Annotated in this window: 46 protein-coding genes and 2 tRNA genes (1 of these 48 running past the window's edge); 23 read left to right on the forward strand and 25 right to left on the reverse strand. The window is 34.2% G+C overall.

Annotated features, from left to right (window positions below; translation table 11 throughout):
* The 3 genes from DMB68_RS19940 to DMB68_RS19950 all read left to right on the forward strand — a co-directional run.
* Nucleotides 1-1743, forward strand: a 1743-nt coding sequence (locus DMB68_RS19940) for a T9SS type B sorting domain-containing protein (protein WP_133249535.1), incomplete at its 5' end; no start/stop codon positions are given.
* A gap of 55 nt (nt 1744-1798) precedes the next feature.
* The gene (locus DMB68_RS19945; protein ID WP_110348406.1) at nt 1799-2710 is read left to right on the forward strand and encodes a PorP/SprF family type IX secretion system membrane protein; all 912 of its coding nucleotides are present in this window, start codon (nt 1799-1801) and stop codon (nt 2708-2710) included.
* 12 nt (nt 2711-2722) lie between these two features.
* On the forward strand, nt 2723-4726 hold the full coding sequence (locus DMB68_RS19950; protein WP_110348407.1) for an OmpA family protein: 2004 nt from the start codon (nt 2723-2725) through the stop codon (nt 4724-4726).
* A 249-nt stretch (nt 4727-4975) separates the two neighbouring features.
* On the opposite strand, the gene DMB68_RS19955 is transcribed toward DMB68_RS19950, so the two are convergent.
* Nucleotides 4976-5060: transfer RNA gene (locus DMB68_RS19955), tRNA-Ser, on the reverse strand.
* Nucleotides 5061-5353: 293 nt separating this feature from the next.
* Here DMB68_RS19955 and DMB68_RS19960 point away from each other — a divergent pair.
* The 4 genes from DMB68_RS19960 to DMB68_RS19970 all read left to right on the forward strand — a co-directional run bounded on the left by DMB68_RS19960 (nt 5354) and on the right by DMB68_RS19970 (nt 8473).
* Nucleotides 5354-6043 carry a HEPN domain-containing protein gene (locus DMB68_RS19960; RefSeq protein WP_110348408.1) on the forward strand — a complete coding sequence of 230 codons (690 nt, stop codon included), beginning with the start codon at nt 5354-5356 and terminating at the stop codon, nt 6041-6043.
* Nucleotides 6044-6229: 186 nt separating this feature from the next.
* Nucleotides 6230-6913, forward strand: a complete 684-nt coding sequence (locus DMB68_RS19965; protein WP_110348409.1) for a hypothetical protein — start codon at nt 6230-6232, stop codon at nt 6911-6913.
* Nucleotides 6914-7049: 136 nt separating this feature from the next.
* Nucleotides 7050-7211, forward strand: coding sequence for a hypothetical protein (locus DMB68_RS23425; protein WP_165830176.1), 162 nt, complete (start codon nt 7050-7052; stop codon nt 7209-7211).
* Nucleotides 7212-7393: 182 nt separating this feature from the next.
* Entirely contained in the window at nt 7394-8473 is a 1080-nt protein-coding gene (locus DMB68_RS19970) for a Fic family protein (RefSeq protein ID WP_110348410.1), read from the forward strand.
* A gap of 1133 nt (nt 8474-9606) precedes the next feature.
* On the opposite strand, the gene DMB68_RS19985 is transcribed toward DMB68_RS19970, so the two are convergent.
* From DMB68_RS19985 to DMB68_RS20070, 18 genes are all read right to left on the reverse strand, one after another.
* The gene (locus tag DMB68_RS19985) at nt 9607-10830 is read right to left on the reverse strand and encodes a site-specific integrase (protein ID WP_110348411.1); all 1224 of its coding nucleotides are present in this window, start codon (nt 10828-10830) and stop codon (nt 9607-9609) included.
* A 261-nt stretch (nt 10831-11091) separates the two neighbouring features.
* Nucleotides 11092-11179, reverse strand: a tRNA-Ser gene (locus DMB68_RS19990).
* Nucleotides 11180-11317: 138 nt separating this feature from the next.
* The gene (locus tag DMB68_RS19995; RefSeq protein WP_110306815.1) at nt 11318-11716 is read right to left on the reverse strand and encodes an acyl-CoA thioesterase; all 399 of its coding nucleotides are present in this window, start codon (nt 11714-11716) and stop codon (nt 11318-11320) included.
* A gap of 1 nt (nt 11717) precedes the next feature.
* Entirely contained in the window at nt 11718-12848 is a 1131-nt protein-coding gene (gene ribB, locus DMB68_RS20000; protein WP_165830177.1) for a 3,4-dihydroxy-2-butanone-4-phosphate synthase, read from the reverse strand.
* A gap of 2 nt (nt 12849-12850) precedes the next feature.
* Nucleotides 12851-14305, reverse strand: coding sequence for an LptF/LptG family permease (locus DMB68_RS20005; RefSeq protein WP_110348413.1), 1455 nt, complete (start codon nt 14303-14305; stop codon nt 12851-12853).
* A 9-nt stretch (nt 14306-14314) separates the two neighbouring features.
* Complete coding sequence (locus tag DMB68_RS20010; protein ID WP_110348583.1) at nt 14315-15007, reverse strand: LolA family protein; 693 nt, start codon at nt 15005-15007, stop codon at nt 14315-14317.
* A 7-nt stretch (nt 15008-15014) separates the two neighbouring features.
* On the reverse strand, nt 15015-17471 hold the full coding sequence (locus DMB68_RS20015; RefSeq protein WP_110348414.1) for a DNA translocase FtsK: 2457 nt from the start codon (nt 17469-17471) through the stop codon (nt 15015-15017).
* Nucleotides 17472-17491: 20 nt separating this feature from the next.
* Nucleotides 17492-17866, reverse strand: a complete 375-nt coding sequence (locus DMB68_RS20020; protein WP_110348415.1) for a diacylglycerol kinase — start codon at nt 17864-17866, stop codon at nt 17492-17494.
* A 9-nt stretch (nt 17867-17875) separates the two neighbouring features.
* A complete protein-coding gene (gene tpx / locus DMB68_RS20025; RefSeq protein WP_110348416.1) occupies nt 17876-18373 on the reverse strand; it encodes a thiol peroxidase in 498 nt (165 codons plus the stop codon).
* A 544-nt stretch (nt 18374-18917) separates the two neighbouring features.
* Nucleotides 18918-19175, reverse strand: coding sequence for a DUF6952 family protein (locus DMB68_RS20030; protein WP_008462029.1), 258 nt, complete (start codon nt 19173-19175; stop codon nt 18918-18920).
* Nucleotides 19176-19283: 108 nt separating this feature from the next.
* A complete protein-coding gene (locus DMB68_RS20035; protein ID WP_110348417.1) occupies nt 19284-19592 on the reverse strand; it encodes a thioredoxin family protein in 309 nt (102 codons plus the stop codon).
* 166 nt (nt 19593-19758) lie between these two features.
* Nucleotides 19759-20397 carry a peroxiredoxin gene (locus DMB68_RS20040; RefSeq protein ID WP_053471125.1) on the reverse strand — a complete coding sequence of 213 codons (639 nt, stop codon included), beginning with the start codon at nt 20395-20397 and terminating at the stop codon, nt 19759-19761.
* Nucleotides 20398-20522: 125 nt separating this feature from the next.
* Nucleotides 20523-22136 (reverse strand): glycoside hydrolase family 3 protein, encoded by a 1614-nt coding sequence (locus DMB68_RS20045; protein ID WP_110348418.1) that lies wholly within the window; start codon nt 22134-22136, stop codon nt 20523-20525.
* Between the two features lie 2 nt (nt 22137-22138).
* Entirely contained in the window at nt 22139-22588 is a 450-nt protein-coding gene (locus DMB68_RS20050; protein ID WP_110348419.1) for a GNAT family N-acetyltransferase, read from the reverse strand.
* A gap of 11 nt (nt 22589-22599) precedes the next feature.
* Complete coding sequence (locus DMB68_RS20055; RefSeq protein WP_110348420.1) at nt 22600-22941, reverse strand: tetratricopeptide repeat protein; 342 nt, start codon at nt 22939-22941, stop codon at nt 22600-22602.
* Between the two features lie 21 nt (nt 22942-22962).
* Nucleotides 22963-24234 carry an MFS transporter gene (locus tag DMB68_RS20060; protein WP_110348421.1) on the reverse strand — a complete coding sequence of 424 codons (1272 nt, stop codon included), beginning with the start codon at nt 24232-24234 and terminating at the stop codon, nt 22963-22965.
* On the reverse strand, nt 24221-25792 hold the full coding sequence (locus DMB68_RS20065; protein WP_110348422.1) for a glycoside hydrolase family 10 protein: 1572 nt from the start codon (nt 25790-25792) through the stop codon (nt 24221-24223). Before DMB68_RS20065 ends, DMB68_RS20060 begins: the two co-directional genes overlap by 14 nt.
* Nucleotides 25793-26155: 363 nt before the next feature.
* A complete protein-coding gene (locus tag DMB68_RS20070; RefSeq protein ID WP_110348423.1) occupies nt 26156-27364 on the reverse strand; it encodes an anhydro-N-acetylmuramic acid kinase in 1209 nt (402 codons plus the stop codon).
* Between the two features lie 259 nt (nt 27365-27623).
* On the opposite strand from DMB68_RS20070, the gene DMB68_RS20075 reads away from it, so the two are divergent.
* The 5 genes from DMB68_RS20075 to DMB68_RS23750 all read left to right on the forward strand — a co-directional run bounded on the left by DMB68_RS20075 (nt 27624) and on the right by DMB68_RS23750 (nt 31346).
* Nucleotides 27624-28298, forward strand: coding sequence for a hypothetical protein (locus DMB68_RS20075; RefSeq protein ID WP_110348424.1), 675 nt, complete (start codon nt 27624-27626; stop codon nt 28296-28298).
* 203 nt (nt 28299-28501) lie between these two features.
* Nucleotides 28502-30280, forward strand: coding sequence for a DUF6119 family protein (locus DMB68_RS20080; protein WP_110348425.1), 1779 nt, complete (start codon nt 28502-28504; stop codon nt 30278-30280).
* A 48-nt stretch (nt 30281-30328) separates the two neighbouring features.
* Nucleotides 30329-30703 carry a hypothetical protein gene (locus tag DMB68_RS20085; RefSeq protein ID WP_110348426.1) on the forward strand — a complete coding sequence of 125 codons (375 nt, stop codon included), beginning with the start codon at nt 30329-30331 and terminating at the stop codon, nt 30701-30703.
* A 152-nt stretch (nt 30704-30855) separates the two neighbouring features.
* On the forward strand, nt 30856-31125 hold the full coding sequence (locus DMB68_RS20090; protein WP_124019457.1) for a hypothetical protein: 270 nt from the start codon (nt 30856-30858) through the stop codon (nt 31123-31125).
* An 86-nt stretch (nt 31126-31211) separates the two neighbouring features.
* A complete protein-coding gene (locus DMB68_RS23750; protein ID WP_262510118.1) occupies nt 31212-31346 on the forward strand; it encodes a hypothetical protein in 135 nt (44 codons plus the stop codon).
* Nucleotides 31347-31385: 39 nt separating this feature from the next.
* Here DMB68_RS23750 and DMB68_RS20095 read toward each other — a convergent pair whose 3' ends face one another.
* Nucleotides 31386-33842 (reverse strand): TonB-dependent receptor, encoded by a 2457-nt coding sequence (locus DMB68_RS20095; RefSeq protein ID WP_110348428.1) that lies wholly within the window; start codon nt 33840-33842, stop codon nt 31386-31388.
* 318 nt (nt 33843-34160) lie between these two features.
* Between DMB68_RS20095 and DMB68_RS20100 the strand changes: the two genes are divergently transcribed.
* A complete protein-coding gene (locus tag DMB68_RS20100; RefSeq protein WP_110348429.1) occupies nt 34161-37067 on the forward strand; it encodes an FAD-binding and (Fe-S)-binding domain-containing protein in 2907 nt (968 codons plus the stop codon).
* Between the two features lie 240 nt (nt 37068-37307).
* Here DMB68_RS20100 and DMB68_RS20105 read toward each other — a convergent pair whose 3' ends face one another.
* Nucleotides 37308-38468, reverse strand: coding sequence for a Gfo/Idh/MocA family protein (locus tag DMB68_RS20105; RefSeq protein WP_110348430.1), 1161 nt, complete (start codon nt 38466-38468; stop codon nt 37308-37310).
* Nucleotides 38469-38766: 298 nt separating this feature from the next.
* On the opposite strand from DMB68_RS20105, the gene DMB68_RS20110 reads away from it, so the two are divergent.
* Nucleotides 38767-40701 carry an amino acid permease gene (locus DMB68_RS20110; RefSeq protein ID WP_110348431.1) on the forward strand — a complete coding sequence of 645 codons (1935 nt, stop codon included), beginning with the start codon at nt 38767-38769 and terminating at the stop codon, nt 40699-40701.
* A gap of 140 nt (nt 40702-40841) precedes the next feature.
* Nucleotides 40842-41933: a DUF695 domain-containing protein gene (locus DMB68_RS20115; protein WP_110348432.1), complete on the forward strand. Its 1092-nt coding sequence runs from the start codon at nt 40842-40844 to the stop codon at nt 41931-41933.
* A 196-nt stretch (nt 41934-42129) separates the two neighbouring features.
* Here the strand turns inward: DMB68_RS20115 and DMB68_RS20120 are convergent, their stop codons facing one another.
* Nucleotides 42130-43332 carry an aminotransferase class I/II-fold pyridoxal phosphate-dependent enzyme gene (locus DMB68_RS20120; protein ID WP_110348433.1) on the reverse strand — a complete coding sequence of 401 codons (1203 nt, stop codon included), beginning with the start codon at nt 43330-43332 and terminating at the stop codon, nt 42130-42132.
* 393 nt (nt 43333-43725) lie between these two features.
* Between DMB68_RS20120 and DMB68_RS20125 the strand changes: the two genes are divergently transcribed.
* From DMB68_RS20125 to DMB68_RS20135, 3 genes are all read left to right on the forward strand, one after another.
* Entirely contained in the window at nt 43726-44184 is a 459-nt protein-coding gene (locus DMB68_RS20125; RefSeq protein ID WP_110348434.1) for an Lrp/AsnC family transcriptional regulator, read from the forward strand.
* 268 nt (nt 44185-44452) lie between these two features.
* Nucleotides 44453-45856 carry a dihydrolipoyl dehydrogenase gene (lpdA, locus tag DMB68_RS20130; protein ID WP_110348435.1) on the forward strand — a complete coding sequence of 468 codons (1404 nt, stop codon included), beginning with the start codon at nt 44453-44455 and terminating at the stop codon, nt 45854-45856.
* 143 nt (nt 45857-45999) lie between these two features.
* Nucleotides 46000-46542, forward strand: a complete 543-nt coding sequence (locus DMB68_RS20135; RefSeq protein ID WP_110348436.1) for a lipocalin family protein — start codon at nt 46000-46002, stop codon at nt 46540-46542.
* A gap of 59 nt (nt 46543-46601) precedes the next feature.
* On the opposite strand, the gene DMB68_RS20140 is transcribed toward DMB68_RS20135, so the two are convergent.
* Entirely contained in the window at nt 46602-46976 is a 375-nt protein-coding gene (locus tag DMB68_RS20140) for a DoxX family membrane protein (RefSeq protein ID WP_110348437.1), read from the reverse strand.
* A gap of 237 nt (nt 46977-47213) precedes the next feature.
* Nucleotides 47214-48398, reverse strand: coding sequence for a vWA domain-containing protein (locus tag DMB68_RS20145; protein WP_110348438.1), 1185 nt, complete (start codon nt 48396-48398; stop codon nt 47214-47216).
* Nucleotides 48399-48580: 182 nt separating this feature from the next.
* Between DMB68_RS20145 and DMB68_RS20150 the strand changes: the two genes are divergently transcribed.
* From DMB68_RS20150 to DMB68_RS20165, 4 genes are all read left to right on the forward strand, one after another.
* Nucleotides 48581-49873 (forward strand): anthranilate synthase component I family protein, encoded by a 1293-nt coding sequence (locus DMB68_RS20150; RefSeq protein WP_110348439.1) that lies wholly within the window; start codon nt 48581-48583, stop codon nt 49871-49873.
* 35 nt (nt 49874-49908) lie between these two features.
* Nucleotides 49909-50919, forward strand: coding sequence for a dipeptide epimerase (locus tag DMB68_RS20155; RefSeq protein WP_110348440.1), 1011 nt, complete (start codon nt 49909-49911; stop codon nt 50917-50919).
* 111 nt (nt 50920-51030) lie between these two features.
* Nucleotides 51031-51495, forward strand: a complete 465-nt coding sequence (locus tag DMB68_RS20160; protein ID WP_110348441.1) for a DUF1456 family protein — start codon at nt 51031-51033, stop codon at nt 51493-51495.
* 101 nt (nt 51496-51596) lie between these two features.
* Nucleotides 51597-52004, forward strand: coding sequence for a hypothetical protein (locus DMB68_RS20165; RefSeq protein WP_110348442.1), 408 nt, complete (start codon nt 51597-51599; stop codon nt 52002-52004).
* 57 nt (nt 52005-52061) lie between these two features.
* Here the strand turns inward: DMB68_RS20165 and sucC are convergent, their stop codons facing one another.
* A complete protein-coding gene (gene sucC, locus DMB68_RS20170) occupies nt 52062-53255 on the reverse strand; it encodes an ADP-forming succinate--CoA ligase subunit beta (protein WP_031453708.1) in 1194 nt (397 codons plus the stop codon).
* 415 nt (nt 53256-53670) lie between these two features.
* On the opposite strand from sucC, the gene gltB reads away from it, so the two are divergent.
* Nucleotides 53671-57671, forward strand: partial view of a glutamate synthase large subunit gene (gene gltB, locus DMB68_RS20175; protein WP_110348443.1) — the 5' portion only. It continues 514 nt past the right edge of the window; the window shows 4001 of its 4515 coding nt (coding positions 1-4001); it begins with the start codon at nt 53671-53673; its stop codon lies off the right edge, out of view.

Genomic DNA, 57671 nt, shown 5'->3' on the forward strand with positions numbered 1-57671 from the left:
ACTATTGATCCGGCCGATGATGCGCTTTACGAAGGAAACGAAACAGTAATTGTCGATATCACGAATGTTACAGGAGCTACGGCAGGCAGTACGACTCAGGCTATCGTTACGATCACTGATGACGAGAGTGTACCAACGGTAAGTATCTCTACACCTACAGCAGTAGAAGGTACGAATGCAGTATTCACGGTAAGCTTGGATGTACCGAGTTCAGTAGATACAGTAATTAATGTTGTCACTACAAACGGTACAGCAGGATCTCTTGATTATACATCGGTTAATACAACAGTAATTATTCCTGCAGGCAGCACAAGTGCAACGGTGAGTATTCCAATACTGAGCGATGCCATTCATGAGCCTAGTGAGACATTTACCTTAACAGGAACCATAACTAGTGGTACTACAAGCAATATAACAGTAAGTGGAACAGGAACTATTACCGATAGCAATGGAGTTCCAACACTGAGTATTTCAAATCCAACAGTAAGTGAGGGTAGTCCAGCAGTATTCACGGTTAGTCTTAGCGGAGTAAGTTCAGTAGATACAGTAATTAATGTTATTACCACAAACGGTACAGCGGGATCTCTTGATTACACATTAGTGAACACTACGGTAACTATTCCGGGAGGAAGTACTAATGTAACGGTAAGTGTTCCTACCCTAATCGATGCGATTAATGAAGCACCTGAAACTTTTACCCTGACCGGTACAATAACAGCTGGTTCAACAGCCAATACAACAGCGATGGGTACGGCGACCATTAGCGATACGAGTATTGTTTTAATTGCAAATGATGATGAAGCTTCACCGGATGGAATAAATGGTTCATTAGAATTTATAAATGTTCTGGATAATGATTTAAGAAATGGATTGAAAGTAGATTCTTCAGATGTTACTATTAAACAGAAAACAACATTTACATATTTTGAATTCAATTCTGATGGTACGGTAAATATATTACCAAATACTCCAGGAGGTACTTATGAAGTGGTCTATGAGATTTGTGAAAAAGCGAGTTCATCAAATAATTGTACTACTGCTGTATTAAAAGTTTTTGTTGAAGCTCCGTCGATTGCAATTATTAAAACAGCAACATTTAATGATGAGGATAATAGCGGATATGCAAATGCAGGTGAAACGATTACCTATAACTTTAAAATTACAAATACAGGAAATGTTCCATTGTCCGGAATAAAAGTTATAGATAATTTGCCAGGAATTGTATTATCAGGACAGCCAATTAGTTTACAAGTTGGGGAATCTGATGAGCATACATTTACAGCGACATATTCTATTTCGCAAAGTGACATCAATAATGGAAGTGTAACAAATCAGGCTTCTGTAACAGGTCAAAGTCCATTAGGAGTTGTTGTTGAAGATAAATCAGATGATAAAAATAATGCTGATGATAATCCAACAGTATCAAACATAGAAGGATGTGTTATTAAAGTGTTTAACGCTGTTTCTCCTAATAATGATAACTTGAATGATGAACTTAATATTAGAGGCATTGAATGTTATCCTGATAACACTATTGAGATTTATAATCGTTGGGGCGTCCTGGTATTTTCAAGAGACCGTTATGATAATAGTAATGGAAATTTCAAAGGAATTTCAGAAGGAAGAACAACAATTAAACAATCAGAGAAATTACCTGTAGGAACCTATTTTTATATTTTAAAATATAAAGATAGTAATGCAAAGCAGCATGAATCAGCAGGATATTTATATCTAAGCAATTAATAAAAAGAAATGACTTACTGTATTTGCAGTAAGTCATTTAATAAAAGTTATAAAAATGAAAAAATTAGTTTTAGTTTTTATATTGTTTTCTGCTTTGGGTTTTGCTCAGCAAGATTCACAGTATACACAATATATGTATAATACTATCAATGTTAATCCTGCTTATGCTGGTTCCCGTGGTGTCTTAAGTATTTTTGGATTGCATCGTTCCCAATGGATTGGACTTGACGGAGCACCGACTACCAATACGCTATCTGTGAATACGCCCTTAAATCGTGAAAGTTTAGGATTAGGAGTCTCTGTTGTAAATGACAGAATCGGACCAACGAATGAAACTACTGTTTCTACCGATTTGTCTTATACAATTCATACCTCAGAATCGTTTAAACTTTCATTTGGAATTAAAGCAACAGCGAATCTATTTAATCTTGATGTCAACAAATTAGATGTAAAAGATCAGGGAGATACACAATTTCAAAATATGGACGGGAAATTCTCTCCAAATATTGGAGCAGGAATTTATTGGCATTCTGATAAAGCCTATTTAGGTTTGTCAGTTCCTAATTTTATTGAGACCAATCGTTATAATAATGAAGATGTCGCTATTTTTAAAGAAAGGATAAATTACTATTTTATAGCCGGTTATGTATTTACTTTAGATGATTTGGAATATATCAAATTTAAACCGGCATTACTGACCAAATTGGTTCAGGGAGCACCATTACAAGTGGATGTTTCGGGAAATTTTATGTTTAACGATAAATTTGTTGTAGGAGTTGGATATCGTTGGAGTGCTTCAGTAAGTGCGATGGCAGGTTTTCAGGTTACAGAAGGGTTATATATTGGGTATGGATACGACCATGAAACAACAAGATTGCAAAAATTCAATTCAGGTTCACACGAGGTTTTCCTTCGATTTGATTTGTTTAACAGTTACAGAAGTATTACTTCACCAAGATTCTTCTAATATTTCATTACTATGATAATTAAAAAAATAAGTTATACAGTTTTATTGTTTATGGTGGCTTTGACAGCAATCGGACAAAAAAATGAAACGGTCGATGCTGATAAAAAATATGACAAATATGAGTTTGTAGATGCCATCGGGTTGTATGAAAAAGTAGCAGAAAAAGGATATAAAGACCAAAAAATACTACAGCGATTAGGTAATGCCTATTATTTTAATGCAGAATTGACTAAAGCTGTAAAATGGTACGATCAGCTTTTTGATTTGAATGCAGAACAAGAACCTGAATATCTTTATCGCTATGCCCAATGTCTTAAAGCAGCAGGGAATTATAAAAAAGCAGACGAAATATTAACCGAGTTCAATAAAAAAATAAACACTGATAAACGCGGAATATTATTTGAAAATAACAAGAATTATTTAGAGGAGATAAAAGTCAATTCGAATCGTTTTGAAATCGCTGATGCCGGAATAAATTCAGCCTTATCAGATTATGGCACTACGATTCTAAATGATAAACTTGTTTTCGCTTCGGCTCGCGATACAGGTGGAGTTGCAAAAAAAACGTTCAAATGGACCAATAGATCTTTTACAAATTTATATGCTGCAGCTTTAATGCCTGACGGAAGTGTTGGTACTCCTGAGCGTTTTCAAAAGAATATTAACTCGAAGTTTAATGAATCAACACCTGTTTTTACCCAGGATGGGAAAACAATGTATTTTACCAGAAATAATTATTTAGATGGTAAAAGACGAAATGACGAAAAGAAAGTAACACTCTTAAAACTTTATAAAGCAACGTTAATTCAGGATCAATGGCAGAATGTTACAGAACTTCCTTTTAATAGTGACCAATATAGTGTAGCGCATGCTGCTTTAAGCCCGGATGAAAAAACATTGTATTTTGCATCAGATATGCCTGGAACGTTTGGGCAATCGGACTTGTTTAAAGTAAGTATAAATGAAGATGGAACATTTGGGAAGCCTGAAAATTTAGGAAGTGAAATAAATACAGAAGGAAGGGAAACGTTTCCCTTTATTTCAGGAGATAATGAACTGTATTTTGCCACTGACGGAAGACCCGGGTTGGGAGGACTGGATATATTTGTTTCCAAAATAAATTCAGATTTGAGCTTTGAAGAAGTTCAAAATGTTGGAAAACCGGTAAACAGCAAACAAGATGATTTTGCTTTTGTAATTAATAGTAAAAGCAGAAGTGGCTTCTTTACGTCAAATAGAGAAAATGGGAATGGTTTAGATGATATTTATCGATTCACTGAAACCAAAAGATTAGTCTGCGAACAAGATTTGGCAGGAACTGTTACTGATGCTGAAACAAACGAAATACTGGCCAATGCATCGCTTATGTTATTCGACGAAAAATCCAATTTTGTAGAAACAGTTTCTTCAGATGAAAAAGGCAATTACAGGTTTCCTAAAGTGAATTGTGGTAAAAAATACTCCATAAGAATTTCAAAAAATGGGTACGAAACAAAGACTGTTTCAGTAACCATCAATAAAAGAACAGGAAATACTACTTTACATATTTTGTTGGAAAAAGTATTTGTACCAATTGTAGCGAAACAAATTGAAACAAAAAAAATACCTGTTAAGTTGTTAATAAAAGCAGAAGCTGTAAAAGAAGGTGTAGATCTGGCAAAATTACTGCATTTGCCAATGAATTTTTTTGATTTAGGTAAGGCGACAATCAAAAAAGTATCAGAACCTCAATTAAAGAAACTTGTAGATGTTTTAAACCAATATCCAACAATGAAACTTGATATTCGTTCGCACACAGATAGCCGTCAATCTGCATCAAATAATATGATTCTCTCAGAAAAACGAGCACAATCTACCAAAAACTGGTTGGTTAAGAAAGGAATTGATGCCAGTAGATTAACGGCCAAAGGATACGGAGAAACCCAATTAGTCAATAAATGTGCCGATGGAGTAAAATGTACAGAAAAACAACATCAGTTAAACAGACGAAGCGAATTTATCATTATTAGTATGTAGTTAGGAGATATAAATTGTCTGTAGTAAAATTAGGGAGTATTGATTTTTAAAAGTCACTTTTCAGATTTCATCTGGCAGAGGAAGAGACTCCGAAGTCTTTATTGTGATCCCGGTAAATACGGGCATTAAACAGCATTTTTTAAAACAGGTAACCGATAGGTACAGTTTTTTGTAAAAGCAGAAAAACCTTTAAATCGTGAGATCTAAAGGTTTTTGTTTTTTGAAAATTTCTCTCGAAAATTCATCAAGCGGAGGAAGAGGGATTCGAACCCCCGGACCTGTTACAGTCAACAGTTTTCAAGACTGCCGCATTCGACCGCTCTGCCATTCCTCCATTAAGACGCAATCATTTTCTGATTGCGGGTGCAAAGATAAAATGTTTTTTTGATTGCAGAAATTTTTTTCATACTATTTGTAAAGAAATATTATCTAAAGTGAATACTAAGAAAACTTTCAGGAGTATATAGCTCTGTATATTGTTGTTTAATTTTATTGAAGTGCATTTGCAATTTGAGCTAGTACACTCTTACGATGAATTAAAAAATATAATATTTTATTTTTCTGCGCAAAATCTTTGCGTACATTTTAAATAGCTTTGAATTGTTAATCAGTTAAAATGCATTACTTATGGGGAAATCAATTACATACATGGAAAAACTGTTCAATGGGTACGCCCTAATGGACCTTGCCTACCGGGATTATATTGCAGCCCGATTCTTGCTTAATAACCACTTTATAGTTCAGGGGCTTACTCTTGCAAGCACTGCGGTCGAAAAATATTTAAAAGCGGTGATTGTTTTTAATCTTGAAGAGAGAGCAAGATACAATTTTCATTTTGATAAATTCAGGCATCTTAAGAATTTGCTATCAAAAGTGAACAATGACATAACTGAAGGCTTTGATCCGCTTTTTTTGGAAATTTTAGGAGATGCATTTAAGATCAGATACTACGATAAAATTGAAAATCCAATTTATATGGGTTTTTACATCAATCAATTTATAGGCGAACTGGACTGGACTGTTGACTTTATAGAAAATTTCATATCAAAAACTCAAAGTGGGGGACAGTCTATATCGCTTTATAGTAAGGCGGTTAAAAGCAGTGATCTGCATCTTTATACCAATAACTTTGTTCTAAAGAAAGAGGCTAAAAAAGATTTTATGGAAAAAACTGATATCGGGTTTTCTATTTACATCAGCATTGGATCTGCAGTTCATGAAGAGAAGGTAGTAAAAGGCGGAAGTACCAGAAATAAGTATGAAGGCCGGATAACACAATTTACAGAGTTTGGGCCAGATTATATGCAGTACTTATAAATTCTGGAGTGAATGTTTATGACAGGGTATTTAACAGTGGTCGTGCGGAGTTTTATGTATAGATTGTCTTCATTGAGAGCAGGTTAACGGCTGAGTTGAAGCAAAGCATGTAAATATTGTGAAATAAATAGTTTTAGGAAGCTGTAACAAAAAATATAAAATAATTTAGAAGTAAAACACAAAAAGATGATTTACGAAAGCTATTATTGGAGAAAGGAACTCCTTAATATATCCGAAAAAATAACAAAGAAAATTGAGGTAAAAAAGAACTGGTCAGATTCAAAGCGTGCAAAATTTGAACAAGAAATCATGGTTGGTTTTTATATCATCCGGAAATTAATGGAAGCAAACAAATTGACTAACAAACTTTGCAGTACAAGTATTTCCTGTAAAATATATATAAGTAAACGCGCAAAAATAAAGAGAATGGATAGATATGCTTTTTTTGATAACTATGAATTGGAGAAACCAAAGATTGTAAAACGTGACTTGAAATTTTTTATCAATCAGTTTGTTCATAGCTATCTTTTTATTCCGATCATTGATTTAACAGATCAAGAATCCATACTAAAAATGGATGATGAAAAAATATCTGAAGAGGAAAGAATTGAAATCTATGAGAATGGTAAAAAAGAATTATTGGGAATATTTGTAAATTCTGATGAAAACAAAGACAAATACTTATATGAAATAGATGTAAAAACAATAATAAAAATTTTTCAACAGGTCGGAAATTGTGTCATAACCAAAGTTGATATGACCTTTAATCCCAAAAAAGGAGATTTTGATACTATTCAATATGACGGAAGAAACGAATTATCAGAAGAAGTAAAAGTGTTAATTGATAAAAAAGAGCAGCAAAAGAAATAAATCAATTTTCAGCTTTAGTAGAGCAACAGTTAGTAACTATCGATACGTAAATGTGTTTCGAAAAAAAAATAAAAGCATGAGCGTCCATGAAATTTAAAGCACATGCGGTTATTGGAGAATGATCTAGTAGCTGTTGATGAATAAAATAACCTTTAAAGCATTAGAACTAGATTTCTTAGGTATTGATTTTGCTGCAAATGGAAACTTTAAAATAGACTATTATAATCAGAAATACAACTACAATCTAGAAAGTATGCTAAGAAAAAACTTTATTAAGGAGCTTCAGGCTCCGCCATAACCTAGATGGTGTAATATAGTTAAAAACTGCCTTATCTTTTTGTAGCAAAAAAGGTATCCATTCCATCTTTATATTGTTATATTATTGATACTTTTGAAAAACAGGAATTACTAAAGGTCAAATTATGATTACTATATTTCTGTGAGTAGTGTATAGATTAATTGAAAGAAAAGAGTCATTTTATGGAAACAAAATTTACTGTATTGCCACTGGAACGAGATGTTGAAAATAGAGCTATTTTAAAAAAAGCAGCAAAAGCGCATCAAGCTTTAGCTGAATTAAAGGGTGCAGCGAATGCAATACCAAATGAAAGTATTCTTATCAATACTTTATCTCTGCAAGAAGCAAAAGACAGTTCAGCAATTGAAAATATCGTTACTACACATGATGAACTTTATCAGAGCGATATTTATACTCGTGATTTTAAATCTTTGGCAGCAAAAGAAGTTTACAGTTACGCCAAAGCACTTCAGCATGGATTTGCAAAAGTAAAAGAAAATGGACTCTTAATTAATTCTTATATTCTGGAAATTCAAGCAGAACTTGAAGAAAATAAAGCAGGGTATAGAAAAGTTCCCGGTACAGCTCTAAAAAATGATCAGACAGGCGAGGTTGTTTATACTCCGCCTCAGCATCCCGAAGAAATTGTTTCACTGATGAATAATTTAGAAAAATTTATAAATGACGATGATATAAGTGATTTAGATCCGCTTGTTAAAATGGCTATTATTCATCATCAGTTTGAAAGTATTCATCCTTTTTATGATGGTAATGGAAGAACGGGGCGTATTATTAATATTCTATATTTGGTAAAGCAGGGGCTTTTAAAGATTCCTGTTTTGTATTTAAGTCGATATATCAATGAAAAAAAGGGAGACTACTATAGACTTCTACAAGATGTAAGAGAAAATGATAATTGGGAAGACTGGATTATTTTTATGCTAGAAGGTGTCGAACAGACTTCTAAGCAAACGATACTTTTGATTGATGGAATAAAAAAAGAAATGCTAGCTTTTAAAAATAAAATGCGTAATGATTTGCCTAAGATTTACAGCCAAGATTTATTAAATAATTTATTCAGGCATCCCTACACAAAAATTGAATTTGTAAAAACTGAACTTAATGTAACAAGAGTAACAGCAACAAGATACCTTAATGAATTAGTTAGGGTTGGGCTTCTCGATAAACATAAGTTAGGAAGGGATATTTACTACATTAATACGTCATTATATATGCTGCTAAGTAATGCAAATAAAAAGTAAACTAAACTTAGATTAAATATAGAAGTAAATAAAGTTTATAGATACATATTTAAAGTTATGAAGTTTCGTATATAAGATGTAAATGAAGATCTATAATAGATATATGAGTTTATGTATAGAAAACTATAGAAATCTATATAGATACACGAGCTTATGTATAGAAACCTATAGAAATCTATATAGATATATGAGGTTATGTATAGAAACCTATAGAAATCTATATAGATATATGAAGTTATGTATAGAAACCTATAGAAATCTATATAGATATACAAGGTTATGTATAGAAACCTATATAGATATATGATGTTAAATATAGAAATCAATATTTCTTTCTTAATTTATTGATTTGTAGTTATATAGTTGTATATGTCAAATTTAAAATTTATCTTTGCTTCAAGCCGATTAGCGCTTGAAGCAGGGAACCCTTCAGTTGAACTTAAGTTCAACTGAAGGGTTCCCTGGCTTTTAAAAGGCTTTTTAAAAACAATTTTAATGTTGTACTGGTATTAGATTTTAATGCTGATATAAATATAAGATTATGCCAGATGGTGCTGTTTCAGTTAAGTATGCTATAATAAAGATAATGCAGGAACTGTTGTTTCTGATAGAAGTAGAACTTCTGATAGATATGCAGATTATTAAAAAGAGTGGTTAAATTTCTTATTCTAGTTTTGGCGCCCATTATTTCACTTGTTTTTTTTAAGGCTTTCAGCAATATAGGACTCTCTTTTTTCTTCATTATAAATAGATAGCAGGAGCTTATATTGTCTCTAGCTAAATTGTGTCCGCAGTGCGGACACAATTGGAAATGTTCTGTAAAATTTTCGATATCAATTTAATTCGAAGTATGGAAATCTAATTTCGTACTGATACTACTCTTCTTCTGCAAGATATTTATTAAGCAAGTACTGTAACTCTATCTTTTCCTGCCGTTCAATTAGTAAACACAGTCAGTTAAAGAAACCAATAATAATATACTTTTTTAGTGTCCATGTTAATTGCGTCCGCAATGCAGACGCAATTGAAAATGTACTGCAAAACTTGTGATATCGTTTAACTTGCTTTTTTCTCTAAATGGATTTAAGTTCTTTAAGAATCTTTAAATTCAGAAGTTTCTTGGTAAGTGAATGTCACTTAAATTTAGATTTCAATTTCTCCATATCTTCCATTATATTCACATCCAAAACTTTTGCATAATGCTGCGTTTGTTTAGTGTTGGTATGTCCCATCATTGCAGATACATTTTCCAATCTTACTCCATTCCCTAAAGTGACAGTGGTGGCAAATGTATGTCTGGCAACGTACCATGTAAGATGTTTGTTTATGCCGCAGACATCTGCAATCTCTTTAAGATAAGCATTCATTTTCTGATTGGAAATTTTCGGAATAAGACCTTTCTGCTGATTTTTGTATTTAGAAATAATATTTTCAACGGTTGGCAGTATCGGAACATTGGCTCTAATGGCAGTTTTTGCTCTGCTTGTCATAATCCATAAGTTTCCAGTAGAATCTTCGGATAAGTTTCTTTCGGTTAGTTCCAAGGCATCGATAGGCGCGTATCCTGTGTAGCAGCTGAAAAGAAATATGTCCTTAACTTTTTCCAGACGGGGGGTTGAAAATATTTTATTCTCAATTGTGTTCAGTTCATGCTGGGTCAGGAAAACAGCATCTTTCACGCTGAGCCTGCCGTCATAAATGTTGAATGGGTTTTTTATGATTAAATCCATTTTAATGGCGTAATTGCAGGCAGTTTTATACATTTTCATATACTTTACTACTGAATTGTTTTTGATGCCTGTCTGCTCTTTAAAACTGCTTTCATACTTAAGGAACTGTTCCAGTTTAAAGACGAATGAGCTGGATAGCTCAGATGCTGGCATATCTTCTTTTTTGTAGTTGCTACTGATGAAGCTTAAAAGCAGGTCTTTTGCCCTTTTGTACTTCTGCAGAGAAGCTGGTGCGCGCTCTCCTGAATTAACTCTTTTGGTGAAAAATAAGTTGTAATTGTCCATAATCTCAATTATGGTTGGGCCTTCAAGCTGGTCGATTTTGACTTTTCCTGTGAGTTCAGCTTTTAATAATTGGAGGTTGACGTCGGGATCAATTCTGAAAAGTTCAGTAAATTTTTTGGCTGCATTAAGCTGGAAAAGATCAAGCAGGTTTTTAATTACTATTTCCTTTTCAATTTTAAGCTGGTTTCTAAGGTTGTTAGTGCTGGCCCATCTTTCTTTTGAAATGGCTTGTCCGGTTGACATTGAAATTTGTTTGTCATTGTAGCTCAATCGTGCGTAGATTGGAGATTCGCCGTTCTTGTTTACTCTGTCGGATTTCTGGTAAAAAATTACTTTTAACATGTTATCTAGTTTTAAAATTAATAATCAAATTGAATTAAAAATTTTAAGAGAGCCCATTGACAGCAGGGAATTCCCAGGGAATTCTTTTGTTTTAGTTACCCATTTTTGAGAAAAAAGATTCAAAAAAAGATGGGGTAACTAATAGGGTAACCATTCTTTGATAAAACATGTGCTTTTTGAAAAGTTTGTAAAATCGAAAAAGCCTTTAAACACTAGTGTTTAAAGGCTTTTGACTTTTAAAGTTTCTTCTGAAACTTCTACTGGCGGAGAAAGAGGGATTCGAACCCCCGGACCTGTTACAGTCAACAGTTTTCAAGACTGCCGCATTCGACCGCTCTGCCATTTCTCCAGTATGTTGCCATCATTTACTGATTGCGAGTGCAAATATAAGACGCTTTTTCGGTTTTGGAAACTTTTTTAGAACTTTTTTTGATAGATTTTCAAGTGTCTAATTATCAGTGTTTACGAGAGTGTAAATTTTTAAAAATTATTCTAAATCGTCTAAAATCGGCGTTGGTTTTTTGTTTTCATCTACGGCAACAAACGAAAAAGTTCCTGAAACTACCGTTTCGCGAAGTTCTGAATACATTTGCTCCATGAAAATATCAACATGAATTTTACAGCTTGTTCTTCCAACACTATCCACTTTTGCAACTAATTCGATTAAAGTGCCGGCCGGAATTGCTTTTTTAAAATCAATTTGGCCTGTAGAAATAGTCACTACCTTCTTTCGGCTGAATCGTGTCGCACAGATAAAAGCAACTTCATCCATCAGATGAAGTGCCGTACCTCCAAATAAAGTGTCGTAATGGTTGGTCGTACTCGGAAAAACAGCCTTGAAAATATGCGTTTCTGATTTTATGATTCTTTCTTCTAAAGTACCCATATTAATAGTTTACGTATTCTGTAATCTCCAGACCGTAACCAATCATTCCAACACGTTTGGTTTGTTGGGTATTAGAAACCAGTTTGATTTTTGAAATATCAAGATCATGTAAAATTTGGGCACCGATACCATAGTCTTTAGTGTCTATCACCACTTTAGGCGCTTTCATGGTTCCTGCTGCCTGTAAGGCTTTCAACTCAGAGATTCTGTTTAAAAGATTCACAGCAGTCATATCCTGATTGATAAAAATAACCGCACCTTTACCGTCTTCATTGATGATCTTAAACATATCATCTAATTGCTGATCGACATTATTGGTTAAAGTACCCAATAAGTCATTATTAACCTGTGAAGAATGGATACGGGTTAAGATTGATTCTCCTAAATTCCACGTTCCTTTGGTTAACGCAATATGTATTTGTTTATTCGTTGTTTGTTCGTAAGCTCTTAATCTGAAAGTGCCAAAACGGGTTTCGATATCAAAATCTTCTTTTTTAACGATCAGACTGTCGTGCTGCATTCTGTAGGCAACCAAATCTTCTATCGAAACTAATTTCAAATTGAATTTTTTGGCAACTTCAACCAATTGTGGCAAACGTGCCATGGTTCCGTCTTCATTTAAGATTTCACAAATAACCCCAGCCGATTTAAAACCGGCAAGCCTTGCAAAATCGATGGCGGCTTCTGTATGGCCTGTTCTTCTTAAAACACCGCCTTGTTTGGCAACCAAAGGGAAAATATGTCCCGGGCGGGCTAATTCATGCGGTTTGGTATTCGGATCTACTAATGATAAAACTGTTTTTGCCCTGTCAGCGGCAGAAATTCCGGTTGTAACCCCGTTTCCTTTTAAATCAATAGAAACGGTAAAAGCAGTTTCCATATGGTCCGTATTGTTGGTCACCATCGGACGTAAATCAAGTTCTTTACAACGGCTTTCAGTAAGAGGCGTACAAATTAAGCCACGGCCGTGAGTAGCCATAAAGTTGATCATTTCCGGAGTAGTTTTTTCGGCGGCAGCCAGAAAATCACCTTCGTTTTCACGATCCTCATCATCGACTACAATGATGACTTTACCTTGACGAATAGCTTCTATAGCTTCTTCAATGGTATTGAGTTGTATTTTTGTTGACATATTTATTGTTGTTTTTGAGCGGGAAAAAACCGCTCGGAAATTTTCTGAAATAATTGTTGAACAGGTGTTGTGATCGCATCAAAATTGACTAAGCCATTATCATTAGTGGCACGGTAAGTCAGTAAAATGGCCAAAGGGGATAAGATAAACGAAGACATCCAGGCTCCCATAAACGGAGTCATACCGCCTTCTTGTGAAAGCCTTTTTCCAAAAGTATTAATAAAGTGGAAAGTAATAAAGATTAAAACCGCAAATACAATAGGTAAACCCAGTCCTCCTTTTCTGATAATTGCTCCTAAAGGTGCCCCGATAAAAAACATTAAAAAGCAGGCAAAAGCAATAACAAACTTCTCATAAAGTGCTGTTAGATGCTTATTGATGTCACGCTGTTTATCCTTTAATTCTTGTTGAGTTGATTCTATAGAATAGATAGTGCTGGTCATATTACTGCTCGCCATATCTAAAATAGCCTTTTTTTGTTTAGTGTCATAAAGAGACAAAAGGTCGTTGGGTAATGGCTTTTTTTTCTTTTTTTCTTTTACAACGGCAGCAAATTTCGATAGTCCTGTCCGTTGGTTTATATTTTCAGTAAAGGAAACAACTTCATTGTCCCTGTTTTTATTTAGGGAATCCAGTGTGTAGCGCAATTCGTTTACATTCAGCATGCTGCTGGTGCTGTTGATGTTTTCGCTTTCAGCATCGACCTTGTTTAATTCTGATAAATCAATATTAATGATTTGCTTTTTAAAGGCTCCTTTTACAAAAGGCAATTTAGCTCTGTCTTCGTATTTTTTTGGAGTAACATCCTGATAGTAATATCCATCATTAAGGACCAGTTTTAAAATACTGGACTTTTCGCTGCTTACTAATTTTCCGTTTTTGGCTTTTATGACTGTTTTGTTTTCCCCCATATTCGAGGGTTTTTCATGAATGGTAACACCTGTTAAGATGTTGCCATTTTCTCCGGACTTTTTATTGACCTTGATATTATAGAAGCCGACATCATTAAATTGTCCTTCTGCAATTGCCATGGCAGGTTTGGCCTGAGCAATGTTTTTTCGGAAATTAACAAATTTATATTCGGCAAAAGGAATGACATTATTAGAAAACCAAAAGGCTACAATACTCAATAAAAAGATGAAAATAATCAGTACTCTCATGGCACGCTGAAGAGAAATGCCCGAAGATTTCATAGCGGCAAACTCATAGTTTTCGGCCAGATTGCCAAAAGTCATGATCGAAGCTAACAAAACGGATAAGGGCAGAACAAGCGGAATAATCCTTGGCATGGAAAAAAGAAGGAACTTGACAACCAATATCAAATCCAAATCCTTGCCGGCGAGTTCAGAAATAAATAGCCAGACAGTCTGGAGTATGAATATAAAAAAAAGGATTACGAATACCGTAGTAAACGTAATCAGAAATGTTTTTAGTAAGTATTTGTCTAAAATTTTCAACCTTGTAATTTAATCTAATTTATTGATGTAGTATTTTGGATATTTACTCGCCACAAAGGTAAATTGATTTTTTGATAAAGGCTGATTGGTTTTAAAAGAATTAACGGTTAAAGTTGTTTTTGTTCCGTTTTTTCCTGTTTCAATCAAATTATAGATGTGTTTGGTCTGCACATCGATGCCCAGAAGGATTTCTTTTCTTTGGTCTTTTCCGGAAGTAGGTACTAATTTGATGTATTGAATTTTTCTTCCTTTAACATTTTGAACAATATCCATATTGTATTTGTACCCCGAGTTAAAAAAAGTAAGCATTTTGGAAGGTGTAATAGCATTGTCGTCCTTTTCGTTTACTTTAGAAATAGTAACTTCTTCATCTTCAGGAACAATCGTGTATGTTTTTTGACCATCAAATATTTTAGTAACACCCATGAAATTCAGTACATACTGATTTCCTTTCATAATAACATTTCCTTTGCTGTCCTGATTAATATTTTCTTTGGCGTTGTTTAAAGAATATTTGAAATCAATAGAGATGTTGTCGTAGCTTTTTATTTTGGCTGTTACCTGGTTCAATAAATCTTTGGCTTTTTTATCCTGAGCCTGAACAGAAGTAAAACTCAAAAGCAATAAAATTGCCATTTGAAGTGATTTTTTAGTCATTTTCATGATAGAATTGTTTGTGATTTCCTGAATTTTCGTTTTCATGATGGGTTTAATTTTGTTCATTATTAAAAAATTGATCAAGAGAACTTAAATCTAAGATATTTACAGTTCGGGCTTTACTGCCTTCAAAAGGCCCGACAATTCCGGCTGCTTCCAGCTGATCAATCAGACGGCCAGCTCTGTTGTAACCTAATTTTAATTTTCTTTGCAATAATGAAGCTGAACCTTGTTGAGCATTGACAATGATTTCTGCAGCTTCCCTAAATAAAGTATCTCTTTCAGAAATATCCATATCAAGATTAATGCCAGTTTCCTCTCCAACAAACTCAGGAAGCAAATAAGCTGTGGCATACGCTTTTTGTGAACCAATAAAATCTGTAATTTTTTCGACCTCAGGAGTATCAATGAAAGCACACTGAACACGGACCACATCGTTACCGTTTGTATATAATAAATCTCCACGTCCAATTAACTGATCGGCACCTTGAGTATCTAGAATAGTTCTCGAGTCAATTTTTGAGGTTACCCTAAAAGCAATCCTTGCAGGGAAGTTGGCTTTGATTAAACCTGTAATTACATTTACAGATGGTCTTTGTGTAGCTATAATTAAGTGAATACCAATAGCACGGGCTAACTGCGCCAGACGGGCAATCGGAATCTCAACTTCCTTACCGGCAGTCATAATCAAATCGGCGAACTCATCGACAACTAAAACAATGTAAGGTAGAAATCGGTGACCGGCTTCTGGGTTTAATTTTCTTGATTTGAATTTCTCGTTGTATTCCTTGATGTTACGAACCATAGCATCTTTTAATAAAGAATAACGGTTGTCCATTTCGGTACAAAGAGAATTTAAAGTATTGACTACTTTGGCATTGTCAGTAATAATGGCGTCTTCTGTATCCGGAAGTTTCGCTAAGTAATGTCTTTCAATTTTATTGAAAAGGGTAAGCTCTACTTTTTTCGGATCTACTAAAACAAATTTAACCTCGGCTGGATGTTTTTTGTATAAAAGCGAAGTTAATACAGCATTCAGTCCAACAGATTTTCCTTGTCCTGTAGCACCTGCCATCAAAAGGTGAGGCATTTTGGCCAAATCGACAACAAAAGTTTCGTTGGAAATAGTTTTTCCTAAAGCAATTGGCAGTTCCATTTCAGCTTCCTGAAATTTAGCTGATCCGATAACGCTTTTCATCGAAACCATAGTGGGGTTTTTGTTCGGAACCTCAATACCGATAGTTCCTTTTCCTGGAATTGGTGCAATAATACGAATTCCTAAAGCAGATAAAGAGAGTGCAATGTCATCTTCTAAACTCTTAATTTTAGAAATTCTGATTCCCGCTTCCGGTACAATTTCATATAAGGTTACAGACGGTCCAACTGTTGCTTTTATCTGTGCAATTTCAATTTTATAATTGCGAAGTGTATCTACAATTCTGTTTTTATTTTCTTCTAATTCTTCCTGATTAATGGTAATTCCGCCGGTCGAATATTCTTTTAATAAATCGATGGTTGGGAATTTATAATTGGACAAATCCAAAGTTGGGTCGAATAATCCGAAATCTGCGACTAAACGCGATGCCAGATTTTCTTCGATAATATCTTCTTCTTCAGGTTTCTCGATAACCAATTCTTCGTTGTGATGCACTGTAGGAGTTGTGCTCACTGGATTGATATCCATCTGAACGGGTTTTAAAATCGGATTCAAATCGATTTCTGATGAATTTGAAATCGTAGGTTTTAATGCCTCTTTGTTAATCTCGAATTGTGTGTCTTCGGTTTTTAAATGAATATTGTCTAATTCAGGATCTTCTTCCTCAATGGCAAATTCTTCTAAATTATAAGCGCTTTCAGGTTGTGGAGACGTTTTTATAGCGTTTAATTCTGATTTTAATTCATTTTTGGTGGAATCAAAATAAGACTGGATTTTTTCAGGAGATACCTTTATTTTAAAAATCAGATACACAATTAATCCGAAAAGCAGTGTCAGTAAAGTTCCTGTTTTTCCGATATAATCCTGAAGGAATAAGTTAAGTTCATACCCAATTATACCACCTAGTTCAGGGGCTGATGTGGCAAAAAAACCAAATAATATGGAAACAATTATTATGGCAAATAAATCCCAGAACCAGGTACTTTTTAGCTTTTTGGTTGACATTTCTAAAGCCAAAAATAATCCTGTAAGGAAAAATAGACGTACAAAAATAAAGGAAGCAATACCAAAACCTTTATATACGATTAAATCGGCAAGATAGGCCCCGAATTTTCCGAGCCAGTTTTGCACCACTTCAGTACGATCGTCCAGATGACTGACAGCACTTTGATCAGTCTGCCATTGCCCGTTGATATAAAAAGAAATAAAGGCAACTAATAATGCAATAGAAAATAATACTAAAAGGCAGCCTAAAACAAATTTTTGTTGTTTGGATAAATTCCAGGACCTTTTAGTATCGGTTTTTGATTCGTTTTTTTTGTCTGTAGTTTCTTTTTTGGTTGTTTTTGCCATTCTTGCGTATCCTGTTTTGCCTATATAAATTTTGGTATATAAATAATCAAGCCTATTGCTATTGCTGTCATTGCGGCAAAAAATACTGCTCCGGCAGCAATATCTTTAATAAATCCGATTTTCTCGTGGTAACTTGGGTGAATAAAATCGGCTACTTTTTCTACAGCTGTATTTAATCCTTCTACACTTAATACAAGACCAATTGCAAAGATTTGAAAAAGCCATTCTTCATGAGAAATGTCAAAATAAAAACCGGCAATAGTCAGTAGTATTCCAAGAGAAAACTGTACCATAACGCTGTGTTCGGTACTGATTAATTTTACAGCTCCCTTAAAAGCGTATGTCACGCTTTTAAGTCGGCCTTTAACAAAAGTATTGTCTTTTTGAAATTCCATTTAATGGGATTATAATGCTGCTAAAGCTGCTTCGTAATTTGGTTCGTTAGCAATTTCAGCAACTTGTTCTGTATGTACCACTTTTCCGTCTGCATCAACTACGATGATAGCTCTTGAAAGTAAACCTGCTAATGGTCCGTCAACGATATCTAAACCGTTTGCTTTACCAAAAGAACCTTCCTGAAAATCTGACAAGTTTACTACATTTTCTAAACCTTCAGCTCCACAAAAACGTTTTTGGGCGAATGGCAGATCTCTGGAAATACATAAAACAGTTGTGTTGTCTAAATTACTTGCACTTTCATTGAATTTTCTAACAGAAGTAGCACAAGTTCCTGTGTCAATACTTGGGAAGATGTTTAAAACTAATTTTTTACCGGTGAAGTTGCTTAATGAAGCTACTGATAAATCGTTTTGTACTAATTTGAAATCAGCTAATTGCGATCCAATTGTTGGTAATTCCCCTGAAGTATGAATAGGATTTCCTCCTAAAGTTATTGAAGCCATGTTTTTTATTTAAATTAAATGAGGTTCAAAAGTAAGGATTAATATTTGAATCTAAAAGTATTTGTTGCGGGTTGTGATGACAATTAGGTGAGTTTTAAGATAACGAAAATTTGTAAATTTTAGTATTTTCAATATCAGTCTGAGCGTAGTCGAAGACGTTCTTTGTTCTAAAGCCTTCGATTCGTTCAGGATGATAAAAATTTTGGTCTATCTCTTTATTCTATCATCTTTTCTCTATTTTCTTTTTTCCGCGAGAGGGATGGGAGCAGGCTACCGAAGTAGCGCGGACAGCCCGACAGCATCCCGATGAAAGGGCGTATATGCTCAAAGAAAGTTTGCCCCTTCATCGGGATGGTGGCTCGCCCAAAATAATTAGATAATTAGATAATTGATTATGATTTTGTCGATTTACTTTGCGGGGCTTCGACTCTGCTCAGCCTGACAAAGATTGCCTGAAAACTGAGACTGAATACTGTAAATAAAAAAAAGCGTCCCTAAAATAGAAACGCTTCTTCAGTTGTTTTTCGTTTTTTTAAGTGGCCGACTATTTGTCGATAGAACCTAAAACACGTTTCATAAACGTATTTAAAGCTTCTTTTTTATCTGTTCCCTGGGCAACCAATTTTTGTACTTCAAGAGCGCCGTACATATTCGAAATCAATTCGCCGATTACGTCTAATTCTTCATCTTTAAGTGAAGGAATTTCAGTCATCGCTTCCAGAACTTCGATCGTTTCAATGATATAATCCTGGTCGTTTTCTTCGATGAATTGTGTTAAATGCTTTATTACGGGTAATTTCATATTTAGACTTCTTAGATTTTAGACTCTTTAGACTTTTTAGACTTTTTTAAAGTTTGTAGACAGCATCTAAGATGTCTAAAAATCTAAGCCAGTCTAACTAATCTAAATTTAAGCAATTGCGTTTACAAGATCGATTAAAACTTCTTGTTTGTTAGTCTGCATTTCACCAACTAATTGTCCGTTTACGAAGGTTGCGAATGTAGGCAGATTGCTTACATTAGCTAATTTTCTTGATTCAGGAGAATTTTCTGCATCAACCAAAACAAAAGTGATAGCTTCATTTTCTGTTGCTAATTTTTTGAATTTTGGTTTCATAATACGGCAATTTCCACACCATGAAGCTGAATATTGTACTACTACTTTTTCGTTTTTAGCAACTAAATCTGCTAACGTATCTTCGTTTAAGTCGATTAACATAGTTTTTTGAAATTTAAATATCAATTTCAATGTCAAAAATCAATTTTTTAAGTGATTGATATTTGAGTTCAAATTGAAATTATTGTTTGTTTTTGAAGAGAATTATGAATTTCAATGGCAAAGTCAAATTGAATGTTGAAATTGCCATTGAAATTGTTATTGCAAATTAGTTTGCGCTTAAGTATTCAGCAGTACTAACTCTGTCTGCAGACATAGCTTCTTTACCAGCTTCCCAGTTTGCAGGACAAACTTCACCTTTAGTCTGGATGTGTGTGTAAGCATCAACCATTCTTAAGTATTCGTTTACGTTACGTCCTAATGGCATATCGTTAACACTTTCGTGGAAGATTTTTCCAGTTTCGTCGATTAGGTAAGTAGCTCTGTAAGTTACATTTGAACCTTCTATAATAACTGAATCAGTATCTTCGCTGTAGCTTGTAGATTCGATATCTAAAATACCTAAAATGTTAGCTAAGTTACGGTTAGTATCTGCTAAGATTGGGTAAGTAACACCTTCGATTCCACCATTATTTTTTGGAGTATTTAACCATGCAAAGTGAACCTCGTTTGTGTCGCAAGAAGCTCCGATAACGATAGTATTTCTTTTTTCAAATTCTGGTAATGCAGCTTGAAAGGCGTGTAATTCAGTTGGACATACAAAAGTAAAATCTTTTGGATACCAGAACAATAGTACTTTTTTGTTGTTGTTTACTGCTTCTTCAAAGATGTTGATTTTTAAGTTATCACCCATTTCTGAGATAGCATCTACTGCAATACTTGGGAATTTTTTTCCTACTAAAGACATAATATTCGTTTTACGTTAAAAATTTATTTCTGGTGCAAAAGTAGGACATAAGTATAAGTAGTTATAATAAGATGTGATTATAAAAATTTATAAGTTGATAAATTTTGACTATTTAAAAATGTAATTTACTGAATATCAATATTCACGGGTAAAATTCCCTTAAAAGTATTTTTCTCTAAAAATTGATTTGCAGCTGTTTTTTGAAATTCTTCAAAATCCTGATACGCCTGAATCAGTCCTGAAGCTTTTTTAAGATTCGGAATAAGCGGTAAAACGTACGGATTTCCGAAAACGTAAACAATGCATTTTTTGGTTTCCAATAAATTTGAAAGCAATTCGAAAACTTCATTATTTACTTCGAAATTATTCAAGGGTTTTGCCTTTGGAACAAATAATGAAATGATGATGGTTTCGAAGTTTTCTAATTGTTTTTTTATTGAAGAAATATCCGAATCCTCTAAACTTTCAAAAGCAAATTCTGGTGAAGGTAATGTTGTATTTAAAGTTTTTAAAAATGTGTTTTCTGTATTTTTATATAAACTAAGCTTGGCTAATGTGTTGTTTTTACAAGCTTTAACGGCTAAATCTGAAATTCCGTTGTCTATGATTTTTGTGATGCAATTCTGAGCGATTTCAAGATTTAATTTAGAAGCATTTTCGAAATTCAATTCACCAGAAGCAAAAGTTTCATTCGAAAACAATCCTACTTTTTCTTTTGCTTTTCTAATTCTTTCATAGCTTTCAAAAATACGGTCCGGAGAAGCGTTTTTAAAGATGGCTTCAATTCCTTCCGGAACATTTTCGGCGAAGCATAAAATATCGTTTCCGGCGTTGAAAGCTTCCCATTCTAATTGTCCTTTAGTTTCGTACAATTTAGAAACGCTGTGCATATTTAAAGCATCAGAAATTACTAAACCGTCATAACCTAATTTCTCGCGCAAAAGATCCTGAATAATCGGTTTTGATAAAGTTGCCGAAGTATCTTTTCCGTCATTTAAACTCGGAACAGCTAAATGTCCAATCATAATCGAATCAACATTATTTTCAATTCCTTTGATGAACGGATATAATTCATTTTCTAATAATTCTTCTAAAGTTTCTTTTAAAACTGGTAATCCCAAGTGTGAATCCACGTTAGTATTTCCGTGTCCGGGAAAATGTTTTAAACAGCCTAAAATGCCAACCTCGGACATTCCTTTTAAATATTCAACCGCAAAATGGGCTACTTTTTCTTTGTTTTCACCAAAAGAGCGATATCCAATAACCGGATTATTCGGATTATTATTAATATCAGCCAAAGGCGATAAATTATAATGAATTCCGGCTGCTTTTAAATCCAATCCGATTTGTTTTCCAACTTCGTAAATCAGCTTTGAATTGTTTTCAGGCAGAGCACCAAGTGTGATTGCGTACGGATATTGTGGTGTTTTTTCGATACGCATTGCCAGACCCCATTCGGCATCAATACTAATTAAAAGTGGGGTAGAAGCTGCTTTTTGATAACGAACAATCAGCGCTTTGATTTTTTCGTAACTGTCGTCATTAAAAACAATTTTTTGCTTGCTTTCGTAGTTGGTTGCAGCACTTGCACGACTGTGAAAAAAAGTCAATCCGCCAATATTATAGTCTTTGATAAGGCGTTCGGTTTCCTGAATGTTTTCTTCGGTATCGTTGATGAATACTGCTGGAAAGAAAAATTGTCCTATTCTTTGTCGTAATGCTTCGGCTGTCATTTTCATTATTATAAAGTCTTTTTCATGCAGACACTATTATCCATTTTTTCGTAAGGCGGATAATTGGGTATTATGGTGTAATTTAATTTTTGGTATAAGTTGATGGCTTCGGGCTGGTTTTTTCCGGTTTCGAGAATGGTGTAGGCATAACCAATTTCTTTCGCCCAAATTTCAAGTGCTGCCAAAACTGCCGATGCAATTCCTTTTTTTCTGTGATCAGGATGAACGTACATTCGTTTAATTTCTGTTTTGCCTGGTTCTTTTTCGCGAAAAGCACCACAGCCAACCGGAATTCCGTTCTCGTAATAAACGATAGTATGTTTTATTTTATCGATTTTATTATATTGATTATAAAACGCATGATCTTCGCCATCTCTAATCGCTAAATCCTGATCCAATAAAACAACCAGATTTATAAAATCAATATCGTCTGAGTTGGTTCGTTTTAACGCATTCATGATAAAGTACTTTATTTCAATTTTGCCTTTTTTTGTTTAGCTAATTGCTTTTTGGTTTCAATTGCTTTTTCCAGTCGGTTTTTGAAGCGAAAGAGTTTTGGGAGTCCTTCCAAGCGGTCTTGGATTGTGATTTCTTCGTACACAATAATTGCTTTTTCTAAAACCCGAATTTCATTGTCAAGATCCAGTTGGTTTTTGTAAATGTTGGCCAATCTGTCATAAGGATGATTTCCTTTAAAGTTTTCCGAGACGTTTTCCTCATACAGTTCAATTGCTTTTTCAAGATTTCCGGTTTTTTCGAACTCAGCTCCTTTCAGGTTGCGTTCGGCCTGCAAATTTTCATTGATTTCCATAGGTAAAAGTTTGATTTGGGGTTAAACTTCTTCTGATTTTTTTCCGAAATCCTTCGGGAATATTAAAAAACGTGATAAAATAAGACCTGGAATTGTAGCTATCAAAACCCAAATAAAGAAATTTTGATAACCTAAATAGTGTTGTATATAACCGCTCAACATGCCCGGAAGCATCATTCCCATAGCCATAAAGCCGGTTGCCAGTGCATAATGTGCTGTTTTTGATTCTCCTTCGGCAACATGTATTAAAAACATCATGAAAGCGGTGAAACCAAAACCATATCCGAATTGTTCTAAGATCACAACAGCATAAATGTAATAAATTGATGTTGGGTGAAAAAATGCTAATAAAATGAAACCAATTATTGGTAAATGCATCGCAAGAAACATTGGCAACATCCATTTGGTAAGTCCTTGTTTCGAAATCGCAATTCCGCCTAAAATTCCGCCTAAAGTTAAAGCACCAACGCCAAAAGTTCCATAAATTATTCCAACAGCTTCCGTGTCTAATCCCATTCCGCCTATTTCTTTTCCGTCCAGTAAAAAAGGACTTAGCATTTTAAGCAGCTGCGATTCTCCTAATCTGAAAACCAGAATAAAAGCCAATACCAATCCGATTTGTTTTTTTTTGAAGAAACTGGCAAATACAGTTGCGAAGTTTTGATTATGATGTGCTTCTTTATTTTCTACAGCATTAATTTCAGTTTTAGGTGTAAAAATGAAATTGTAAATTGTAATTAATGTCATCAATAAACCAACTGCAATCATGGTGTACGACCAGGCTTTTGTATTGTCACCGTATTTGTGTTCCAAATAGCCTGCAAACAAAACGATTAACCCATTTCCGGCTAAAAGTGAAAGTCGGTAAAAAGTACTTCTGATGCCGAGAAAAAAAGATTGCTGTTCTTTTTTTAATGCCAATAAATAAAAACCATCGCTGGCAATATCATTTGAAGCTGAAGCAAAAGCCGCTACCCAAAATATTGCTAAACTCATCATGAAAAATCCGTTTGTCGGAATCGTAAAGCCAACCAGTAAAAATGCAATAGAAATGAGTAACTGCATCGATAAAAACCATTTTCTTTTGGTTCCGTTCAGTTCAATAAAAGGACTCCAAAGCGGTTTTATAACCCATGGTAAATACAATAAACTGGTGTAAACACCAATATCTTCATTGGAAATCCCTAAATTTTTGTACATAATTACCGAAACCGAAATGATGACGGCATAAGGCAATCCGGAAGCGAAATTAAGAAGTGGGATCCAAGACCAGGGAGTGTTATCTGTTTTCATCAGGTTGTGCTGGGGAATAGATTTTAAATGTCTTTTTTAAGTCGATAATAGTTGGTGTACTTTCGTTTGCAAAATAGTCAATAAATGTCACAGCACAAGCTTTATACTGATTCATTTTTGCGGCTTGAATCGAAAAAGAAATTGTTCCTGTATTTTGGCATACTACTACTTTTTCAACGATTTGTCTGGGATCAGTAATATCGATTTTCGAAATATGTTCTGCTCCGTAAACCACTATATATCGCACTTTTGTGTTTAAAGGCGATTTGATGTTAAAGGTATAACGCAGGCTGTCTTTTCCGTACTCAGTTACAATCGGTGTATCTATAATAACACGTTTTAAATTAGGAACTGCAGGTGGAAGTGCCGGATACAAATATTGATTTTCTTCTAAATGCCGAACAATATCAAAGTTTTTGTCCATGAACCATTTCGCACTGAAATAAGCACTTCCGCTTACGTTTTTGAAATTTCTCAAATAATCGATCTGATTCGGGATTTCTGACATGAAATTCCAGCTTTTATCACTGTCTCCTCTAATTTTATAGGATGCGTGACCGATGTAAATGGCTGTATTGTTTGAGTTCTCAGACCACCATTTTACTAATTTTGAGTAATTGGCAACACGATTGTTCATGCTCCAATAGAGTTGTGGCAGAATGTAATCAATCCATTTCTGGTCCATCCATAAAACCGGATCTGCATATAAATCGTCATAATTTGAAGTTGATTGTGTCTCGGAACCTTTTGGGTCTACCGATTTATTTCGCCAAACCCCAAACGGACTGATTCCGAATTGCACCCACGGTTTGCTGGCTTTTATAGTAGTAGAAATCGTGTGTACAAAATTGCTCACATTGGCACGTCTCCAGTCGGCAAGTGACAGACCGCTTCCGTATTTTTTGTAGGATGCTGTGTCGTTAAATACTTTTCCGGGAACAGCATACGGATAAAAATAATCATCAAAGTGAATCGCGTCGATGTCGTATTTGTCAACAACCTCTTTCACCACTTTGGTTAAATGCGACTGAACTTCCGGCAAAGCAGGATCGTAATATAGTTTTCCACCATATTCAATCATCCATTCCGGATGTTTGAAAATATCGTGATTAGGGCTTAATTGCTGTTTATTTAAATCGAAAGTCGCACGGTATGGGTTCATCCAGGCATGAAATTCAAAACCTTTTTCGTGTGCCTGCTCAATCATCCAGGCCAATGCATCATAATACGGACTCGGAGCCTGTCCTTCTTTACCAGTTAAAAACCTTGACCAAGGCGCCAGTTCCGTTGGATAAAAAGCATCACCAACGCTTCTAATCTGAACGATTACGGCATTGTAATTCAGTTTTTTGTAAGCCTCTAAAATCTCGATATAATCTGCTTTTTCTTTTTCAACGTTATCAATCGCTGTTTTTGGCCAGTCAATGTTTACTACAGTTGCAATCCAGACCCCTCTAAATTCGTTTTTAGGATGTTTGGCCTTTTCCTGCGAATTGACTTTCAATCCAAAGAAAAATAAAAATAGAATAGAGAATATTAGGTGCTGATTTTTATGCATTTCAATCTTTTTTAACAGAAACCAAAAATAGTTTTTTTAACGGACTATCGTAAATAATTCAGAAATTATAATTTAAACGCTATTTATTTGGTTTTCATGTAATTCTTTTGGCTTTTTATACGATTAGTTTGTAACTGAATTTGATTATTCATTTTTGAAGCAGAACGATTAGGCTTTTCCTGTGAGTATCGTCCCGCTTTCCGCTACAAACGAAGTTTACTGAACTCCGATTAAAAATAAAAATTAAGTGAAGTAATCTTTTGTGCCGAACCCCGGCACAAAAGGATTTCTACTTCAATCGGGGCTAAAGAGAAACATTTTGCTTTTTTGAGAACATTCCAAAATAATAATCCAAGGTTAATTTTAATTCGGAAACGAAATTTTACCCATCGTTACAGAAGGAATTCCTTTGTTTGTACCAAAATTATAATCTCCGCCCGCAACCGTTTCATTGGCTAAAACCGCAAATAAAACCGCTTCTTTGGCATCGCTTAAAATGCCCAGATCATCGCTTTTTTGAAATTCGCAAGGCAATAATTCTTTTAGCCATTTGACCAATAACGGATTGTTTGTACCGCCTCCTGATATATATACTTTAAAATCCGTAATTGGTGCTCCAGTGTTTTTAACCACAAACTGAATTGCTTCGGCAATTGTTTCTGCGCTCAGTCGTGTTAAAGTAGCCAGCAAATCTGGTGCCGAAATGTTTTCGAGATTGGTTTTTGAAAGTGCCGAATCAACAAATCCTTTATTGAACAATTCCTGACCGATGGTTTTTGGAAAGCTTTTCCGGAAGAAAGCATCGTTTTTTAGTTCCGACAAAAGGGTTTGATTTACGGTTCCGCTTTGGGCGATTTCGGCATCTTTATCGTAACTTTTTTCAGGGAAATACTGTTTGGTGAAAATGTCGATTAAGGTATTGGCTGTTCCGGTATCGGTAACGAAAACTTCCTCGGCGTTTAGGGAAGCAGGCAAATACGTGAAATTCGCGATTCCGCCCATGTTGAGCATGATGCGGTTTTCACCTTTTTTGCTGAATAATAAATAATCGCCATAAACCGCCAAAGGTGCGCCTTCGCCACCCGCAGCAACGTGTTTTTGCCTGAAATCGGATAAAGTTATAATTCCGGTTTTTACAGCAATATGATCGCCATCACCAATTTGCAAAGTCGCATTTGGGAATTTTTCCTGCTGATGCAAAAACTTTGGAGCGTGCAAAACCGTTTGACCGTGCGAGGCGATTAAGTCAACTTCGTGTGCGGGAATATTCCATTTTTTAAGACAATCGTTGACCATTCCGGCGTGCAAAAGACCAATCCATTCGTTTAGTAAACCCAAATGCTGAAAATCGATTGTTTTCTGTGCAAACACTTTACGGATTTCGGTTTTAATGTCTTCGGTATAATTGATGGTTTCGAATTCCAGAATTTTTACAGCCGTATTTTCGCCCGCTCCAGAAATAGCACAAAGCGCAATATCAAGCCCGTCAAGCGAAGTTCCGGACATTAAACCTATTATTTTTCGGGTCTCTTTTTGAGCGATTTTATAAAGAGAACTTATGTTTTTATTCATTAAAATAATGTTTTAAGGAAGTGTTGTTTTGGTAATGCTAAAATGAGATTTATTTGGGGATAAATTTAGGCAAAGTTGGGGATTTTTTTGGGTAGGGAAAAACGGGTATATGTACTTGCTCTTTTTCTATTATTTATTGTTACACTTGTTTGTAATGAATTTTAGTGAAATATGGTTTTCCGTAAAAAAGATTATTATTGAGTGCTGATATTTGTTTCATTATCTAACACTTACTACTAATCTTAACCTTTGTATAGCCATGGAAAAAATAACGGTAAAAAATCTGATAAAATTTAGAGGAAAGAATGATCAGACAAAAATAACTTTTGTAAATAATCTTAAAAAGGAGAAAATAAAGTCTGCTGATGATTCTGGAGGAGATTATTGGATTAGCTGTTTGAGTGCAATTAGAAATACTTTTAAGTATGACAATGTAGAATTGTTAGAAGAAAAAATTAGTCTATTGCAAGATAAGATTAGAGTTGAAGAAGATGGAAGAATAAAAGATCAATTTCAAAGAAATTTAGATATTGTAAGTAATTTTAGGGATTATGATTTTCAACATTTAAAACCAAATGTTGATTTGACTTTTCTTACGCAACGAAAGGACCATGCAATACTTAATATTAAAGGATTTCCAATTGAAGCAAAACCATGTCATATTTTTTCATTTTCAAATAATAATAGCGAGGAAATTGGAGGAATTTGGTTTGTGTCTCAACTAAAAGGCTTCACTAAAAATGAATTAGGAATGTTTGTAGATGTGCTTTATCGTTATTTAGATAACCATTATTCAGATGATTTTTTTGTTAATCCTAATTATTGTATTGCTGTGGACCTTTATAACGGACAAGAAATAAACTACACTGAAATTCAGAATGGCAAAATCCCAGCATTGATCGATTCAACGTTAGATGATTTAAAAGAATTTTAAAATTAGAAATTAAGTTCAAAATGTAGAATTTGTGCAGAGGATAAAATAAAATTACTGTCGCCACACAGCACTAAAACAGATTTGGACATTGACTTAATGGAAGTTGGTTTTGTATTTGGGACGATGTAGTAAATCCAAATTATGTACTTAATTTAGTCTAAAATAATACTGATTATCAAAGTGTTTTTGTAATTATAATCAACATGAAAGTAAATCCGAAAATTTATAAAATAGACAAATCCAAAAGATTGTTGAAAACATATGCAAATTCTGAAGAGATATGCAAAGCAATTGTAAAAGTATCAAGATTAAAATCTGACCCGAAATTTCAACTTAGAGAAACAGATTATCGCATCGAAAGAGATGACGAAAACGATTTGTGGTTTTTTCTTTACATTTATAAAACGCAAGATGTCGAATCAGAATGGATTAATTTTTTTCCCTCAAATTTTACAAAGGATGCGGATTTTAATCAGCAGAAAGTATCTTTGATTTTTTTCGTGGAATTTCAAAAACAACTTTATTGCATTATTGGAGGAAGTGCGTTTAGATATATTCAGCCATACATTGAAGAAGATTTTGGAATAAATATTTACTCAAGGATATTGGATCCGGAGAATGATGAACTTCTTAGCATTCGGACAAGAAATATTACTGGTAAGATAGCTGTCAATTCCAATTATTACAAAAACAATTTTAAATTAATTGACCATATAAAATTTGGAACAGTTCCAACTGAAATAAGTGTCAAATTACACAACGATATAAACGATTATTTCAGTTCATTAAAGAAAGATACCGGAAATGTTCAGATTCATGTATCAAGTTCTATAAAGTTTCGAAAAGTAATAGAATATGTTGATTTAATAGAAGTTGTTAAAGAGTTGAAATTTATTGAAGAACTTGAAAGAAAAGATTATTTAACTACTTATGAAAAAATAAATGATTATAACCTGATTGAAAATACATTTACAGAAACCTTAGTCACTACAATCTTTAATGATGTCAATAATACCTTACAAGCTACCATTAATCCTATAAATAAATTCCACTTTGAATTCTGTCACCCTTCAAAACTTGAAGAGTTTTATGAAGCAGATTATTTTGAATTATTAGAATTAGACGATGATAAAAAACAAAATTTATTTGCAAAAATAAATGACCGGAATAGAATTTATTTTCAAGTATTATCGAGAGCAGTAAATCGATTTGGAGCTAATATGGCAATTGACGAATTTAAGTATTTTCTATTCGGTGTCAGAGTTAGAAGTTATAAAAACGGAGTGAGAAAAAACTTAACTTCTGGAATGTTTCTTCATCATTTTAATACCGAACTCGAAATTAATCAAAGACCAATATTTTTACTAGATAATAATTGGTATTTTTTACAAGATTCTTTTCTGAAAGATTTGAATAGAACTTGCGAAAGAATTCTCAAAAATTTTAAAGCACCAAATTCATTGTTAACCAAAATATGGAATTTAAAGAAAGAGAATACAGAAAAAAAATATAATTTGCTTTACAAGGACTTAAAAAATTATCTAGTATTTGATACAATTGCTATTAGCGGAATTGAGTTGTGCGATATAATAAAATATGATGCACAAAACGTATATTTAATTCACGTTAAACGAGGTTTTGACTCGTCTATGCGTGAGTTATACAATCAAATAATCCTTTCAGCGAGAAGAGTTGAAGAATCAAGATCGAGTACAGACAAAACTTACTTAAAGAACTGTTTTAATTCATTAATCAAAAAGAAGCAAGGTAATTCTATTGATTCAGTTGAAAATTTTTTAGAACTATTTCAAAAAAATATAAAATATGTAATGGCTTTCTCTAATAGTAATTCGAATAATGCAATTGAAGATCAAATTGGAAAAGTCAAATCAAGTATTGCGAAATTCTCGGTAATTCAAACATCAAGCGAAATGAGATCCAACTATTTCGAATTACTTTTTACTCAAATTGAACATTCATAATCCTTGTTTATCATAGCGAAAAGTATTCGATAAATCTTTAATAAAAAAATGAGCAAATTCAAAAATATAGATTCAAAACTTTCTGATTTAGCAAATAAGCTTAATGGGAGATTAACTAAAGATAGACCTAGTTATCCAAAATCATTAAGAACATTTGAAGAAAGAAGAATTGATTGGGTAGAAAATGACATAATGAAAGCCATTATAATTCAGCCGAATTTTGAAATAAATGGTGTGAATTCAAATATTTGGAATTTCATAAATCTTGCTATTTATGACGATGGTTTTTCAATTTCAAATCCAAAATGGATGAAGATATTAGTTGATCAAAAAGATTTTAGTTTTGTTGAAGACAACATAGATAATTTACTTTTAAAGTCTGAAGAGAATTTATGTAATATTTCAGTTTCAGACTTGTTATAATTTAACCGATTTCAATCCGATAGCGCGAATTTTTAATCCGTGCCCACCACGACTGAACATAAGAAAAGCAAAAAAATATACTTTGCGGGGACGAATTACAAATTCGCACTATCGTTGTATCAATTAGGATAAAAAAGACTATTATCATCTGATTGAAAAATATTTTTCTTAAATTAGAGAAACAATTAAATTCAAAAAACATGAATTCATCAAAAATAATAGGAATAATTCTGATCGTTATTAGTCTCGGTGTCGGGTATGTAGGTATCAACAAAATAGCTGATAATACAAAAGAAATTAATTTATTAGGACTAAAAATTGACGCATCCAACGAATCCGGTAAAGAACAGGGATACCTTTATTTAGGAGTGGCCGTCATTTTACTTGCGGGCGGAATTTACACGGTCAACAAATCAAAGTAAAGTGCAGTAAGTAGATATTGTAAATATTGCATGAGGCATTGTTGGGTAACTATTTCTTGTAAATTAATTTTCCCAATAACCTTCTTATGAAACCTAGAGCCCTAGCCCTGATGGCAGCGGCATCCTTTTGTGCCGGGGTTCGGCATAAAAGATACAGCGTACAGCAGGAATCAGCTCCTGTTCATAACAAACTTATTAAACACAAAAACCGCCTCAAATAGCACTTTGAGGCGGTTTTTTATGATAAAACAGAATTGCTTTTAGAATTTATATGTTACACCTACTCTAAAGTTTCTTGGTGGCTCGGTTTGCCAGTAATAGACTCCATTACTAACCCATTGGTAGAAGGAACCGCTATACAAATATTCATCTAAGATATTAAAGACATTAGCCGTTACTTTGAATTTGCTTTTTTCATACGACAATCCGCCATCTAATTTAAAATAATTAGGTAATTTTTCTAATCCTTCGCTCCAGGTATCAGTTTGACGTCCTGCAAGATATGTTCCTCCAATAGATGCACCTAAACCTTTTAATATTCCGGTAGGAACAGTATAGTTTAGCCATGCATTTGCTACGTGTTTAGAATATCCCGGAACTATATCACCTTCAGTAAAAGTGCTGACATTAGCTTCTGTTACTTTTGATTCCGTAAAGGCATAATTAGCAATTATGTTTAGACCATCAACTATTTTACCTCTTAAGTCAACCTCAAAACCTTCAGCTGTTTTTTCTCCTAATGTTGTACTGTAAACAACTCCCGGTACATAAAAATCGTCGTCAGGTCCTGGTTGAACAGGATCTGTAGTAAGTTCATTTTGTTTAATGATACTATATGCAGAAAGGGTGGTGCTCCAGGTACCGTTAAACCAATCTTTTTTAATACCTATCTCACGGTTTGTACCTGTAAGTGGTTTTATGTTTTCTGTAGGTCTCACTCTTCCGGACTGTGGTGTGAATGCCTGATCGTACACTCCATAAACAGCCAAAGAAGGTGTTACTGACCAGCTTAATCCTATACGAGGCGTAATGTGGCTGTCTGCAGCCGGATCACTATAACTGCTGGTTTGTTTAATCCAGGTGTAACGTGCTGCTAAAGTAAGTCTTAATTTATTTTCAAAGAAGCCTAATTCATCCTGAACATATCCGGCTGCAAATTGCTGACCATATAATCCAGCTGCCCTTTGGCTTAAAGGTGTACTTTCATCAAAATTTGGCAGCCCGTTTGCCGGTGTTCCATAATCAGGATTTAAAACATTAAAAGGATCTTCTAAAGTATCTAATGCGTGAGTTTGTCCCCAATCGGCCATATAATCTTTTCTCCCTAAATCCATACCTCCTAAAAGTTTGTGACTTACAGGGCCTGTATTGAATTTTCCATTCAGGAAAATCTGACCTAAAAACATATCGCTTTCTGCATCCCAAATACTAACACTTCTGATAATTTCTCCCTGAGACAAAACTTCAGTATCTAAAGAACCATTTGCGTCAGTGTCAATACTTACAGGACCAACCGCTCCTGGCCAGGAGCTGTAACCATCCATTAAATATTTAAAATAGGAAGTCTGGGCTGTTAATTTCCAATTATCATCAAATTTATGTTCAAACATTAAAAAACCACTGTGGTCATTAATTTTTGTATCAGGTAAACCTGGCTGAGTCATAGTAAAATCAACAGGTGTAGTAGCATAGCCTTCATTTGCTGAACTAAAAACATAATATGAACCTACTTCACTTGTATTAGCAAACTGTCCGTTATATTCTACTGTTACTTTTGTTTTATCGCTCAATTGATAAGAAATAACCGGTGCTATTACGTAGCGGTCATTATGTTCATAAGGTCTGTGAGATCCCTTTTTTTGAAAGGCACCATTAAAACGGTAAAGGAATTTTCCGGCTTTATCAAATTTTCCGTCTAAGTCAATACTGGCACGATAAAAATCGAAACTTCCTGCTAAAACGCTAGCTTCACCTTTAGTAATTCCGGTTGGTTTTTTGGTAACTACATTGTAAAGTCCACTTGGGTCTCCACTAGATAACATAAATCCGGCAGGACCTTTTACAAATTCGATATGATCGACAAAACTCATGTCTTCTGTAAGTGGTCCCCAGAAAGAAGATACTACGTTAAAGCCATTCCTAAATGCCTGAATTTGTGATCCACGCATGGAGATATTAGTATACATATCGCCCCAGTGCTCTAAACGAACAGCTCCACTCACGTTACGAATAACTCCGTCGCTCATACTGGTAATTTGCTGATCTTTTAATGTTTGAGAACTAACAATCTGAATATTCTGAGGGATTTCTAATACCGGAGTCTGAAGGCGTAAAGATAAAGACGGTTTGTCCTGTTTGTATTTGTTTTTTGTAATAATAACTTCATCAAGATCTTCCTGACTTTCAGAAAGTGCGAAGTTTTTTGTAGTCGTCTGATTTGCTAAAACCTCGATTTTTTCTTCTACCGATTTAATTCCGACTGAATTAATGCTAATAGTGTAGCTTCCCTGTTTAACATTTTTGATCTCATACTGTCCGTTTGCATTAGTAACAGCAGTGTATTTTGTTCCTTTAAGTTTGATTGAAATGTTTTCAGCAGGAAGATTTCCACTTAAAGACACTTTTCCGCTTATTTTTCCAAGTTCCTGACTTATCATGCTGAGTGAACTTAAAATCAGTAAACTGAATAACAATTTTTTGATGGTATTTATTTTCATCTTTGGTTGGGTTAATTTTTTATGACGCAAAAATAATGGCAAATATCTTTTTATCCAAATTATTTTTAATTATTCTAAATAAACTTAGTGTTTCCGGAATTGATTTAGACATTTTTACACTACCAATTAATAATAAATGCAAAAAACACACTTATTAAACATACTGAAAGCCTAAATACAGTAGAAGTTCGCAGTATTATGGCATAAACATTGAAAAATCAGTACCTAATTTTCTTAATTTAGAATAAAAACAAAGGAAATAAGAGTATTTTTGTACCCCAAAAACACATCCGTTTTAAGTTATAAATTCAAATCAGAATGTCAATAATTAAGGAGTTAGAACAACTGTCTGCATCATTAGAAGGAACACTTTTATACGATGATCTTCATAAAACGCTTTATTCAACAGATGCTTCGGTGTATCGAATTAAACCCAATGCAGTGGCAATACCGAAAACGACTGTTGATATTGCCAAACTAATCAAGTTTGCAGCTGAACATAATATGTCTGTTACGCCAAGAACTGCGGGAACCTCGCTGGCTGGACAGGCGGTTGGAGATGGATTGGTAATTGATGTTTCGAAACATTTTACTAAAATTATTTCGTTTGATGCCGAAAAGAAAACTGTTACGGTTCAGCCCGGTGTAATTCGCGACGAGCTGAATTTATTCCTAAAACCTCACGGTGTATTTTTTGCCCCGATTACATCAACCTCAAATCGTGCTATGATTGGTGGGATGGTGGGAAATAATTCTTCCGGGACGACTTCGATTCGGTATGGTGTAACGCGTGATAAAATTGCGGAAGTAAAAGCGATTTTGAGCGACGGTTCTGAAGTGGTTTTTAAAGACCTGACTTCGGATGAATTTATAGAAAAAACAAAAGGCGATACTTTAGAAAATAAAATATACAAAACGATTTACGATGAGCTTTCGATTACAGCCGCTCAGGAAGAAATTGTAAAAGAGTTTCCGAAGCCTGAAATTCATCGTAGAAACACCGGTTATGCGGTTGATATTCTGCTAAAATCGGAATTGTTTGGCGGAACAGAACCAACAATCAACCTCGGGAAACTACTTTGCGGAAGCGAAGGCACTTTGGCGTTTACAACTGAAGTGACACTGAAAGTAGATGATCTTCCGCCTGCGCACAGTATTATGGTGGTTGGACATTATCATACGATTCAGGAATCTTTAGAGTCTGTTGTGGTCGCAATGAAGCATCATTTGTACACCTGCGAAATGATTGACGATACGATTTTAGATTGTACCAAAACGAATCGGGAACACGTAAAAAACAGGTTCTTTTTGCAAGGAGAACCCAAAGCAATTATGTTGTTTGAGGTTGCAGCGCATACTTTAGAAGATGCAGAAAATCAGGCAAATGCTTTAATAGCAGATTTAGAAAAAAATAATTTTGGTTATGCAAGTGTAAAGATTTACGGAGCTGATATTGATAAAGCCAACGAACTGAGAAAAGCCGGTCTGGGACTTTTAGGAAGTATTGTAGGTGACAATAAAGCGGCAGATTCTATTGAGGATACTGCTGTGGAATTGAGCGATTTACCAGCGTATATTGCAGAATTTTCAGCAATGATGTTAAGCCACGGTCAGGAAGCGATTTATTATGCGCATGCGGGCGCGGGAGAGCTGCATCTTCGTCCGGTTTTGAATTTGAAAAAGACTGAGGATTTAAAATTATTCAGAACCATTGCAACTGAAGTAGCGCATTTGGTAAAAAAATACAGGGGTTCTTTAAGTGGTGAACACGGAGACGGAATTGTACGTGGAGAGTTTATTCCTTTTATGATTGGTGAAAAGAATTACGAATTACTAAAAAGAATCAAATTAGCATTCGATCCGAATTCGGTTTTGAATATCGGGAAGATTGTCAACGCTGGGAAAATGGACGAAAATCATCGTGTAATTTCCGGAAGAGTTGAACCGGATATTAAAACGTTCCAGGATTTCTCAGACAGTTTGGGGATTTTGCGTGCAGCTGAAAAATGTAACGGTTCCGGTGATTGCAGAAAATTACCATCGGCAGGTGGAGCAATGTGTCCGAGTTATCGTGCCACCCGAAATGAAAAAGAAACCACTCGTGCCAGAGCAAATGCTTTACGCGAATATCTGACGTATTCTGAAAAAGAAAATAAATTCGACCAGAAAGAATTATACGAAGTTTTTGAGTTGTGTGTAAGCTGTAAAGCCTGTGCCAGCGAATGTCCGAGTAATGTGGACGTAGCTACTTTAAAAGCCGAATTTTTATACCAATATCAAAAAGCAAACGGATTCTCTACCCGAAATAAAATTTTTGCCAACAATGCCAAACTAAATAAAATGGGAAGCATATTCCCATCGATTACGAATTTTATTTCGAATCAGTCTTTAGTGAAAAAAACAATGGGAATTGCGCCTGAAAGGCAGGTTCCGTTATTAGCGAAAAAGACTTTTAGAAAATGGTTTCAGAACCATAAACCCTCAACTACGGATTTTCCAAACGGAAGATTGTATTTGTTTGTAGACGAATTCACGAATTATTACGATGTGAATATCGGAATTGATGCCTTCGAATTATTAACAAAACTAGGGTATCAGGTTTTAGTTATAGATCATGAAGAAAGTGGAAGAGCCTATTTGTCAAAAGGATTTCTGGAAGAAGCCAAGAAAATTGCCAATCACAATGTAAATGTATTTAAAGATCTGGTTTTAGGAAATGCGCCTTTGGTGGGAATAGAACCTTCAGCCATTTTGACTTTTAGAGACGAGTATCTTCGTTTGGCAGATGATAAAGAAGCTGCTGAGAAATTATCCGGAAATACTTTTACGATAGAAGAATTCTTTAAAAAAGAAATCATTGATGGTAAAATCACACCAGAATCCTTTTCTGAAGAAACTAAAGAAATCAAAATTCATGGGCATTGCCATCAAAAATCATTAAGTTCTGTTGAAGCGACTTTTGCGATGCTGAATCTTCCAAAAAACAATACGGTTACAATTTATAATTCAGGCTGTTGCGGAATGGCGGGCTCTTTTGGTTATGAAAAAGAACATTATAATGTGAGTATGCAAATGGGAGAAGATACATTGTTTCCTAAAGTTCGTAATACTGCTGAGAATGTAAAAATCGCAGCTGCAGGAACAAGCTGCCGCCATCAGATTTATGATGGTACGAGTAGAGAAGCCCAGCATCCGGTTAGTATTTTGAGAAGCTGTCTGAAGTGAAATGTTTGTTGTAAAATGTAAAAAGTTAGCCCCCGATTAGGCTAAAAATAAAAAATAATATTCTCGCAGATTTGGCAGATTGAGCAGATTTAATTCAAAAAATCTGCATAAAATTTTAATTAGTTAGGAAATCCGCTATATCTGCTAAATCTGCGAGAAAAAATATCCCCCACAGATTTAGAAAACATAATTCGTGAATTACTTTGCCTATTCGCTATCAATCGGGTTGTGTCAGAAAAATTATTTCAAGCTTACTTTTTTACCCGTTTCAGCAGCTTTATAGATGGCGTTGATGATTTTTACATCTTTAATTCCTTCTTCGCCCGTAATATGATTGGGAAGTTTTTTGTTTGCTAAAATAACTTTACAGATTTCATCCATTTGGGTTTGCTGTTGGTTTATAACCGGAAAATTAAATGCTTTACCATCAGATCTTTTACCTATAAAAGGACCATAACTCACAGCAGGACTCATTTCGAAGAAACCTTCATCCGCAGCAGCGTGAAATCTATCGATACCAAAACCGCAAGAACTGCTACAATTTGCAACGGCACCACTCGGAAATTGCATTTGCCATGTGATATTTTCTTCCACTTGTGCAAATCTATTTTTATCGTTCACAGTTCCAAATTGCGCTGTTACAGCAATTGGTTCCTCTCCTAAAACATAACGGGAAACTTGTATGCAGTAAATTCCTAAATTGATTAGGCAACCGCCGCCAGCCCATTTTTTCGTAAGTCTCCATTCGTTTCGTGCGTTTAAATCAACAGGTTTAGTAACATCATGAATATCATATGTACTATATCCTAAAGAAGCCTCAATATAACGAACCTGTCCTAAAACCTTTTCCTGTCCCAGTCGTTTTATTTCTAAATGATTAGGTTCGTAATGCAGGCGATATCCCATTGCTAATTGTACATTGTTTTCGTTGCAGACTTTAATCATTTCTTCACAATCTTCAATAGTAATTGCCATTGGTTTTTCGACAATAACATGTTTTCCTGCTTTTGCGGCGCGAACGGTAAACTCTTTGTGAAGTGCATTTGGAGTTACAACATACACTAAGTCAATATCTTTGTTTTTTACGATTGAATCGAAGTTTTCGTAGTTGTAAATGTTTTTTTCAGCGATATTATATTTCTTTTTCCATTTTTCAGCTTTAGAAGGTGTTCCTGTAACAATTCCTGTAAGCTGACAATATTCTGAAACCTGAAGACCTTCAGCCAGTAATGAAGCGTAGTTTCCAAGACCACAGAGGGCAATATTTAATTTTTTCCCGGTATATGATTTTTTATTTTCTGCAGGTTCAGCTAAAAAGGATGGAAGCGTTGTCATAACTACTGAAGCACCAACTCCAACTCCAAATTTATTCACAAATGACCGTCTTGAAATTTTTCCCATTATAGTTTATTTTAAAATTAAGGATCAATTTATTAGTAAACTAATTTTGAGAAATGTTACATCTGAAGATTTTTTAGGTTATTTGTTAATTGATTAGGAAATAAAAAGTCAAAAAAGCAATGTTTAAAAGATGATTTTGAATATTCTATCAAAGGAAAATAATTTGTGAATTGGGAACAATAAAACGACACAAAATAAAAAACGTTTTATAAATTTGAAATAAAGATAATTTTTGCATTATTTGCAAAATAAAAGAGTAAAGTCTGAAATATATTAATTTATAAACGCGAAATCACGTATGGCATTATCAGGTTTATTTCGAAAAAAAACAGTACAGGATATTCTGAAGCAGGTTGCACAAAATGAAACGGATGGTCATAATGCATTAGGAAAACATTTAACCACGAGGGATTTAACAGCATTTGGAATTGCAGCTATTGTTGGGGCAGGGATTTTCAGTACCATTGGAAAAGCCAGTGCCGATGGAGGGCCAGCTGTTATCTTTCTGTTTCTTTTTACAGCTTTAGCCTGTAGTTTTGCTGCCTTTGCCTATGCCGAATTTGCCTCAATGGTTCCCGTTTCCGGAAGTGCTTATACTTATTCATACGTTGCTTTCGGTGAATTAATTGCTTGGATTATCGGCTGGGCTTTAATTATGGAATATGCCGTAGGAAATATAACTGTTGCAATATCGTGGAGTGATTATTTTACGGGATTGCTCCAGAGTGGTGGCATTCGTTTGCCGCAATGGATTCAGATGGATTATTTAACTGCTTCAAACGGTTATAAAGACGCAATGGCTTTAATGCAGGGAGGAAAAACTTTTGAAAATTTAGATGCAGGATTACAAACTGCTTATACAGCCTGGAAAACGGCACCTCAAATTGGTTCTTTCCATTTTGTAGCAGATTTACCGGCATTGTTCATAATCGTTTTAATTACAGCTTTGGTTTACCGTGGAATGAAAGAATCACGTAATGCCAGTAATTTAATGGTTGTAGTGAAACTTTGTATTGTACTTTTAGTAATTGCAGTTGGCGCTTTTTATGTAGATACTGCGAATTGGGATCCGTTTGCACCAAATGGAGCAAGTGGTGTTCTAAAAGGAGTTTCGGCAGTTTTCTTTGCTTATATTGGTTTTGATGCAATCTCTACAACGGCCGAAGAATGTAAAAATCCGCAAAGGGATTTACCACGCGGAATGATGTGGGCCATTATTATCTGTACCATTTTATATATTGCAATTGCTTTAGTTTTAACGGGTATGGTGCGTTACAACGAATTGAATGTTGGTGATCCGTTAGCATTTGTTTTCGAAAAATTAGACTTAAAATGGATGTCCGGAATTATTGCAGTAAGTGCAGTTGTGGCTATGGCAAGCGTTTTATTGGTTTTCCAGATGGGACAGCCTCGTATCTGGATGAGTATGAGCCGTGATGGTTTGTTGCCAAAGAAATTTTCTACAGTGCATCCACGATTCAAAACACCATCATTTGCAACCATTGTAACCGGATTTGTAGTAGCGGTTCCGGCTTTATTTCTAAATCTTACAATGGTAACTGATTTATGCAGCATCGGAACTTTATTTGCCTTTGTTCTGGTTTGTGCCGGAGTTTTAGTGTTGCAGAATAAACCTGAGATTCCAAGAGGAAAATTCAAAACCCCATACGTAAATTCTAAATATATTTTACCTGTTTTAATTATTGCAGGATTGTATTATGCTTTTGCTTTCAATACCAAAGCCACAATGTCTTTTATTAATAATGATGCACAGATATACGATGCAACTTCTATTGTGACTTCTTTGGACAAAGAAGAATCGGTTAAAGTTTTCGATTATTTAAAAGCCATAGATGTTAAAAATAAAACGGCAGAAACTTCAGATTTAGAACATTTATTGGGACAATATCAGGACGACGATGCACAATATGCTCAGGTTGTAAAAGAATTACCGATCAGGAACTCTCTGAAATACGAATCAGGATTTAGTTTGTTCAAACACAAAATCCCAATGTGGATTTTCCTATTCGTTTTGGTAGGATTAGCAGTTTGGGCTTTCAGGAGAAATCTTTCGTTGATTCCGCTATTAGGCTTAATCTGCTGTCTTTACATGATGGCTGAATTAAGTGTCTGGAACTGGATTTACTTTACCATCTGGTTATTAATCGGATTGTTGATTTACTTTGGCTATAGCCGAAAAAACAGTAAACTGAACTTTGTAGAAAAGGTATAAGTTTAGGGTTATGAATTATAAATGAAAAGCCGTTTTGAGATTGGTCAGAACGGCTTTTTTATTAAAGTATTTTATAAAAAGCATCTCATTTTTTAAAGCTTTTTCTTAGGTTTGTTTTTAGTAAATTTAAATTTTAATACATGAGTTTTCTTAGCAAAATGTTGGGTAAAAAAGAATCTCTAATAAATTCATACAATGATTTCTGGAACTGGTTTTTAAAACATGAAAAAGAGTTTTTCAAAGTTGTTCAAAATGGCATCAATATAGATCAGGATTTCTTTAAAAAATTAAGTCCAAAATTGGACGAAATTCATGATGAAATTTACTTTTTGGCAGGAATGTTTGATGAACATACTGCAGAGTTAATTTTAACCCCTGATGGTGCAATTAGAAATGTTTTTTTAGTAGAGGAACTAGTAGCTGCGGCTCCTGAAATTAAAGGTTGGAAATTTACTGCTCTTAAGCCCTCATCTGATATTAATGATGTTAGTATTAGCATGGGAGACTTTGAATTCAATAGTGATAATTTAAAGTTTTATCCTAATTTACATAAAGATTATCCAGATGAAATTGATTTAACAATTGTCTATGACGATTTTATTGAAGATGAAAAGGCAATGCAAACTAATGGTATTTATATCTTTCTGGATAATTTTTTAGGAGAATTACATTCCATTACTTTAATAGATAGTTTAAAGGTTGTTAGTGAAAATGATATTTCAGAGGAATTAATTCCTATTGAAAAATTAAAAGATTATTTAATCTGGAGAGAAAAAGAATTCGTAGAAAAATATGAAGGTGTAAGGCATGATACTGAAAATGACAATTATTCAAGTCTGGAAGCAAAAACAAAAGACGGGGAAGTTGTTTTAGCCATAGTTAATAGCGATCTTATACACTGGGATAAAAAAGCTTCCCATCCCTGGGTTGTAAGTATAGAAATTCCATTTGACGGGAGTAATAATAACGGAATTCCTGATAATGAAACTTATCAATTATTGAATGAGATTGAAGATGAAATAATGTTTGAGCTTAAAGATTTGGATGGTTATTTAAATGTGGGCAGAGAAACAAGTTCGGGTAAACGAGAAATTCATTTTGCTTGTAAAGAATTTAGAAAACCACCGAAAGTTTTAAACGAAATTATTAAGAAGTATAATCAGTTTGAGGTAAGTTACGAAATATATAAAGATAAATATTGGCAGTCCTTCAAACATCTTGAACATAATTAAAATAAGAAGCCGTTCTGCGATTAATCAGAACGGCTTCTTATTTTTTTTTTCAAGCAGATTCTGCAGTTTAAGGCAGATTTAATAGATTTTTTATAAAAACAGATTAAGAAATCTGCTTAAATCTTTTAAAATCTGCGTAAAAAAAAACTTAGCGATTCTCTGTGAAAACCCTCCGTGAATCTCTGTGAAATAATTTTTACAAAATCCCAAGCTCTACCATACAAGCCTTCATCATCTCATAAGTGCGCTCAATATTATTATCCAAACCAATAGAAAACCGAATCAACCCATCCGTCAATCCCATTTCAGCCTGTTCCTCTAACGGAATTTCGCTAGAAGTCGATGTTCCCGGTGCGCTGAACAACGTTTTATAAAAACCCAAACTTACCGCCAGATAACCTAAGTTTCTGGTCTGCATCAATTCCATCAATTCATTGGCTTTTGCTAAACTTCCAACATCAATAGTCATCATTCCCCCAAAACCATATTCCGGATTTATCATTGTTTTATACAATTCATGACTTGGATGACTTTTTAATCCCGGATAAACCGTTTTTAAACCATCATTTTCAAATTTTTTAGCCAGATAAGCAGCATTACAGCTGTGTTGCTTGATTCGGATATGAAGTGTACGAAGGTTTTTCATCACACTCGCAGAACGCAGACTGTCCATAGTTGGCCCCAAAAGCATGCTCGCTCCGGAATTAACATTTTTAAGCGAATTAATAAATTCCTTAGATGCACAGGTGACACCACCCACAGTATCACTGCTTCCGTTAATGTATTTCGTCAAAGAATGAATCACAATATCAGCACCCAATTTTGCCGGAGAAACTGATAAAGGAGAAAAAGTATTATCCACAACCAGTTTTAAATTGTGTTTTTTGGCAATTTGAGCCAGTCCTGTAATGTCGGCAACTTCCAGTAATGGGTTACTAACTGTTTCACAGTATATAAGTTTTGTTTGTGGTGTAATCGCTTTTTCTACAATATCCAATTTGGTAATATCAACAAACGAGGTTTCAATCCCAAAACGAGGCGTAAAATTCTTCAAAAATGCATAAGTACCTCCATAAATAGTCCGGCTCGAAACAATATGATCACCTGCGCAGCAAAGTTGTAGCAGGGTAGGTGTAATCGCTCCCATCCCCGAAGCCGAAACATTGGCTGTTTCTGTTCCTTCCATTGCTGCTAAAGCCTGATCCAGATACAAATTGCTCGGAGAAGAATGTCGCGAATACAAATAACAGCCTTCCATATTTCCTTCAAAAGTATCAAACATCGTTTTTGCTGAAAGAAAAGTATAAGTTGAAGAATCAGAAATCGACGGATTCACACCCCCGAATTCCCCAAAATATTGTAAATCCTGAATATTGTCAGCCGGGTTAAAGTTTTTCATTTTATTAGCATTGTGAGGAGCGAAGCAAATCTTATCCTCAGGTTAGTATTGTTTTTATGAAATTGATTTTTGAATTTGTTATTGATATTGCAATTGACTTTTTATATTGTTCAGAAGCTATTTCCTGCTATCCGCTATATCTTTTGTGGCGAACCCCGCCACAAAAGGATGCCGCTTCTATCAGGGCTAGGGCACTCGTTTTCAAAAGAAATTCTGTTCAAAGTAAAATGTAATTAGAAAATTAATCAAGCATGTAATGATTAGTTAGATTTTAAATCTATTAAAATGTATTTGTAATGATTTTTAATCTAAATTTGATAGCAGGATTGTAGTTTATTAGATTTTCTTTCAATCTAAACAACAAACCAAAAACAACAAACTATAACAGGAACCATGACTTTAGACGCTACAGACAAAAAACTGCTTGTTTTACTTCAAACAGACAGTAAAAAAACGACCAAGGAATTATCATTAAAACTCAATCTTTCGGTTACCGCAGTTTACGAACGGATCAAAAAGTTAGAGCGCGAAGGCATCATAAAAAACTACGTAGCTTTAGTAGATAAATCGAAAATCGAAAAAGGTTTTGTGGTTTTCTGTCATTTAAAACTCATTCAGCACACCAAAGAATTCCTTACTAAATTTGAAAGTGAAGTTATTAAACTCAATGAAGTCTTGGAATGCCATCATGTAAGCGGCGATTACGATTACATTCTGAAAGTGTTGGTAAAAGACATGGAGGCTTATCGTGAATTTTTGGTAACTAAACTGACTTCGTTACAGCATATCGGAAGTACACAAAGTATGTTTATGATTAGCGAAGTGAAGAATTCGACTATAATTTCTTTTTGAATTATTTCCTTGTATGAGATTTTTAGCTTTTCAAAAGAAAAAGAGATGAGCAAAACAAAACTTAGCGAATCTCTGCAAAAACTCTCTGTGAATCTTTACAAAATAAATATTTAAAGACAACAAGCGAATTCATCAATCAAAAAATCAAAAAAGAATCACTTTCTTTTTAATAATTAAGGAAATCATAACAAAAAACCTTAAGCTTTAAACTTTAAACAAAACTTTATTCCTTAATTTTGTATCGCTAAAAATAAAAAATAGAAAAACTATGAGTTCATTTGACGTAGTCATTATAGGTTCAGGTCCTGGCGGATATGTATCAGCAATTCGTTGCGCACAATTAGGTTTCAAAACTGCTATTGTAGAAAAATATACTTCATTAGGCGGAACTTGTCTTAATGTAGGTTGTATTCCTTCAAAAGCATTATTATCATCTTCTCATCATTACGCAGAAATTGCTCATTTTGCAGATCACGGAATCGAAGTTTCCGGTGATGTAAAAATCAATTTAGAGAAAATGATTGCTCGTAAGCAAGCTGTTGTAGATCAAACCGTAGGTGGAATCAACTACTTAATGGATAAAAATAAAATCACTGTTTTCAATGGTTTGGGTTCATTCGTAGACGCAACTCATATCGCTGTTGCAAAAGCTGACGGAACATCTGAAACTATCGAAGCAAAATATACTGTAATTGCTACAGGATCAAAACCATCTTCTTTGCCATTTATCAAAATTGATAAAGAAAGAATTATTACTTCTACTGAAGCTTTAGAATTAAAAGAAGTTCCAAAACACTTAGTAATTATTGGTGGTGGAGTTATCGGAATTGAGCTTGGACAAGTTTACCTTCGTTTAGGGGCTCAGGTTTCTGTAGTAGAATTTATGGATAGAATCATTCCTGGAATGGACGGTTCACTTTCTAAAGAATTGACTAAAGTATTGAAAAAACAAGGAATGAAATTCTACGTTTCTCACAAAGTAAAATCAGTTGAAAGAAACGGTGATGCTGTAACAGTTCAGGCTGAAAATGCAAAAGGGGAAACTATTACTCTTGAAGGAGATTATTCATTAGTTTCTGTTGGTCGTCGTCCTTACACAGATGGATTAAACGCTGACAAAGCCGGAGTAAAAATTTCAGACAGAGGACAAGTTGAAGTAAACGATCATTTGCAAACAAGTGTTCCAAATATTTATGCAATTGGTGATGTTGTTCGTGGAGCAATGTTAGCGCATAAAGCAGAAGAAGAAGGAACTATGGTTGCTGAAATCTTAGCAGGTCAGAAACCTCATATCGATTATAACTTAATTCCTGGTGTAGTGTATACCTGGCCGGAAGTTGCTGCAGTTGGACAAACTGAAGAGCAATTAAAAGCAGCTGGAATTGCTTATAAATCTGGAAGTTTCCCATTCAAAGCGTTAGGACGTGCAAGAGCAAGTGCTGACCTAGACGGATTTGTAAAAATCTTAGCTGACGAAAAAACAGATGAGGTTTTAGGAGTTCACATGATTGGAGCGCGTACAGCAGACTTAATTGCTGAAGCGGTAACTGCAATGGAATTCAAGGCTTCTGCGGAAGATATCTCAAGAATGAGCCATGCGCACCCGACTTTCGCGGAAGCGGTAAAAGAAGCAGCATTGGCAGCTACAGAAAACAGAGCGATACACGTATAATTTACGTTAAAGCATATTTTAAAACCGTCAAAATTTATATTTTGGCGGTTTTTTCTTTTGCAATATGTAATAAGCATAAAAAATTCTGTAAAATATTTTTCCCTTTCGGATGTTACCTTTGATTAATTTTAAAAGATATCATCATGAAAAATAAATATATAGCTCCAATTCTGCTTGGGGTGGGAATCGCTTTTTTGCTTTATTCATGCGGGTCAACCATTCCTGAAAAAGCAACTGCTGTCAATAATTTTGATAAAGCTAAATACCTTGGAAAATGGTATGAAATTGCCAGACTGGATTTTAAATATGAAAAAGGCTTAAATAACGTAACTGCTGAATATTCCCTGAATGACAACGGAACTATAAAAGTAGATAACAAAGGGTATGAGATTGAAAAAGGAAAGTGGAAACAAAGTATTGGAAAAGCTAAATTTGTCGAAAAAGAAAATATAGGGATGTTGAAAGTTTCCTTTTTTGGCCCTTTTTATTCAGGATATAATGTAATTGCAGTAGATCAGGATTATAAATATGCTTTGGTCGCCGGAGAAAGTTTAAAATACATGTGGATACTTTCAAGAGAAACTACAATTCCTGAAAACATTAAAATGGCTTATTTGAAAAAAGCACAGGAAATCGGTTATAATACCTCAGAACTTGTTTGGGTAAAACATGACAAAGCAAATTAAAAAATAAACCCGACAGATTTTTAATTCTGTCGAGTTTAGTATTTCAAATGTGAATCAAATCATGGGGTAAAAACACTTTTATAATTGTCCCAATATCTGTAAATCAGAAATAAATTGGCTAAGAATAACAAGCCTGCAATTGGCAGACCTTCCGGTGCAAGGAAATAATTGATAAACAGAATATTTGTTGTAATAGGTAAAATTAAAATATTGGCTAATGTTACAAAACGTCCCGAAATGAAAGCAATTCCACAAAGTAATTCGATAGATTTTGCCAGAGGAAGCAAATAAGTTGAGGCAACTAAGCCTACATTAAAAGCTTTAAAGTTACCAGTTACTTCTGGTTCAGGAGCGAGCTTAAAGAAAAAACTGATGGAGGCGAAAAGAAGCAAAAGGCCAATTAAAACACGGACAATAATAGTAGCAATTTTCATAATACTAGATTTAATGGGTTAAAAAATATAAATTATGTGCTTGAAATCTATAATCTAAAATTTACGTTTATAACAAATAATTAATTATAAAACGCTATTATATTGGAGTATTTAGTAATCAACTAAGTCTTGTTTTGAGATTAATTGAATTCTATATCAAATATAGTAAATTTTTTATTATGAAATTGCTGATTTATTAACAGTTTTATTGGTTTTTGCTGAATTTTCAGCTCTGGTTTATTTTAAACTTTCATTAATTAAGCGTTCCATTAATTTATTTAAATATTCTACTTGATAATCTCCCACAGATGCTTCAAGATGGTCATTTCCAATTCCGCTGTCATTGGTTATAAAAACATATGTTCCATTAGTTGCAATTGCCATATAACGCATTAAAAATTCTGTTTCTTTGTCAATTCCACTAGCAGTTATTGGAATAATTCTAATTCCTTTTTTACTCGCTGTTGCAATCAAATCATGAATTTCTGAGATAATCTGATCGTCATAATGAGGAGGGGCATCAAGTACAAGAAACAGAATTCGGGAAGTTGCATTTTCAGACCACTCTAAGTCATTGATAGATTTATCTAAAGCGGTTTCGACAGCTTCCGGAAAATCTCCACCTGCTTCAGCAGATTGCTCTTTTATAAAATCAACAGTATCATCGATATCTGTAGAAAAATCAGATGTTTTGGTTATGTAATCTTCTCCTTTGTCTCTGTAAAAAACGGCTCCCATGTTTACTGTAACTCCTTGGTTTTTACGTCTTACTTTTGAAATTACATCCGTTAGTTCCTCTTTTAGGTACTCTAGTTCGTCTCCCATAGAGCCTGTTGCGTCTACCATAAACGCAATATCGATCTTCTTTTCGCTGTTTTCTTCATAATATTTTTTTAAAACTAATCGATTGACTTTTTTATCACTGTATGTCAGAATGTTTTTAAATATCTGATTGCCAATTTTTATTTTTAAATTTTGATTGTCCGACTGGTTATTATTTTTTAAAGAAGGCCATAATTCAGCATTTCCTTTATTGTTGGTCCTGGAAGACCATATGATTTCATTTTGAGAGTTAATTAGTGAAACTGGTATATCGACTACATTTTCTGAATCGTATTTTATGTTTACAGAAATTCTGTCTTTTAAGTAATATTTCCAATAATCACTCATTTCAGAAAATTCAGAATTTGAGTTTAAAGATTCCCAAAATTTCCAATTGCTTAAGTCATTCCATTCACCGGCGGTAATTTGCCCAGCCTGAATTTGTTGTTGTTGATCTGTTTCTGATGAAGATGATTCTGATTCGACATCTGCACGATCTTCTGCGCTTGAATCAGAGGATGCTGAGTCTGCTTTTTTACAGGAAAATAGTAATGTAATCATTACTAATAAGGTCAGGCTTAATTTTGCAATTGTTTTCATAAAAGGTTTAAAAGGGTTGATTAATAAATATGCTATGGTGTAAGTAATTTTGATTTTGCGGTTAAAAAGATTAATAAATTGACGTTAATCTCGTGTACTAAAAAGCGTGCCAATATTTTTTTAAGATTACTTTATTGAAGGAATTTTTTTGTCGTAATTTTGAAGTCTAAATCAATTCATTTTTGAGAGTTTCCATTCACAGGCACATTCCGGATCCGGAACATTTTAAACTGCAACTTTTAAGTTGGTCACAACAATTTCGAGAGGTTATTTTTTTGGATAGTAATTCCTATCCGCAAGAATATTCCAGTTTCAATTGTTTGGTGGCTGTAGATGCTTTTACGTCTTTAAAAACCGATTTTCATAATGCTTTTGAAGATTTGAAACAATATCAGCAAACTACAAAAGACTGGCTTTTTGGTTATTTGTCTTATGACCTTAAAAATGATATTGAATCTTTAAAGTCAACTAATTTTGACGGACTCAATTTTCCGGATTTATTTTTCTTTCAGCCAAAAAAAATATTTGTATTGAAAGAAAATCAGCTTGAAATAAAATACTTGTTATTGTGTGATGATGAAGTAGAGGAGGATTTTGAAGAAATTATTCAAAATAAAAACGATTCTTTCGAAACGTTAGATAAAGTCGAACTACAACAACGAATTTCAAAAGAATTATACATTCAGAAAGTAACAAAAATGCTGGAACACATTCATGTAGGTGATATGTATGAAGCTAATTTTTGCATGGAATTTTTTGCTGAAAATGCCATAATAAATCCTTTGAAAAAATTTCAAAAACTCAATGAGATTTCAAAAGCTCCTTTTTCGGTTTTCTTTAAAAATAACAAACAATTTTTGCTTTCTGCTTCGCCGGAACGTTATCTCAGGAAAACGGGAGATAGAATTATTTCTCAACCCATAAAAGGAACTTCAAAACGATTTCCGGATGTAAATGAAGATGAAAAGTCGAAAAGAGATTTGGAAACTGATGTAAAAGAACGTGCTGAAAATATTATGATTACTGATTTAGTTCGGAATGATTTATCACATACGGCACAAAAAGGTTCGGTAGAAGTTACGGAGCTGTGTAAGATTTATTCGTTTTTGCAGGTGCACCAGATGATTTCTACTGTAACTTCGAGATTAGATGCACAATATTCTCCTGTAGATGTTTTAAAAACAACCTTTCCAATGGGAAGTATGACCGGAGCTCCAAAAATTTCTGTAATGAAAATTATCGAAAATTTGGAAGAAACGAAGCGTGGTTTGTATAGTGGTGCAGTAGGTTATTTTACACCCGAAGGAGATTTTGATTTTAATGTAGTAATCAGGAGTATTTTATATAACCAGGAAAATAAATACGTTTCTTTCTCCGTTGGAAGTGCTATTACCGCTCAATCTCTTCCGGAAAAAGAATATGAAGAATGTTTGCTGAAGTCTAATGCAATGGCTGAGGTTTTACAGTCTTTTTGATCCTATTTGAAAATAATAATTGTGAGTGTTTGTAAATGAAATTGATCTTAAGAACATATAATCTAAAATTAAAACACACTTTTAGAATTTCAAGAAAGTCAATTGATTTTCAGCCTTCGCTAATAGTGGAACTACAGGATAATGGATTTTCGGGATATGGAGAAGCTACTTCAAATCCGTATTACAATATTAGCATCGAAAACATTCAGAATGATATTGAACAGATTAGGGCATTAATTGAAATCACTTCAGATGAAACACCGGAAGAATTTTGGAATAAAATGACCTCCTTTCTGGTACATAATCCTTTTGCATTATGCGCTTTGGATAATGCTTATAATGATTTGTATGCGCGAAAAAAAGGTAAAAAGCTTTATGAGTTATGGAATTATGATATTTCTCATAATCCACTAACGAATTATACGATTGGAATTGATAGTGTCGAAAACATGATTGCTAAAATGAAAGGATTTCCATGGCCTATTTATAAAATAAAACTTGGAACACCTGAAGATATGGCTATTGTGACCGAATTACGAAAACACAGTGATGCTATTTTCAGAGTAGATGCTAATTGTGCGTGGACTGTTGAGGAAACTCTTAAAAATGCAGTTATTCTGAAAAAATTAGATGTTGAATTTATAGAACAGCCTCTTAAAGCAGATAATTGGGAAGGACAGCGGGAAGTTTTTGAAAATTCTGTTTTGCCCATTATGGCTGATGAAAGCTGTATATCCGAAGAAGATATAGTTAAATGTCATAATCACTTTCACGGAGTTAATGTGAAATTAATGAAATGTGGAGGAATAACCCCTGGAAGAAGGATGGTTGCCGAAGCTAAAAAACTAGGCTTAAAAGTGATGGTAGGCTGTATGACAGAATCTACTGTTGGTATTTCTACAATTGCTCATTTATTACCTGAATTGGATTATGTAGATATGGATGGTGCGTTATTATTAGCAGAAGATATAGCGAGTGGGATAACAATAAAAAATGGTAAAACATATTATCCGGACAGAACCGGAACGGGAGTGATTTTGTTCTGACATTCCTCTTAAAATAATGTACCTTTGTATGATAAAATAAAATAACTTTCAGGAATGACAAAGATTGTAAAATGTGAAACCTGAAACTTCGAACTTGAAACAAAATAAAAAATGACAAACAACGATATCTTAAAAAAACTTCGCGTGGCTTTAATGCTTCGTGATGATCAAATAGTTGAGATTTTAGAATTAGTAGATTTTAGAATTTCAAAATCAGAATTAGGAGCTTTTTTCAGAGCAGAAGATCATCCCAATTATATGGAATGTGGCGATCAGGTTCTGCGTAACTTTCTAAACGGATTGGTTATTCATTTAAGAGGTACTAAAGAAAATCCTAAAAATCCGAATGACGTTTTAGCGAAACATAAGGCAGAAATTCCGAAGAAAGAAAATACTAAAGACAGGCCTGAGTTTAAAGCGAGTCCAAAAGATGCTGAAAAAGGAAGAGGAGATCAGAGTCCCTCAAAGTCTGGTTTGGCTGCTAAAAAAACTAAAAAGAAAGAATTCCCAAAAGGTAATGGAAAACCATCTGTTGTAGAAAAAGTAGTTTACAAAAATGGTAAAAACAAAAAATAGTTGGAAGTATTGTTGCGATATACAATTGTATAAAATCCATTCTCAAAACGAATGGATTTTTTTATATTTTTAATAGAAATTTAAACGAATATAAAACTATTATGAAGCAATTACTTTTTGTCACTTTTTTCTTTTTATCACTAAATGCAAAAAGTCAAACGGCCATTCAAGATCAAATTATTGGAAGCTGGAAAGTAGAAAATGTGGTAGTGAAATCTAACAATAAAGAAATGATTGAACTTTCTCAAGCTTTTAAGAATTCTGTCCTTTCATTCAAAAAGAATCAAGATTTCAATTTTACATCCAGTCAAAAAACTAAACTTATCTCTATGTTTACGCAAATGTTGCAAAATCAAAAATGGATTTTTGACGAAAAAAGAAACATGATTAAAATTGGAACATTTAAAGATCGTTACACTATAATGGGTATAACTGCAAAAATTGAAAATAAGAAAGCCTGCTTTAGGTTAGATGAAACAGAATTAAATCTGGAATTAGTAAAAATCTAAACAAAAAAATCCTAAGCTTTCACTTAGGATTTTATATATAAATTGAATTTCTTTTAATTAAGAAAGAGCAGCTTTAACCTGGTCAGCAGCTTCCTGGAATTGAACAGCTGATAAAATTGGCATACCAGAATTATCGATTAATTCTTTTGCAATTTCAGCATTTGTTCCTTGCAAACGAACAATGATCGGCACATTGATAGCGTCACCCATGTTTTTGTAAGCATCAACAACACCCTGAGCAACACGGTCACAACGAACGATTCCTCCGAAGATGTTAATTAAAATAGCTTTTACGTTTGGATCTTTCAAGATAATACGGAAAGCAGTTTCAACACGTTTAGCATCAGCAGTTCCACCAACGTCAAGGAAGTTAGCAGGCTCAAAACCAGCGTATTTAATTAAGTCCATAGTTGCCATTGCAAGACCAGCTCCGTTTACCATACATCCTACAGTACCGTCAAGGTCAACATAGTTTAGACCAACTTCTTTAGCTTCAACTTCGATTGGATTCTCCTCACGGATATCTCTCATTTCAGCATATTTTGGTTGTCTGTATAAAGCATTATCATCGATATTTACTTTAGCATCAACAGCCATAATTTTATTATCAGATGTTTTTAAAACCGGGTTGATTTCAAACATAGAAGCATCAGAACCAATGTAAGCATTGTATAATGCGTCGATGAATTTCACCATTTCTTTAAAAGCATTTCCGGAAAGACCTAAGTTAAAGGCAATTCTTCTAGCCTGGAAACCTTGTAAACCTACAGAAGGATCAACTTCTTCAGTAAAGATTAAGTGTGGTGTGTGTTCAGCAACTTCTTCAATGTCCATTCCACCTTCAGTAGAATACATAATCATGTTGCGTCCTGTAGCTCTATTCAATAAAACAGAAACATAAAATTCAGAAGTTTCGCTTTCTCCAGGATAGTAAACATCTTCAGCTACTAAAACTTTGTTTACTTTTTTACCTTCAGCAGAAGTCTGAGGTGTAATCAATTGCATTCCGATAATTTGTCCTGCAATTTCTTCAACTTGTTGTAAATTTTTAGCCAATTTAACTCCACCGCCTTTTCCACGTCCACCTGCGTGAATTTGTGCTTTAATCACGTGCCATCCTGTTCCGGTTTCGGCAGTTAATTGTTTTGCAGCAGCTACAGCTTCAACCGCATTATTAGCTACAATTCCGCGTTGAATGCGTACTCCGTAACTTGCTAAAATTTCTTTCCCTTGATATTCGTGTATGTTCATAATATAGAATTTGTCTGGTTCTGAATTTATTTCAGAATAAAAGTGCGACAAAAGTAGCAAAATTGAACTAAAAAGTAAAATCTTTTTTAATTAATAATAAACCAATCTCAGTTTGTTAAATAAATTCATTTTAAAACTATCAAAAGGTTAATTGAATATTACAGAATAGTTAATTTCAGGCACTACATCGTTTTAGATTTAACGTAAAAGCAATGTATTTTTGTTACACAATGTCGATTTTTCTTAATATAATTTAAATGCAATTGTGATTTTGGTAATTCACAAAGCTTTCTATAATATTATTATCATTTAAGATCCCTTTTTCTAATATTCCTATAAAAGTGTAAGGTAAAGTATGATTTGAGTACATTATATTTAATGAAATCTTTATTTTTGTAAAAAAAAAATATCAAGAATGAAACTAAAAGAACAAGGCCTTTATTTGCCAGAATTCGAGCATGAAAATTGCGGAGCTGGTTTTATCTGCAATCTTAAAGGAGAAAAGACAAACCAAATTATTCATGATGCTCTTGAGATTCTAGTTAAGCTGGAACACAGAGGTGGAGTGAGTGCTGATGGAAAAACAGGAGATGGAGCTGGACTTTTAATTGATATTCCTCATGATTATTTCAAGAGGATATGTGATTTTGAATTGCCTGCTGCACGTGAGTATGCTGTTGGAATGGTATTTTTACCAAAAATTAAGAATCAATATGATTTTTGTAAAGAAGTTTTTGAAAAAGAAGTTAAAGCACAGGGACTTTCTGTTTTAGGATGGAGAGAAGTACCAGTTGATTCTTCTCAACTGGGTGAAATTGCTTCAGCATCAGAACCAACTATCGAGCAAATTTTTATTGGTAAAAATGAAGCTATTGAGGATGCTGTTTTTAAAGCAAAATTATATGCTGCGCGTAAGATTACTGAGCATAGCATCAGACATTCTAAAATCTCACAAAGCTCGTATTTTTATCTTCCAAGTTTATCTACGACTACTATAATATATAAAGGTATTATCATGCCTGAAGATATTGGTCCGTATTATACAGATTTACAACAAACGGATTTGGTTACCCGTTTAGCATTAGTACACCAGCGTTTCTCTACCAATACAATGCCTACATGGGAATTAGCTCAGCCGTTTAGATACATGTGTCAGAATGGAGAGATTAATACTTTACGTGGTAACGTAAGTAGAATGCGTGTTCGTGAAGAAATTATGAAAAGTGAGGTTTTCGGACCACAAATAGATAAATTATTCCCAATTATTTTGCCTGGAAAATCAGATTCTGCTTCTATGGATATGGTTGTGGAATTGTTAACGCATACAGGAAGATCATTGCCGGAAGTAATGATGATGATGATTCCTGAGGCTTGGGAGAAACACAAAACAATGTCTCCGGAAAGAAAAGCATTCTATGAATATAATGCTTGTATCATGGAGCCATGGGATGGTCCTGCTTCTGTGCCTTTTTCAGATGGGGATTATGTAGGGGCTTTATTAGACCGTAACGGACTAAGACCTTCAAGATACACGGTTACTAAAAGCGGAAAATTGATTATGGCTTCTGAAATTGGAGTTGTAGAAGTTGATGCTGAGGATGTTGAAAGTCATGGTAGATTAGAACCGGGTAAAATGTTCCTTGTGGACATGAATGAAGGACGTATCATCAATGATGAGGAAATAAAAAGCAAAATTGTTTCTGAAAGACCTTATCAGGAATGGTTGGATCAATATAGATTACACTTAAGAGATGTTCCTGAAACATCAGATGTTTGTCCGGTTGAAACTATCGATTTGCCAACAAGAGAGCGTCTTTTTAATTATACATTGGAGGATATTCAGGATATGATTACGCCAATGGCCCAAACAGGTAAAGAAGCCTTGGGATCAATGGGTATTGATACACCTCTTGCTGTATTATCTGACAGACCTCAATTAATTCCAAATTATTTCAAACAATTATTCGCTCAGGTTACCAATCCGCCTTTAGATGGTATTCGTGAAGAAATTGTTACGGATATTGCTTTGAATTTAGGTCAGGATCGTAATATTTTTGATATTACAAGCAAACAATGCCGTAAATTAAGAATTCAGAATCCGGTCATTTCTAATGGAGATTTAGAAAAAATCAGAACAATTTCTATCGATAATTTCAAAGCTGAAACTTTTAAAATTTTATATCCTAAATCAGAGGGTATGAATGGTTTAGAAAATGCTTTGGATGCTATTATTGTTCAAATCACAAAAGCTGTAGAAAGAGGTACTAATATTATTATTCTTTCAGACAGAGGAGTTAATAAAGAATTTGCACCAATTCCGGCATTATTGGCTTGTTCATATGTAAATCATCAGATGAACCGTTTACGTAAGCGTTCTTATTTTGATATTATTATGGAATCTGCAGAGCCTCGTGAGCCACATCATTTTGCTACATTATTTGGATATGGCGCAAGTGCTATCAATCCTTACATGGTAAATGAAATCATTCGCGTTCAGGTTCAGGAAGGATTTATTACCGGAATTGCAGAGCAAAAAGCAGTTGATAATTTCAATAAAGCGATTGGTTCGGGTATTTTGAAAATTATGAATAAAATTGGAATCTCAACTTTACATTCATACAGAGGTTCTCAAATTTTTGAAATCGTTGGATTCAATTCTAAATTCGTTGAAAAATATTTTCCATACACGACTTCAAGAATTGAAGGTATTGGTTTATATGAGATTGAAAAAGAAATTACAGAAAGATATAAATATGCTTACCCTGATAAATTAATCTCTAGCAGATTAGGTTTAAATATTGGAGGAGAATACAGATGGAGACGTAATGGAGAAAGACACTTGTTTAATCCTACCACGATTGCAAAATTACAGCAGGCAGTTCGATTAAGTGATCAGGACAGTTATGATGTGTATTCAAATACAATTAACGATCAGGCTAAGAGTTTAATGACGATTCGTGGATTATTTGAATTTGATAATTTAAACCCGATTCCATTAGAAGAAGTAGAGCCTTGGACAGAAATTGTAAAACGTTTTAAAACGGGAGCAATGTCTTATGGGTCGATTTCAAGAGAGGCACACGAAAATTTAGCTATTGCGATGAACCGTATTGGAGGAAAATCCAATTCAGGAGAAGGAGGAGAAGACAGAAAGCGTTTCCAACCGGACATCAACGGAGACAGCCGTAACTCGGCTATCAAACAGGTTGCTTCGGGACGTTTTGGAGTTACCTCTCACTATTTAACAAACGCAAAAGAAATTCAGATTAAAATGGCTCAGGGTGCTAAACCTGGAGAAGGTGGTCAGTTACCTGGAGAAAAAGTATTGCCATGGATTGCAGAGGCACGTAACTCAACTCCTTTCGTAGGATTGATTTCACCTCCGCCACACCACGATATTTACTCCATTGAAGATTTGGCACAATTAATCTTTGACTTGAAAAATGCTAACAGAGAAGCCCGTATCAATGTGAAGTTAGTTTCTGAAGTTGGAGTTGGAACAATCGCTGCCGGTGTTGCTAAAGCAAAAGCAGATGTTGTTTTAATCGCAGGTTATGACGGTGGAACGGGAGCTTCTCCTTTAACATCGTTGAAACACGCAGGTCTTCCTTGGGAACTTGGATTGGCAGAAGCACAGCAAACTTTGGTTTTAAACAACTTAAGAAGCAGAATTGTTGTAGAATGTGACGGTCAGTTAAAAACAGGTCGTGACGTAGCTATCGCTGCACTATTAGGAGCGGAGGAATTTGGTTTCGCAACTGCACCTCTTGTAGCTTCAGGCTGTATTATGATGCGTAAGTGTCACCTGAATACTTGTCCGGTTGGAATTGCTACTCAGGATAAAGATTTGCGTAAAAATTTCAAAGGAACCCCTGAGCACGTTATTAACTTCTTCTATTATGTTGCAGAAGAATTAAGAGGTATTATGGCTCAGTTAGGATTCAGAACTTTAGGAGAAATGGTTGGTCAGACTGATAAAATCAATTCTAACAAAGCAATTGATCATTATAAAGCAAAAGGATTAGATTTATCTTCAATTTTACACAGACCTGATGCTTATAAAACAATGCCAATTCGTAATACGGAAAAGCAGGATCATGGTCTAGAGAATGTGTTGGATTTCCAAATTCTTAGAGATTCTCACCGTGCTTTGTACAGAAAAGAAAAAATGACTTTAGAGTATCCTATTAATAATATAAACCGTTCTGTTGGGGCTATTGTAAGTAATGAGATTTCTAAAATATATGGTCACCTTGGATTACCTGAGGATACCTTAAACGTTAATTTTACCGGTTCTGCAGGTCAGAGTTTAGGAGCTTTTAGTGCTCATGGACTAACATTTACTGTAGAAGGAAATACGAATGATTATTTAGGTAAAGGTTTGTCCGGAGCTAAACTGATCATTAAAAAACCTGC

The sequence above is a fragment of the Flavobacterium hydrophilum genome, assembly GCF_003202405.1.
GTDB classification, from domain to species: domain Bacteria; phylum Bacteroidota; class Bacteroidia; order Flavobacteriales; family Flavobacteriaceae; genus Flavobacterium; species Flavobacterium hydrophilum.

Bases quoted from the DNA above. Each gene is read 5' to 3' on its own strand.
- DMB68_RS20070 (WP_110348423.1), bottom strand. From the start codon at position 27,364: ATGAATAAAAACATAAGTTCTCTTTATAAAATCGCTCAAAAAGAGACC.
- DMB68_RS20030 (WP_008462029.1), bottom strand. From the start codon at position 19,175: ATGAAATTACCCGTAATAAAGCATTTAACACAATTCATCGAAGAAAAC.
- DMB68_RS20120 (WP_110348433.1), bottom strand. From the start codon at position 43,332: ATGAAAAACTTTAACCCGGCTGACAATATTCAGGATTTACAATATTTT.
- DMB68_RS20015 (WP_110348414.1), bottom strand. From the start codon at position 17,471: ATGGCAAAAACAACCAAAAAAGAAACTACAGACAAAAAAAACGAATCA.
- DMB68_RS19970 (WP_110348410.1), top strand. From the start codon at position 7,394: ATGGAAACAAAATTTACTGTATTGCCACTGGAACGAGATGTTGAAAAT.
- DMB68_RS20110 (WP_110348431.1), top strand. From the start codon at position 38,767: ATGGCATTATCAGGTTTATTTCGAAAAAAAACAGTACAGGATATTCTG.
- lpdA (WP_110348435.1), top strand. From the start codon at position 44,453: ATGAGTTCATTTGACGTAGTCATTATAGGTTCAGGTCCTGGCGGATAT.
- DMB68_RS20140 (WP_110348437.1), bottom strand. From the start codon at position 46,976: ATGAAAATTGCTACTATTATTGTCCGTGTTTTAATTGGCCTTTTGCTT.
- DMB68_RS20010 (WP_110348583.1), bottom strand. From the start codon at position 15,007: ATGAAAACGAAAATTCAGGAAATCACAAACAATTCTATCATGAAAATG.
- DMB68_RS20160 (WP_110348441.1), top strand. From the start codon at position 51,031: ATGACAAACAACGATATCTTAAAAAAACTTCGCGTGGCTTTAATGCTT.
- DMB68_RS20125 (WP_110348434.1), top strand. From the start codon at position 43,726: ATGACTTTAGACGCTACAGACAAAAAACTGCTTGTTTTACTTCAAACA.
- DMB68_RS19985 (WP_110348411.1), bottom strand. From the start codon at position 10,830: ATGTTAAAAGTAATTTTTTACCAGAAATCCGACAGAGTAAACAAGAAC.
- tpx (WP_110348416.1), bottom strand. From the start codon at position 18,373: ATGGCTTCAATAACTTTAGGAGGAAATCCTATTCATACTTCAGGGGAA.
- DMB68_RS20155 (WP_110348440.1), top strand. From the start codon at position 49,909: ATGAAATTGATCTTAAGAACATATAATCTAAAATTAAAACACACTTTT.
- DMB68_RS23425 (WP_165830176.1), top strand. From the start codon at position 7,050: ATGAATAAAATAACCTTTAAAGCATTAGAACTAGATTTCTTAGGTATT.
- DMB68_RS23750 (WP_262510118.1), top strand. From the start codon at position 31,212: ATGAAACCTAGAGCCCTAGCCCTGATGGCAGCGGCATCCTTTTGTGCC.
- DMB68_RS19950 (WP_110348407.1), top strand. From the start codon at position 2,723: ATGATAATTAAAAAAATAAGTTATACAGTTTTATTGTTTATGGTGGCT.
- DMB68_RS20075 (WP_110348424.1), top strand. From the start codon at position 27,624: ATGGAAAAAATAACGGTAAAAAATCTGATAAAATTTAGAGGAAAGAAT.
- ribB (WP_165830177.1), bottom strand. From the start codon at position 12,848: ATGTCAACAAAAATACAACTCAATACCATTGAAGAAGCTATAGAAGCT.
- DMB68_RS20105 (WP_110348430.1), bottom strand. From the start codon at position 38,468: ATGGGAAAAATTTCAAGACGGTCATTTGTGAATAAATTTGGAGTTGGA.
- DMB68_RS20045 (WP_110348418.1), bottom strand. From the start codon at position 22,136: ATGAAAATGACAGCCGAAGCATTACGACAAAGAATAGGACAATTTTTC.
- DMB68_RS20115 (WP_110348432.1), top strand. From the start codon at position 40,842: ATGAGTTTTCTTAGCAAAATGTTGGGTAAAAAAGAATCTCTAATAAAT.
- DMB68_RS20055 (WP_110348420.1), bottom strand. From the start codon at position 22,941: ATGGAAATCAATGAAAATTTGCAGGCCGAACGCAACCTGAAAGGAGCT.
- DMB68_RS20100 (WP_110348429.1), top strand. From the start codon at position 34,161: ATGTCAATAATTAAGGAGTTAGAACAACTGTCTGCATCATTAGAAGGA.
- DMB68_RS20050 (WP_110348419.1), bottom strand. From the start codon at position 22,588: ATGAATGCGTTAAAACGAACCAACTCAGACGATATTGATTTTATAAAT.
- DMB68_RS20145 (WP_110348438.1), bottom strand. From the start codon at position 48,398: ATGAAAACAATTGCAAAATTAAGCCTGACCTTATTAGTAATGATTACA.
- DMB68_RS19945 (WP_110348406.1), top strand. From the start codon at position 1,799: ATGAAAAAATTAGTTTTAGTTTTTATATTGTTTTCTGCTTTGGGTTTT.
- DMB68_RS20065 (WP_110348422.1), bottom strand. From the start codon at position 25,792: ATGCATAAAAATCAGCACCTAATATTCTCTATTCTATTTTTATTTTTC.
- DMB68_RS20060 (WP_110348421.1), bottom strand. From the start codon at position 24,234: ATGAAAACAGATAACACTCCCTGGTCTTGGATCCCACTTCTTAATTTC.
- DMB68_RS20135 (WP_110348436.1), top strand. From the start codon at position 46,000: ATGAAAAATAAATATATAGCTCCAATTCTGCTTGGGGTGGGAATCGCT.
- DMB68_RS20040 (WP_053471125.1), bottom strand. From the start codon at position 20,397: ATGTCTTTAGTAGGAAAAAAATTCCCAAGTATTGCAGTAGATGCTATC.
- DMB68_RS20085 (WP_110348426.1), top strand. From the start codon at position 30,329: ATGAGCAAATTCAAAAATATAGATTCAAAACTTTCTGATTTAGCAAAT.
- DMB68_RS19965 (WP_110348409.1), top strand. From the start codon at position 6,230: ATGATTTACGAAAGCTATTATTGGAGAAAGGAACTCCTTAATATATCC.
- DMB68_RS20080 (WP_110348425.1), top strand. From the start codon at position 28,502: ATGAAAGTAAATCCGAAAATTTATAAAATAGACAAATCCAAAAGATTG.
- DMB68_RS20165 (WP_110348442.1), top strand. From the start codon at position 51,597: ATGAAGCAATTACTTTTTGTCACTTTTTTCTTTTTATCACTAAATGCA.
- DMB68_RS20020 (WP_110348415.1), bottom strand. From the start codon at position 17,866: ATGGAATTTCAAAAAGACAATACTTTTGTTAAAGGCCGACTTAAAAGC.
- DMB68_RS19960 (WP_110348408.1), top strand. From the start codon at position 5,354: ATGGGGAAATCAATTACATACATGGAAAAACTGTTCAATGGGTACGCC.
- DMB68_RS20095 (WP_110348428.1), bottom strand. From the start codon at position 33,842: ATGAAAATAAATACCATCAAAAAATTGTTATTCAGTTTACTGATTTTA.
- DMB68_RS20035 (WP_110348417.1), bottom strand. From the start codon at position 19,592: ATGTTAATCGACTTAAACGAAGATACGTTAGCAGATTTAGTTGCTAAA.
- sucC (WP_031453708.1), bottom strand. From the start codon at position 53,255: ATGAACATACACGAATATCAAGGGAAAGAAATTTTAGCAAGTTACGGA.
- DMB68_RS19995 (WP_110306815.1), bottom strand. From the start codon at position 11,716: ATGGGTACTTTAGAAGAAAGAATCATAAAATCAGAAACGCATATTTTC.